A 57671-nucleotide genomic window follows, 5' to 3' on the forward strand; every position below is an offset into this window, starting at 1 on the left:
TGCGGGCCGCCCGCCGGTGGTGCGGGTGCATGTGCTGCCGCAGGTCGCGTCCGCGCGAGACGTCCCACGCCACCGTGGAGCCCAGCTCCACCAGGTCGGCGGTGGGCGGGACCAGCTGGGTGTTCTCCAGCAGCGGGTGCAGCCGGAGGAAGGTCGTGACCACCCCGTTGGCCCGGGCCCACCGGTCCAGCGCCGGCCCCCACCCCGCCACACGGTGCGGGGACACGGGACCGCCGTAGCCGTAGGGGGTGGTGGCGTCCCACCCGCCGCCGCCGGGCAGGGGGCGCAGCAGCAGGGGGAGCGCCAGGTCACCCCCGGCCGTCCGGACGCGGAGCAGGACCGGGTGGGTGCCCGGCGGCTCCAGCGCGGCCGACGCATCGTGGTAGGCGGCCAGCAGGTACGTGTCCCGCCCCCCGAGCTCCGCCACCACCTCGTCCCACCGGCTCGCCGGGACGACGGTCACGTCGCCGACGCTCCGCACGACGGTCGCCGCCGTCATGGCAGATCCCTTCCCTGCAGCGCACCCGCGGTGCGGTCCCGGAGGCGGAGAGTGCGCCAGCGCACGATCGCCGCCATCACGACGTAGGTGACGAGCACGCCCCACGCGATCCCGGCCGTCCCGAGCAGCTGGTAGCCCCCGGTCGCGGTCGCCACCAGGACGAGGCAGCCGGCCAGGGCGCCCACCGCCCCCGCGCGCAGGTCCCGCAGACCGGCGCACGCCGCGGAGTCCACGTGGTAGCTGGCATAGGGCAGCGCCGCCGCGCAGAGCACCGGCAGGACGTCGCGCGCCGGCGTGAACGTGTCGCCGAGCAGGAACGGGATCGCCACCCAGCCCGCGCCGGCCACCGCCACGGCCAGGACGGCGGTGAGCGCCATGACCCGCAGGTACAGGTGGCGCCACGGATCGAGCGTGCCGGCCTCCGCCACCCGGCGGGTCAGCATGGGGGCGAGCGCGACCGGGGCCACCCAGGAGATCTGGGCGAGGGAGGAGGCCGCCGCGTAGATGCCCACCTCCGCCGGGGAGCCGGCCGCGCCCAGCACCAGCCGGTCGCCGATGACGACGAACGACTGACCGGCGGCGGCCACCAGCGCCACCCGGCTCAGGCGCAGGTAGCCGCGCGCCTCGGACCACCACTCCCCGGCGGCCAGCGGTGCCCGTCCCCGCGCGAGGGGATCGGCGGCGTACCCGACCAGCACCTGCGCCGTGATGGCGCCGGCGTAGCAGGCCGCCCCGGCGTACAGCGCCGACCCCGGGGTGAGCTGCCCGGTGGCGTGCAGGCCGGCGATCGCCAGCAGCTGGAGGGCCGCGGCGGAGACGTCGATGGCCATCGTCGTGCGGTGCCGGCCCAGGCCGTGCAGGCCCTCGCGCAGGAGGTGGGCGCTCAGCGCGGTGGCCGAGTAGACGACGAAGGGCACCGCCAGGGCGGTGTCACCGGTGGACAACCGCAGCAGGACGGCGAGCGCCACCGTCGCGCTCAGCAGCACGTGCGGCACGGTCAGCAGGGCGGCCAGCCGCAGGTAGCGGGACCACGTCCACCACCGCCCGGGCTCGGCCAGCACCACGTGCGACGCCTGACCGGCACCGAGGCTGCTGACCAGCAGCATGAGGGTCGCGACGGTCGTGGCCAGGACCAGGTCGCCGCGGTCCCCGGGCCCGAGCCAGCGGGCCGAGAGCAGGGCCACCCCCATCTGCACGGCCATCTGCACGGCCGACCACGCCGGGAGCTGCAGGCCGCGCAGGAGCGGGCGCAGCCGCTGCCCGCGGCGCGGTGGGGGTGAGGGCGCGGTCTGGCGGACGGCCTCGTCGGACACCGACGTCACGGCGCCACCCCGCGCCGGGGACCTCGGCTCATGCGGCACCGCGGCGGGCGTCCGTGCCCTCCCGGGCAGCGACGCCGCGGTCGTCGGCCGCACCGGGGACGTCGCCGGTGAACAGGTGCATGGTCGCCGTCCCCGGAGCGGAGATGCCCTGGCGGCGCAGGACCATCCGCAGGGTCGCGAGCAGGATCCGCGCGTCGACCACCGGCCCCACCGTGTCGACGTACTCGACGTCGGCGGCGAACTTCTCCCCCCAGGTCAGCTCGTTGCGCCCGCGGACCTGGGCCAGGCCGGTGACGCCCGGCCGGACCTCGTGCCGCCGGAACTGCTCCGGGGTGTACCGGTCGAGGTACTCCACCAGCAGCGGCCGCGGGCCGACCAGGCTCATGTCGCCCCGCAGCACGTTCCACAGCGTCGGCAGCTCGTCCAGGCTCGTGCTGCGCAGCCAGCGGCCGAACGGGGTCAACCGCTCGCCGTCGGTGTCGACGCCGTCGGCGCTGGTGAGGATGCGCATCGTCCGGAACTTGACCAGCTCGAACGGGCGGCCGTGCAGCCCCGGGCGGACCTGGCGGAAGAGCACCGGGGAGCCGAGGTCGCGCCGCACCGCCACCGCCACCGCGGCCATCACGGGGGCCGCCACGACCAGCCCGGCGCCGGCGACGGCGACGTCCACGGCGCGCTTCACCCGGAGGTAGGCCCGCCGCCGCGCGGTCACCGGTGCCGTCCCAGGAAACCGCGCAGGCTGCCCTCGACCGCGTCGACCTGGTCGTCGGTGAGCGCCGAGCCGCTCGGCAGCGTCAGTCCGGTGGCGAACAACCGGTCCGACGTCCCGTCGAGGAAGCTGCGGGCACCGGCGAACACCGGCTGCTGGTGCATCGGCTTCCACAGCGGGCGGGACTCGATGTCGTCCGCGTCGAGCGCCGCCCGCAGGTCCTCGGCGGACCACCCGGCCTCCGCCGGGTCGACGAGGACCGCGGTGAGCCAGCAGTTGTCGGCGTCGTCACCCGCCCGCTGGAACACCCGCACCCCGGGGACCGCGTCGACGAGCGCGGCGTACCGTTCCCGCAGCCGGCGACGGCGGGCGATCATCTCGTCCAGCCGGGACAGCTGGGCCAGGCCCAGGGCGGCCAGGACATTGCTGAGCCGGTAGTTGTAGCCGACCTCGGTGTGCTCGTAGTGCACGGCCGGCTGCCGGGCCTGGGTGCTCAGGTACCGCGCCCGCTGGGCGAGGGCCGCGTCGTCGGTCAGCAGCATCCCGCCGCCGCTGGTGGTCATGATCTTGTTGCCGTTGAAGGAGACCGCGGCAGCGAGACCGTGGGCACCCGCCGGCCGGGACCCGCGGCGGGCACCGAGCGACTCGGCGGCGTCGGAGACGACCGGCACGCCGTAGCGCTCGCACACCGGCAGCAGGCGTTCGTAGTCCGCGCACCGGCCCAGCAGGTCGACGGGCACGACGGCGGCCACCCGCTCGCCGTTGCGCCGGAGGGTCGCCAGGGCCTGCTCCAGCAGCTCGGGGTCCAGGTTGCCGGAGCCTGCGTCGCAGTCGACGAAGACGGGCTCGGCGCCGGTGTACACGGCCGCGTTCGCGGTCGCGGCGAACGTCAGCGTCGGGACGACGACGACGCTGCCCGGGCCGGCCCCCACCTCGAGCAGCGCCAGGTGGAGGGCGGCGGTGCCCGAGGAGAGCGCCACCGCGTGGCGGCGCCCGCAGCGCTCGGCCACCCGCTCCTCGAAGGCATCGACGAACGGGCCGAGCGGGGCGACCCAGCCCGACCGCACCGCGTCGGCGACCGCGCGCTCCTCCAGGGGGCCGACGTCCGGGGTGGAGAGGAGGATCCGCTCGCGCTGCGCCGTGGTGGTCGCGGTCACCGGGACACCGCCCGGACGGCGCGCCGCTCCTCGTCGGCGAGCTGCCTGGCGGGCACCCTCCGTTCGTCCCCCCAGATCTGGTCCACCAGGTGCGGCGAGCGCAGCTCGGCCAGCTCGGCGGCGTCCAGCACGGGCACCCGGACGTGGCTGATCATCGGGTGGACGGGGCGCTCGCCCTGCTCCGTGGCCGCGAACAGGTCCTCGTGCAGCTTCTCGCCCGGCCGCAGCCCGGTGAACAGGATGTTGATGGGCCGGCCCTCCATGCTGATCAGCTGCGAGGCGACGTCGGCGATCCGCACCGGTTCCCCCATGTCCAGGACGAGCGCCTCGCCGCCGTGCCCGATGGCGCCGGCCTGGATCACCAGCTGCACGGCCTCGGGGATGGTCATGAAGTAGCGGGTGACGTCGGGGTGGGTCACGGTCACCGGGCCGCCGCGGGCGATCTGCGCGGCGAAGGTCTCGAGGACCGAGCCGCGGCTGCCCAGGACGTTGCCGAACCGGACCGAGAGGTACTGCCCCTTGCTGCCGACGGCGTACGTGGCGGTCAGCCGCTCGGCCATGCGCTTGGTGCGGCCCAGGACGTTGACCGGGTCGGCGGCCTTGTCGGTGGAGACGTTGATGAAGTGGCTGACCTGCACCGAGGCAGCGGCGTCCAGCACGTTCCGGGTGCCCAGGACGTTGGTCTTCCAGCCCTCGCCCGGGTACTGCTCGAGCATGTTGACGTGCTTGAGGGCCGCGGCGTGGAAGACCACGTCGGGCCGGCGCTCGGCGAAGAGCTGGCGGAGCGCCTCGCCGTCGCGGATGTCGGCCAGGATGGCCTGCGGGAGGTCCAGCCGGGCCTCGCCGAACATCGTCAGCTGCAGGGCGTGCAGCGCCGACTCGTCGCGGTCCAGCATCATCAGCTCGGCCGGGCCGAAGCCGGCGATCTGACGGCAGAGCTCCGAGCCGATCGAACCGCCGGCCCCGGTGACCAGGACCCGCTTGCCCTCCAGGTACCCGGCGATCTCGTGCACGTTCGTGTCGATCTGCCGGCGACCCAGCAGGTCGGTCACCTTGATGTCCCGGACGTCGCGGATGCCGACCCGGCCGTTGAGCAGGTCGGAGAACCGGGGGAGCACCTTCACCGTCAGGCCGGCTTCGGTCGCCGGGATGGAGATGTCGCGCACCAGCGCCGCGTCGGCCGAGGGGAGCGCGATGACCAGCACCTCCGCGCCGGTCGCGGCGACCGCGGCGGCGATGCGCTCCCGGCCGCCGAGCATCCGGACGCCGCGGATGCGGGCGTGCCGCTTGTCCGGGTCGTCGTCGAGGAGGCCGACCGGGAGGTACGGGCTGGCCGGGTCGCCGAGCATGGAGCGGATCAGCTGCTCGCCGGCGTCGCCGGCCCCGAAGACCAGCGTCGGCTGCCCGGTCCGGGGCCGGACGGCACCTTCGCGCTGGCTGCGGATGACCAGGCGGACCGCCAGCATGAGGACGAAGGCGAGCGCCGCCCCGACGGGAGGCACGCTCAACGGCAGCAGGCGCGGCGTCCCCGCGGCGACGTCGACGGCGAGCAGGACGAGGGCCGTCATCCCCACCGCCAGGCCCAGTGCCTTGAGCTCGTCCGCGCTGCCCACGCCGTAGCGGCCCTGGTGCAGGCGCAGCGCCCCCGCCGCGGCGGGGAAGGCGACGGTGGCCACGAGCAGGCCGGTCAGCAACCCGCGACCGCTGGTCTGCGTCAGCGACCCCTCGTACCGCGCCGCGGTGGCGAGCACCAGCCCGGCGTGCAGCGTGAGGACGTCCACGACGAGGATGGCGCCGCGGACGAGCCGCCAGCGAGTCGCCGGCATCGCCTGAGCCATGTCTTCGCCCCCGATTCGACTAGGTGGGCCGTGGTCTGCGGTGGAACCGCACCCCGGCTGCCGATCGACACGGAAAGTAGTGCTGAACGAGGACGTGTCGACCACTTCGCGTCGCGGCTTCTGAGCCGGACCGGAGCCGTTCCCGGCCCGTGGAGGTGAAAGCGCAGGTCAGGCCGCGATTTCTCGTACCGTCCGCTGCTGATCACCCTCCGTGGGCACGGCCTGTCGATGCAGCACGGCGAGGGGCCGTTCACCCACCGTCACCATCGGGCCGCAGGGAGCGCTCGTCCGCTCATCACGCTCGGTGACGACTGGGTGGCTCCGGGCGGTGCGGCTCGCCGATCCGCGCGTGACGCTCCGTCACCCCTACTGCCGGGGGCGGGACGCCGTTAGCGTCGCGGCCCGCAGGCGCCGGCGTACCGCGCCGCGGCGCTCGACGACGAGGAGTGCAGCGTGACCGTCCTGATCACCGGCGTCGCAGGGTTCGTGGGCAGCGCGCTCGCCCGGCGCCTCCTGGCCGCGGGCGAGAGCGTCGTCGGCGTGGACTCGCTGACCGACTACTACGACCCGGGGCTGAAGAAGGAGAACCTCGCGACGATCCCGGGCGAGGGGTTCACCTTCGTGGGCCAGGACCTCAACACCGCCGACCTCGACGCGCTGCTGGCGGGGGTGCAGGTCGTCTTCCACGAGGCCGGCCAGCCCGGCGTCCGGAAGTCGTGGGGGGAGGACTTCGCCACCTACGTCGACGCCAACGTGCTGGCCACCCAGCGCCTGCTCGAGGCCGCGCGCCGAGCGCCCGATCTGCGGCGCCTGGTGTACGCGTCGTCGTCGTCGGTGTACGGCAACGCGCAGGTCTACCCGACCAGCGAGGACGACGTCCCCAGCCCGCACAGCCCCTACGGCGTCACCAAGCTCGCCGCCGAGCACCTCTGCACCCTGTACGCGCGCAACTTCGACGTGCCGACGGTCTCCCTGCGGTACTTCACCGTCTACGGGCCCGGCCAGCGCCCGGACATGGCCTTCAACCGCTTCATCCGGGCGGCGCTGGCCGGCCGGCCGATCGAGGTCTACGGCTCGGGGGAGCAGATCCGCGACTTCACCTTCGTCGACGACGTGGTCACGGCGAACCTGCTCGCCGCGACGAACCCGGTGCCACCCGGCGCGGTCTTCAACGTCTCGGGTGGCACGAGCATCAGCGTCAACGAGGTGCTCGACGTGCTCTCCGGCATCGCGGGCCGCCGGCTCGACGTGCGGCGCACGGAGGCGGTGGCCGGCGACGTCGTCCGGACCGGGGGCTCGGCGGACCGGATCAGGCGGCAGCTGGGCTGGGAGCCGACCGTGGACGTCGAGAGCGGCCTGCGGGCCCAGTGGCGTTCCCTGGGCGGCGACGCCTGACCCGGAACGGTCCGTCCCGGCCCGGCCGGGACGGACCGCGGGGCCTCAGGCCCCGACGGGCTCGAGCGCCCCGGCCAGCTCGGCCCCCAGGGTGGCCCCGAAGGCGCTGATCCGGCCGCAGTGCTCCATGTGCCAGACGGGCCGTCCCGCGACGACGTTCCCCGCCAGCAGCGGGCCCATGACGTAGAAGCCCGGTGCCGCGGCCAGGTCGGGGCCCACGTGCACCCCTCCGCCGGAGGGGGTCAGCCGGCACACCCCGTCGGCGACCAGCCGCTCCAGCAGCGGCGGGGCGGCGAGGCGCAGGCTGCCGGACGGGCCGGCGCAGTTGACGACCACGTCGGCCGGCGGATCGACCACGTGCTCGCCGCCGTCGGCGCCGTACCGGACCCGCGTGCGGCCGTCGGGACCGTCGACCAGGTCGACGAACGAGCCGGCGACGAGTTGCAGCCGTCCCCCTGCGGCCAGGTGCTCCACGACCTCGCAGTACTCCCACCCGGCGCGTCGCTGGTGCCGGCCGAGGGCCACCCCCCACCGGTCGGCGAACTCGACGGTCTGGTCCTCCGCGAGCAGGGGCAGCACCCGGCCGACCGCCTGCGAGATCGGCCCGAGGGTGTCCGCGACCGACAGGCCGGCGGAGCGGCCGCGGGCGATGTCGGCGAGCGCGGCCTCGTAGACCGAGACGGCGGCCGCGGTCCCGGCCCGCTCCAGCGCCTCCAGGCGCTCGGCGCGGAACGGCCGGGGCTCGTGCTGCTCGTCGAGCCGCTCCGGCAGCTGGCCGCTGGGGGAGACGACGGTGAAGGTCGCCTCGTCCGCACCGAGGCGGTCGTTGATCTGGAACAGCATGTCCATGGTCCCGGCGTTGGCCCCGAGGACCACGACGTGGGCGGGGCGGTCCCGCACCCCGCGCACGGCGGCGGCGATGCGCGTGACCGCCTCGCCCATGTCGTCGAAGGGGTCGTCGACCAGCAGGGGCCCCGGGAGCCCGGTGTCGCGCCGCAGCCGTGACCGGACGGGGGCGGAACCGACGGCGAGCACGGCGTGCGACGTGTCGACGACGCGGCCGGCGCAGCGCACCCGGTAGCCGTGAGCGGCCTTCTCGACGGCGACGACGTCGTCCCGCAGGACCTCGGTGGTCGCCAGGCCCCGTGCGGCTGCCTGGTCGATGGCGGCCCGGGTGCGCCGGCCGAGGTACTCGCCGAAGGTGTACCGCGGCAGGTAGAGGTCGTCGAAGTCGTCGCGCTCGACGGCGGCCCGGTGGCGCTCCCACCAGCGCGTGGAGAACGGCCCCCCGGCGGCCCGGAACTCGTCGAACACCCAGCCCTTGTTCTCGCTCAGCCAGCGCACGAACAGGCCGCGTTCCGGTTCCGGCAGGAAGTCCCGCAGCGGCGTGATGAGCAGCGCCGTGGGAGCTGCCCGGGACCCGTAGGGGACACCGGTGAACGGGTCGGGGGCCCGCTCCACCACGGCGATGCGCACGGGCCGGTCGCGGGGAGGCCCGTCCAGCGACCCCAGCAGGCTCAGCACGACGTAGGACGTCGAGGCGCCGGCCCCGACGAAGAGGAGGTCGAACATCTGCGGGTCCACGGGCTGCCTCTCCGCCGGGAAGGTGGTCGGTCGGGGTGCGGGGATGCGGGTCACGGGACGACGAGCCCGTGCTCGGCGTGACCGGGCCGGACCAGCGTCCAGTCCGGTGGGGGTTCGCCGGTGCGGTCGAGCAGGATGCGCGCGGGGTTGCCGACGGCGGTGCAGTGGTCGGGGATGTCCTGCACGACGACCGCACCGGCCCCCACGCGGCACCACCGGCCGATGCGGACCTTCGGGATCACCACCGCCCCGGCCCCGATGTGCGTCCCCTCGCCGACGTGCACGTGCCCGCAGAGGGTGGCGTGCGGGCTCACGTGCGCGTAGTCCTCGACGACGCAGTCGTGGTCGACGCTGGCGGCCGTGTTGACGAGCACCTGCCGTCCCAGGCGGGCGTTGGCCTGGACGACCGCGCCGTGGAGCACCACCGTCCCCTCCCCGACCCGGGCGGTGGGCGCGATGATCGCGGAGGGGTGGATCGCCTGCGCGAAACGGGCGTCGAGCATGCGGTCGAGCTCGGCCCGCTCGCCGTTGATGCCGACGGCCAGCACGACCGGGACGTCGACCGGCGGGAAGGTGCCGAGGCCGACCCGCCGGATGCCGGGGTGCACGTTGACGCTCGCCGGGTGCTGGTTCTCCGGCCGGTCGTTGTACTGCCGGCGGACGCCGATGCCGCGCGCCCGCAGCACGTCGATGACCACCTGCGCGTGCCCGCCGCAGCCGTAGACGTCGTGCACCGACCGCTGACCGAAGCTCACCGTCACCTCGTTCCCGGGCGCCGAAGCCCCCTCCGGACCGATCCGGCGCCCCCCGCTGGAGCGAACCGACGGGGACGTTAAGGGCAACCGGGCCCTTGGCAACCGTCTCCGATCGCGGCACGGCGCCGTTCCGCCGTGTCGTGCCTCCGGCCCCGGCATTCCCGCACCCACCGTCCGTGATCGGTCACGGAGCGGTGAAGCGGGGCGGGGAGGAGTGGTCCGCGTCGGGTCGATCGGTGGTGGCGGTGCGCCAACACCTGTCGTGTGCCGCAGCCGGCCCCTACGGTCCGCAGCCATCCCGACCGCCCCCGCGGGCCGGGGCGGCTCACGGAGCGGAGGAACTGTGCGCATCTCGGTCGTCGGTTGTGGCTATCTGGGTGCCGTCCACGCGGCGGCGATGGCCGAGTTGGGTCACGAGGTCGTCGGCGTCGACGTGGACGAGCGCAAGGTCGACGGGCTGTCCCGTCGCCGGCCGCCGTTCTACGAACCGGGTTTCGACGAGCTGCTGAGCCGCTCGCTGGAGTCCGGCCGGCTGCGCTTCAGCACCGACGTCGGCGAGGCGGCCGGTGCGCAGGTGCACTTCGTCTGCGTCGGCACGCCGCAGCGCCGGGGCGAGTACGCGGCGGACATGCGCTACGTGGACGCGGCGGCGGAGTCGCTGCTGGAGATCCTCGAGCCGGGTCAGCTGGTGGTCGGCAAGTCCACCGTGCCGGTGGGCACGGCGGCCCGCCTCGGCGAGATGGTGACCGGCAAGGTGCCGGGCGCCCTGCTGGCGTGGAACCCGGAGTTCCTGCGGGAGGGCTTCGCCGTCCAGGACACGCTGCACCCCGACCGGCTGGTGTACGGGCTGCCGGCCGGTGCCGACGGCGAGACGGCCCGGGCGCTGCTGGACGAGGTGTACGCGCCGATCGTCGAGCGGGGCACTCCGCAGGTGGTCACCGACTACGCCACCGCGGAGATGGTGAAGACGGCGGCGAACTCGTTCCTGGCCACGAAGATCTCCTTCATCAACGCGATGGCGGAGCTGTGCGAGGCCACCGGCGCGGACGTGAAGCTGCTCGCCGACGCGATCGGCTACGACGACCGGATCGGGAGGAAGTTCCTCAACGCCGGCCTCGGCTTCGGTGGCGGGTGCCTGCCCAAGGACATCCGCGCGTTCATGGCGCGGGCCGGGGAGCTGGGCGCCGACCAGGCGCTCACGTTCCTCAAGGAGGTCGACAACATCAACATGCGGCGGCGGATCCGCATGGTGGAGCTGGCCCGGGAGGTGCTGGACGGGTCGCTGCTGGGCAAGCGGGTGGCGGTGCTGGGTGCGGCGTTCAAGCCCGACAGCGACGACATCCGCGACTCCCCGGCGCTCAACGTGGCCGCGCAGCTGCAGCTGCAGGGCGCCGTCGTGTGCGTCACCGATCCCGCGGCGCTGGACAACGCCCGGCGGGAGTGGCCGCACCTGGACTTCTGCCCCACCGCGGAGGAGGCGGCGGAGCGCGCCGACGCCGTGCTGGTGCTGACGGAGTGGAAGCAGTACCGCGAGCTGGACCCGGTCACGTTCGGCCGCGTCGTCAGGCAGAAGCGGGTGCTCGACGGCCGCAACGCCCTCGACCGCGAGGCCTGGACGGCCGCCGGCTGGACCTACCGCGCCCTCGGCCGCCGCGCCGGCTGAGGTGCCGTCCCGGGGGGAGGGCGGCGCCGCTCCGCGGGTGCGACCGCGGTGGGCGGTGCTGCGCCGGCGACGCACGTGGGTGGCCGCGGCCGCCGGGGGTGCCGTGCTGGTCACCGGCGCGGCGCTGCACTACCTGGTGTTCCCCTCGAGCGATCCCGGGCTGCCGGCGGACGCCGTCGTCGTGCTCGCCGGCGACCCGGAGGTGCGGCTCCCGGTCGCGCTGCAGCTGGCCGGCGCGGGACCGGGCCTGCTCGTGGTCTCCGCCGCCGACGGGGAGGTGAACGCCCCGGCCCGCGCGCTGTGCGAGGCGCCACCCCGCGACGTCGTCGTCCTCTGCTTCGAGCCGGAGGCCCCGCAGAGCACCCGCACCGAGGCGCAGGCCATCGGGGAGCTGGTCGAGGAGCGCGGCTGGACCCACGTCACCGTGGTGACCAGCACCTTCCACATGGCGCGGGCCGACCTGCTGGTCGGCCGGTGCACCGACGCCGAGGTCGCCGTCGTCGAGGCGCGCCCGAGGCTGTCCGGGGTGCAGTGGGCGCGGCAGGTGGCCGCCGAGGTCGGCGGCCTCGGAGGTGCCCTCTTCTCCGATCCCTGCTGACGGCCGGCCGTCAGCAGGCGTTACGCCTGCCCGGATCCGGCCGCGGGGACGACGTCGGCGTCGGGGTCCTCGTCGGGCGGGGACTGCTCCGCGGTGCCGGGCCGGGGGATGAGCGGGCCGGCCCCCCGGCGTCCGGTGTCGGGCGCGTACGGCTGCCGCTCGGTCGTGGTGGCCGCGGAGCGGGGGACGCGGTTGAGCACCACGCCCAGCAGCCTGGCCCCGACGGCGGTCAGGGCCGACGCCGCCTCGGCGAGGTCGGTCCGCGTCGTCCTGCCGTGCCGGGTGACGAGGAGGACCCCGTCCGACGACGCGGCCAGCGCGGCGGCGTCCACGACCGGGAGCAGCGCCGGCGCATCCACCACGACGTGGTCGTAGGACGCGCGCGCGGCGGCCAGGAACGCCTGCATCTCCGGCGAGCCCAGCAGCCGGCCGGGATCCTCGGGCATCGGCCCGGCGGGGAGCACCTCCGGCCCGCCGGCGTCGGCGCGCTGCACCAGGTCGTGCCAGTCGGCGGCCCCCGACAGCGCCGAGGTGAGCCCGAGATCGCCGTCCGGCAGCCCCAGGTAGCGGGGCAGTCGCGGCCGCCAGAGGTTGGCGTCGACCAGCAGCACGCGGCGCCCCGACCGGGCGAGGGAGACCGCCAGACCTGCCGCGACCGTCGACTTCCCCTCGTCGGGCGCGGGGCTGGTCACGACGACGACGCGGGGAGCGGTCGTCCGACCACCGTGCCCGACGGCCTGGGCGGCGAGCCGGAACGCCCGGTCGGCCGGGGAGGCCGTGTCCATGGCGCCCGACACGGGCGGGCGCCGCAGGCTCCGCTGCTCCGGCAGGCGGACGACCGGCGCGCCGCCGCTCGCGTCCCGCACGGCGTCGACGCCGCGCACGGTCCGGTCGGCGCGCTGGCGGGCGACGGCCAGACCCAGGCCGACCAGGAGGCCCAGCACCACGCCGACGACGAGGTAGCGGGGCACCGACGGGCTCACGGGGGTGGCGTCGAACGTGGCGGGCTCGATGACCTGCACCGCGATGGTGGGCCCGAGGGTGGCGGTGGGGTTCTCCAGCGCGGTCACCTGGGCGGTGAACTGGCGGCCGAGGGAGTCGGCGATCGCCTGGGCCCGCTCGGGCGAGGTGTCGGTGACCGTCACCTCGAGGATGTCGGTGTCCGGCACCGGCACCGCGGTCACCTTGCCGAGCACCTGGTCGGCGGTCAGCGGCACGCCCAGGTCGTCGACGACGAGCTGGGCCGTCGGTGACGTGGACAGCAGACGGGCGTAGGAGTCCATCCGCTCCTGGGTGAAGAGCGACCCCTGATAGGCCGACGGGGCGTCGGTCGTCCCCGCCATGGTGACGAACAGCTGGGTGGAGGACACGTAGGTCCGCACGGCGGTGGCGCTGAGCAGGTAGGCCGCGCCCAGCCCGGCCAGGACGGCCAGGACCAGGATCCACCGTCCGGCCCGGATGGCCTTGAGTACGTCGTTCAGCCGGAACACCCCGTTTCGTCGGTGGGCCCTGGCGGGTCTCCCCGTAGCCGCGGTCGGCCGACGGCCGACCAGACGGCTCGGGACACTAATCAGCGATCCGGCCGCTGAGACCTACTTCTCGCGCGGCGCACGGCCGATCGGGGGGCGCGGATCCGCCGGACCGGCTCCCGGAGCCTGGACGACCGCGTTTCGGTTCGGAGCGTGATCAGGCGGTGACGCTCGCAGATCCACCTTCCGATTGCGGAGCGTGGTCGTATCACCGCTGACAGCCACCGGATCCGCCGCCGGCGCCGGATCGCGGGATCCGCTGCGTCACCGACCTCGTCCGGGGCGTCCGGAACCCCTGGACGAGGCCGTTCCGGCAGGTACCGTGCCGGTGCTCCTGCTCCCGGCGACGGGGTCGGGGCACCCGCGGACCCGTCGGGGGTCCGCTCGGTGGCGGGGACGGTATGGACCTCGGGGACGTGCTGCACGCAGTCCGGCGCGGGTGGGTGCTGCTGCTCGGCGGCGTCCTGCTCGGGCTGGCGCTCGCCGCTGCGCTGACCGCGGCGGCCACCCCCCGCTACGCCACGACGCTGCACCTCTTCGTCGCCTCGACGGACCGCCCGGTCCCCGTCGCGGCCGGCGACGCGAACGACGGGCTGGACGCCGACGAGTCCGACGCCGTCTACCAGGCGGCGCTGCAGGCCCGGGAGCGGGCCGCCTCCTACGCCGAAGCGCTGGAGAGCGAGCAGCTGGCGGCCCGGGTCGTCGACCGGCTCGGGCTCGGGCTGCCCGCGAGCGAGCTCGCCGACGGCGTCCGGGCCACGGTGGAGCCGGGCACGGTCGTCGTCGAGCTGACGGTGACCGATCCGTCCGCCGCCCGCGCGCAGGACGTCGCGGCGGCGCTCGCGGAGGGCGCGGTCACCTGGGTGGAGGGGACTGAGGACCCCGTCGGCCTCGCGCAGGCGCGCACCGAGCTCGTCCCCGTGTCGGCGGCACCGGCCGAACCCCGCCAGGTCAGCCCGGACCTCGAGCTCGGCCTCGGGCTGGGCGGAGCGCTGGGCTTCCTGCTGGGTCTGGGGCTGGCCGTCTGGTACGACCGGGCGCGCGCCACCGTCGCGACCGAGGCCGACGTCACCGAGCTCACCGGCGCCCCCCTCGTGGGTGCGCTGGGCGAGCCGGACCGGCACGCGGAGGACGCGGGAGGCACCGGGGGCGCGGCCCTGCTGAGCAACCTGGCACTGCGCGACGCCGCCGGGTTGCCGCCGGTCGTGGTGGTGACGGGCACCGACCGCCGCGACGGGGTGGCGGCGGTGGTCCGCGCGCTCACCGAGGCGCTGGTCGCCGACGGACGCCGGGTCGCGGTCGTGGTCGCCGACCCCCGGCCGGGCAGCGGCGGCACGGCGACCGGCATCGACGGGCTCGGCGAGGTGCTGACCGGCGCCGCCACGCTCTCCGCGGTGTCGCGCCGGATGGCGGAGGGGCGGGTGGTGGTCGTCCCACCGGGCAACCTGTCCGGTGACCACGGCGGCCTGCTGCGGTCGCCCGCCGCGCGGGCCGTGCTCGACGCGCTGGCCGCCGGGCACGACCACGTGCTCGTGCAGAGCGCGCCGGTGCGCGGGCCTGCGGATGCGCTCCCCCTCGCCGGGCCCGGGGACGGCTGCCTGCTCGCCGCCCGGTACCGCGGCGCACGGAAGGGCCGGCTGGCGGCCGCGGCACGCGTGGTGCCCGCGAGCGGTGCGGCGCTGCTCGGTGTCGTCCTCACCGACGTGCCACCGACGGCGGACGTCGTCGACCCCAGCCACAGGTACCGGGCCGACGCCGAGCGCGGCGGGGCCGTCGCGACGCGTCGGGCGGTGCTGGCGACGGCGGGCGGGGGTGACCGGTCCTGACCCGGCTCGCGCGCGGCGGCCGGGGGTGGCGCCGTGTCTGACACCTACGCGTCGATCCTCTCGGTCGTGCTCACCGCGTGGACGGTGGTGGCGTACTCCCTGGACCGGCGGTTGTTCCTCGCCGTGGTCCCGCACAACGCGGCGTGGGCCGCGGCCTGCGCCGTCCTCGGCTCGGGGGTCATGAACTTCGACCCGCTGTCGGCGTTCGCCTGGGCGGTCGTCACCGGCGCGATCGTCGCGTTCAACATGGGCGTCGTCCTGACCCGCGGTCGCCGCGACCAGGACCCGGCTCCCCGCGCGGCGGCCGGCCCCCTGACCACCTACCGCGTCTACCTCCTGCTCCTGCTCGCCTTCTCCGCCGGCTTCGCCGTCTACCTGCGGACGGTGGACTCCGCCTTCGGGCTCGACGTGCTGCTCACCGATCCGAGCTCGATCCGGGCCTGGTCGGAGGACGGGCCGGGGTACCTGGAGCAGTTCCCGCTGTACGGCAAGGTCCTCTTCTACCTGGGCCCGCTCTGCTTCGCGCTGACGGTCGTGCCGGACCTCGTGCAGGGGCTGCGCAGCCGGCCGCTGGTGCTGCGCCTCGCCATCGCGGCCTACCTGCTGCTGGCGCAGGCGGCGACGCTGCAGCGGACCAACATCTTCGTCGCGGTCGCGATGGTGCTGGGGATCCTGCTGCTGCGGGCGGGCTCCGGTGCGGCGCCCGCGCGCCGGACGCCGCCCGGCCGGCGGCTGGCCGGGCTCCTCGCCCTCGCCGTGGTGGGCGTGGTGACCTTCCAGGGCATCGCGGTGGCGCTGGGCAAGACGGGGGCGGAGGACGCCGCCGTGGTCGCCTCCGTGGACCCGGCGATCCGGGACACCCCGCTCGTCGGCGTCTTCCACTACGCCACCTCCGGCATCCCCGCGTTCGGCAAGCTCGTCGAGAGCCGGGACGAGCGGTGGCCGGACCCCAACGACCTCGGCAACGCGTACGGGGACTTCAACCCGCAGACCTGGGGGCGGGCGACCTTCGCCGTACCGCTCAAGCTGGTGCCGGGGACGACGCCCTGGGCGGAGATCGCGCCGTTCACCGAGATGCCGGCCAAGACCAACGTCTACACCTGGCTGGAGCCCTGGTACCGCGACTTCCGCGCGCCGGGGGCGATCCTGGGGGCCCTCGTCGTCGGCATGCTCGTCGGCACCGCGGCGAAGCACGCCGCGCGCTCCCCGCGGGCGCTCGTCCTGGGCGGCCTGCTGGTCGGCTTCAGCGGGCTGGCGACGTTCGTCAACCGCTACGCCGCGGTGATGAGCATCGTGCTGTACCTGGTGATCTGGTGGATCGGCCGGCCACGCCCGGCCGGCCCGGCTCCGCGCGCCGGCGCGGACGAGGTGGCGGAGGTGGGTCGTGCCGGATGAGCCCGTGCCGGCTGCGGACCGGCGGCCCGACGACGCCGGACAGGCGTCCGCCCGGAGCCGCCGGCGTTTCCTGCAGGGTGCCGGTGCGGCCGCCGTGGTCGGCGCCGGCGGCTTCCTGGGGTGGCGGGCGCTCGCGGACGGCGAGGGCAGCGGGGGCTCGCCGGGATCGGGCGGTAACCGGGTGACCCCCACGCCGCCGCCGTCGTCGATGGCCGACGTCGTCGCGTACGGCGCGGTGGGGGACGGCTCGACCGACGACACCGCCGCCTTCGAGGCCGCGCTCGCCGACTCGCCGTACGTCTACGTGCCCCCGGGGTCCTACGTCCTGAGCCGCACGCTGGAGATCCCCGAGACGACGCGGCTGGTCGGCGGGGGCAAGTACAACACCGTCCTGCTGCACGCCCACGACGACGACTTCGCGCGGCTCGCCGCGCGCAGCTCGCTGGCCGAGCTGTCGGTGGAGGGCCAGGGGTCCGTGCACTCCGGCCGCGGGCTGGTCCTGTCCGGCTCGGACGGCCAGCAGTCGCTGCAGGCGGTGTCGGTCGTGGACTTCGACGGCTACTGCATCGACTTCGAGAGCCCCGACGCCGGATCGCAGTTCCGCGCCACGCAGGTCGACGTCGGGCGCACCGGCGGGGACTCCGGCTCGGAGCGCTACGCCGTCCACATCTCGGAGGACCAGCAGCTGGCCTCGGTGCCGCGCTCCTTCGTGCAGCTGGAGACCCAGGGGCTGTGCGCCATCGACTTCGGCGGGTGCAACGACACCTACGTCGTCGCGTCGACCCTGGGCGACCTGCGGTTCACGGAGGAATCGCGCGGCGTCAACATCAGCTCCAGCCGGCTGCTCAACCAGGAGAGCCTCACCATCGCCGGGCACGGGATCACCATCGTCGGCTGCGACATCGCGCCCCAGCTGACGATCGCCCCCGGGGCCGACCACGTCGTCCTCGCCCCCAACGCGTTCAACCGGCTGCCGGTGATCGACCGGTCCGGCAACGACCGGCACCAGCTCCCGCCCGACTACGGCTCCTGAACGACCCGGCCGGGGGTGATCCCGGAGCGCCGCGCCCGCTGGAAACCGGGACCGATGGGTGGCTTCCCCGATGCCGTCGCGCCCTGCGCGTCGCCAGGCTGCTCGCCGGGCGATCCGCCCTCCGGAGTCGGGCGAGCCCGACTCCGAGACGCCAGGTGGCCGGATGGGCCGCGCGCCGTGGCGCCGCGAGGGTCGATCCCGCACGCAACCAGGGACGACGACAGGAGACTGCAGTGGACATGTCCGGCAACATCGCCGGCCGGATGGGGCGGTGGAGCGCCCGGCACCGCAAGACCGCGGTGCTCGGCTGGTTGGCCTTCGTGGTGCTCGCCGTGGTGCTGGGCGGGATGCTCCAGCGCGGCGAGCGCACCGGCTCGGAGACCGAGGTCGGCGCGCCCGCGCGGGCCGCCGAGATCCTCGACCGCAACGGCTGGGAGGAGCCGGCCTCGGAGATGGTCCTCGTCCAGCGCGCCGACGACGTGGCGCAGGGCGCCGCCGACGCCGCGCTGACCGACGTCGTCGCCGCGCTCGCGGCCCAGCCCGACGTCGAGAACCTGACCAGCCCGCTCGACGGCGCCCCGCTGACCTCGCCCGACGGCCGGTCGGCGCTGGTGACGTTCGACATCCGCGGCGATCCCGACACCGCCGAGGAGCGGATCGAGCCCATCCAGGACGCCGTCGCCGCGGTCGCAGCCGACCACGACGACGTGCTGGTCGAGCAGTTCGGCGGCACCAGCGCGGAGCTCGCGCTGGGCGACGTGCTCGAGGACGACTTCACCCGCGCCGAGCTGCTCTCGATCCCGATCACGCTCGCCGTCCTGCTGCTGGCCTTCGGCGCGATCGTCGCCGCGGTGCTGCCGCTGGTCTTCGCGCTCAGCGCGTTCGCCGGCGCCGTCGGCCTGCTGGGCTTCACCAGCCAGATCTGGGGCGTCGACGACAGCGCGCAGATCGTCATGCTGCTCATCGGCCTGGCCGTGGGCGTGGACTACTCGCTCTTCTACCTCAAGCGGGAGCGGGAGGAGCGGGCGCGCGGCGCCGGTCCGGTCGACGCGCTCGACATCGCCGCCGCCACCTCGGGCCGGTCGATCCTCATCTCCGGCATCACGGTGGTCGTCGCGATGGCCGGCATGTTCCTCACCGGCTTCGCGGTGTTCAGCGGCATCGGCTCGGCCACGATCCTCGTCGTCGCCACCTCGGTGCTGGGCTCGCTCACGGTGCTGCCGGCGCTGATGAGCTGGCTCGGCGACAAGGTCGAGAAGGGCCGGCTGCCGGTCATCGGCCGCCGCGCCGCCGGGCCGGGCCGGTTCTGGCCGGCTGTGCTGCGGGTCGTGCTGCGCCGGCCGCTGGTCGCCGCGGTGGTCGCCGGTGGTGCGCTGGTCGCGCTCGCCGCCCCCGCGCTCACCATGGACCTGCGCAACGAGGCGGTCACCGACCTGCCGCAGGACGTGCCGGTCATCCAGACCTACGAGCGGATCGCCGAGGCGTTCCCCGGCGGGGCATCACCCGCCGAGGTGGTCATCGAGGCCGACGACGTCACCGCGCCGCAGGTGCAGGCCGCGATCGCCGACCTGCGCGAGCAGGCGCTGGCCACCGGTCGGATGAACGAGCCGGTCGAGGTGGAGACCAACGAGGCGGGCACGGTCGCCGTCGTCTCGGTGCCGCTGGACGGCGACGGCGAGGACCAGGCCTCCCGCGACGCGCTGGCCGCCCTGGAGGACGACGTCGTCCCGGCGACGGTGGGCGCCCTGGACGGCGCCACCGTCGTGGTGTCCGGCGAGACCGCGTCGGGTGTGGCGTTCGAGCGGCTCATGGCCGAGCGCACGCCCTGGGTGTTCGCCTTCGTGCTGGTGCTGGCGTTCGTGCTGCTGCTGGTGTCGTTCCGGTCGGTGGTCATCGCGGCCACCGCGATCGTGCTCAACCTGCTCAGCGTCGCGGCGGCATACGGGGCGCTCGTGCTGGTCTTCCAGGAGGGCTGGGGCGCCGACCTGATCGGGCTCGACCAGACCGGCGGCATCGTGAACTGGATCCCGCTGTTCCTCTTCGTGATCCTGTTCGGGCTGTCGATGGACTACCACGTCTTCATCCTCAGCCGGATCCGCGAGGCCCGGGACCGCGGCCGCAGCACCCGCGACGCGGTCACCTCCGGCATCACGTCGTCGGCCGGGGTGGTGACCAGCGCCGCGGTGATCATGGTGTTCGTCTTCCTGACCTTCGTGACGCTGTCGCTCACCAGCCTCAAGCAGATGGGCATCGGCCTGGCGCTGGCGGTGCTGCTCGACGCCACCGTCGTCCGCGCGGTGCTGCTGCCGGCGGTGATGCAGCTGCTCGGCGAGCGCAACTGGTACCTGCCGCGCTGGCTGGAGTGGCTGCCGACGCTGCGGCACGAGGCCGCGCCGGCTCCGGTGGTCCTCCCGACCCAGGCCGACGGACGACGCGACGAGGAGGTGCCGGTGCTCGCCGCCCGCGACTGACCGCCCTCCGCGAGATCTGCACACTCGGGGCATCCACGCCGCTGGGCGCCACGAGTGTGCAGATCTCGCACGTCATGGGTGCGGCGGCCCCATGACGGATCGACGACGCCCATTGCGATCCGTTGACGTCTGCGTGGGATCCGTGGGGCCGACGCCGCCGGCGGGCACCGGAGGGGGCGAACCGTCGTCGTCCGAGAGGTCCCGTGTGCCGCGCCGTCCGTCGAGCGAGCTCCCGCTGCCCGCGTGGGAGGAAGCACCCCCCACCGGGTCACGCCGCCGTCGGGCACTGCTCCGGCTGATCCCGGCGCTGCTGCTCGCCGGCGCCCTCACGGCCGGGTTCCTGCTGCCGTGGATCGGCGGCGCGGCCCGCGGCGTCGCCCTCGCCTCCGACGTGCTGAGCCCGGCCTCCGCCGACCTGCTGCACCGCACCCCGGCGGGCAACACCCGCGTCCTCGCCTCCGACGGTTCGCTGATCACCGAGTTCTACCGCCGCAACCGCACCGTGGTGCCCGGCGAGGCGATCGCCCCGGTGATGAAGGACGCCGTGGTGGCGATCGAGGACGCCCGCTTCTTCGAGCACTCCGGCGTCGACGGCCAGGGCCTCGGGCGGGCGCTGCTCAAGAACGTCCTCGCCGGGGAGGTGGTGCAGGGCGGCTCGACCCTCACCCAGCAGCTGGTGAAGCAGATCCGGCTGCAGGCGGCCGGGACACCGGGCGAACGCGCGGCGGCGACGGAGGAGACCGTCGGGCGCAAGGTCCGGGAGGCGCAGCTCGCGCTGGGCATGGAGCAGGAGTACGGCAAGGACGAGATCCTCACCCGCTACCTCAACCGCGTGTACTTCGGCGCCGGCGCCTACGGGGTGCACGCCGCGGCGCACGCGTACTTCGGCGTGACGCCCGACGCGCTCACCGTGGCCCAGGCCGCCACGCTCGCCGGGCTCGTGCAGAGCCCCTCCAGCTACGACCCGTTCGTCTCGCCGGAGGCGGCGACCGAGCGCCGCGACGTGGTCATCGGGCGGATGCTCGACCTCGGCACGATCACCCCGCGCGAGGCCGCCGAGGCGCGCGCCGAGCCGGTCGTCCTCACGCCGGGGACGCCGAGCCCCCGCGGGTGCGTCGACGCCCGCATCGGCGGCTTCTTCTGCGACTACCTCGTCGAGCACCTCACCGGCACGCTCGGGCTGACCCAGGACCAGCTGGAGACGGGCGGGCTGACCATCCGCACGACGCTCTCACCGCCGCTGCAGCGGTCCGGGGACGCCGCGGTCACCGCCGCGCTGGCACTCGAGGACCCCCGCGCCGGCATCTTCACCGCCGTGGAGCCCGGCACGGGGCGGGTGCTGGCGATGTCGGTGAACCGCCGCTACGGGGTGGACGCCGCCGATCCGACGCAGACCTCGGTCAACCTGGCCACCGCCGCCGGGCAGGGGGCCGGGTCCACGTACAAGGTGTTCACCGCGGTCTCCGCGCTCGAGCGGGGCTTCGGGCTCGAGCACCGGATCACGACGTCCGATCCGTACGTCTCCTCGGTGTACCGGGACGGGGACGGCGCCTACGACGTCCGCAACGCCGGCCGGTACCCGCGGACGCTGGACATGGAGGAAGCCCTCTACCGGTCGTCGAACACCTACTTCCTCGCGCTCGAGGACCAGCTGGGCTCCGTCGCGGGCCCCGTGGACGCCGCCCTCCGGATGGGGCTGTCCTCCCTCGCGCCGGTGGCGGAGGAGGTCATCGCGGAGAACCGGGGCTCGTTCACCTTCGGCGCGGAGGCGACCAGCCCGCTCGCCCTGGCCGTCGCCTACTCGACCCTGGCCGCGAGCGGGACCGCGTGCGAGCCCACCCCGGTCGACGCGGTCCTGGACCGCGACGGCGAGCCGCTCCTGGGCGCCGACGGGGAGCCGGTGGTGCCGGCCGACCGCTGCACGCCGGAGGCGATCCCGGCCGGTGTCGCGGACACGATCACCCAGGCGCTGCGCAAGGACGTGGAGCCCGGCCACCCGGGGCAGACCGGTCGGCGGGCGTACGTGCCCGGCTACCAGATCGCCGGCAAGACGGGCACGACGCAGGACAACTACTCGATCGCCTTCGCGGGCTACACGCCCGGGATCGCGGCCTCGGTCATGGTCTACAACCCGGTGCGCAACCAGGACGTCGGTGGCTTCGGTGGCGGCACGGCGGCCACCATCTGGCGCGAGGCGGTGGCGCCGGTGCTGACCCAGCGCGCGCCGGTCCCGTTCCCGCCGGCGGACCCGGAGCACGTGACGGGGCAGTACCGCACGGTCCCGGGTGGCTGCGCCGGGGGGCCGGCGGAGAGCTGCCTCGCCCTGCTGGCCGGCTCGGGTCTGGCAGCGACGGCCGTGCCGGTCGACAGCGCGCGGCCGGCGGGACAGGTCGTCGGGGTGCAGCCCGGTGCCGGGACGACGGTGCGGATCACGACCGACACGGTGACCGTCCTGGTCAGCAACGGTGCCCGGTACGTGCCCCCGGCGCCGCCGCCGGAACCCGCGCCCACGCCGGAGCCGGAACCCGCGCCCACGCCGGAACCCGAACCCACGCCGACACCGGAACCCGCGCCCACGCCGGAACCCGAGCCCACGCCGACACCGGAACCCGCGCCCACGCCGGAACCCGAGCCCACGCCGACACCGGAACCCGCGCCGGTCCCGACGCCGACACCGGAACCCGCGCCGACACCGGCACCGACGCCTGAGCCGGCACCGGAACCCGAGCCGGCGCCGGAACCCACGCTCGCGCCGACGCCGACGCCGGAACCCACGCCGGAGCCGGAGCCCACGCCGACGAGCAGCCCTGGGGCGAGTGGGTGAGTGTGGGGGCGGGAGGCCGGTCCTGACGGTCTGGCCGCGTTGGTCGGTCCATCCAGCAGTGGATGGCCACTCTTAGCCGGCTCTCCCGCCCCGCACCAACTGTGAGCCAGGCCACTCCCGGCCGTCAAGAGCGCCCGGGAGTGTCGCCGTCCCCGGGCGTGTCAGACCCGGCGCAGCACGTCCGGTGACAGCTGGTCGACGGCGGTGTGCCCGGTCAGGCCGAGGGTGAGGTCGAACTCGGCCAGCACGTCCTCGATCACCTGCCGGACCCCGTCCTCGCCGGCCAGCGCCAGCCCCCAGGCGAACGGCCGGCCCAGCAGGACGGCCCGCGCGCCGAGGGCGACGGCGGTGAAGACGTCGGCGCCGCTGCGGATCCCGCTGTCCAGCAGCACCGGCACCCGGTCGCCGATCGCGGCGACGACGTCGGGCAGCGCGTCCAGCGCCGGGATCGAGCGGTCCACCTGCCGGCCGCCGTGCGTGCTGACGACGACGCCGTCGACCCCGGCGTCCACGGCGCGGCGGGCGTCGTCGGGGTGGAGCACGCCCTTGAGCAGGATCGGCAGGCTGGTGCGCGCGCGCAGCCAGGCCAGGTCGTCCCAGGTGATCGACGGCCGCGAGTAGATCGACAGGAACGTCTCGACGGCGGCCCGCGGCAGCGGCGAGCGCAGGTTCTCCCGCAGCGAGCCCGGCCAGGCCCGTGCCATGCCGATGAGCGCGCGCACCGCCGCCGGGGTGGGCCGGGGCTGCGCGTCGCGGGCGGCCGAGGCGCCGGGCTGGTCGGGCGCCGGCGTCTGCGCGGCGCGCTCCTCGACCAGCCGGCGGAAGACCGGGTCGGAGGTGTACTGCGCGATGCCCTTGCCCAGGGCGAACGGCAGGTGGCCCAGGTCGAGGTCGCGCGGCCGCCAGCCGAGCATGGTGGTGTCGAGGGTGACCACGAGCGCGTCGCAGCCCGCCTTCTCCGCCCGCCCGACCAGGCTCTCGACCAGCTCGTCGGAGGTCGACCAGTAGAGCTGGAACCAGCGCGGCGAGCCGCCCATCACGGCCGCGCACTCCTCCATGGACACCGAGGCCTGGTTGGAGAAGACCATCGGCACGCCGGTGGCGGCCGCGGCCCGGGCCACGGCGAGGTCGGCCTGGCGGTGGACCAGCTCGATCGCGCCCACCGGGCCGAGCAGGAGGGGGGCGGGCAGCCGGCGGCCGAAGAGCTCGACGCTGGTGTCCCGGCTGCTCACGTCGCGCAGCACCCGGGGCACGACCTGCCAGCGGTCGAACGCCGCGCGGTTGGCCCGCTGGGTGACCTCGTCGCCGGCGCCGCCCGCGACGTAGGCGTACGAGCGCGGGTTCAGCGCCTTCTTGGCCCGCGCCTGCAGCGCCCGGGCGGTGGTCGGCACGCGCGGGAGGTGGCCGTAGACGCCCGCCCGGTACACCTCGTTCTGCCGGCGGCGGCCGGTCCCTGCTTCGCTCACCCGGCCACCGTAGTGACCGAGCTCTCAGCCGGTGCGCCCGGCCTCTGGGCCCGACACGCCAGGCGACACGCCGCCCGCTCCCCGAAAAGTCCGGTGACGGGGTGGCGACGAAGCGTGATGTCCGTCATCATCGGGAACCGGAACGGATCGAAAACGGGGAGCAGGTATCAGGACGATCCAGCGGGGCGCCACGGCGCCCGGGGCACCGCGGCCGCTCGTGCACGCGGGCGTGGTCACCTGCCTGGTGACGCTCCTCCTCGGCGCGGCCGTCGCGGTCGCCGCACCGGCCGCTGCGATCGACGACCCCACCCGTCCCGACGCCCGGGTGACGCACGGTCCCAGCTGCCGTCCGGGTGGGCTGGCCGTCGAGGTCGTCGCCGGCACGCTGCCCTACTTCGTCCGGCTGGCCACGACCCGCACCCCCGGCGGGGAGGACGAGGCCGAGCTCCAGCCCGGTCAGAGCGTGGTGCTGAGCACCGACGACGTCGCCCCCGGCGAGACGATCGACGCCCGCCTGGAGTACCGGGCCCGCGACGGCTCGGGGACCTCCTCCGTCGACGAGCTCGAGGACTGGACGTTGACCCGGCCGACCGAGGAGGACTGCGCGGCCGTCGTCTCACCGCCGCCCCCGGCCCCGACCCCGTCCGCTCCGACGTCCCCGGCACCCTCGGCCCCGACGACCAGCGCCCCCGGGACGACGACGCCCCCGCGGCCGACGGCCGAGCCGTCCCGGCCGGCGCCGTCCACGGCCCCCACCCCGGCCCCCACCGGCCGGCCGACCGCCCCGGGGGAGACGCCGGTCCCCTCCGCCGCACCGCGGCCGACTGCCGAGCGCGTCGCTCCCGGCGCCGCCGTCACCGTGCGGGTCGCCGGCTTCGAGCCCGGCGAGCGGGTGACCATCGGGCTGGCCGGCAGCGACGTGGTCATCGGCGAGGCGACCGCCGCGGCCGACGGCTCGGTGACCGCCGAGGTGCTCATCCCGGAGCAGGCGGATCTCGGCCCCGCCGCCCTCGCCGTCGTCGGCGACCGGTCGGCCGCCGTCGCCGACGTGCCGCTCGAGGTGGCCGCGCGCACCGAGGAGGTCGCCTCGGGGGCCGTGGGTCTGGTGCCGTTGGTCGCCGCCGCCGGAGCGCTCGTGGTCACCGCCGGGGTGCTGGTGCCGGTCGCCGACCGCTCGCGCCGGCAGCGCCGCTCCGGACGCGCCTGAGGCGGTTTCGACGTCCCTCGACGGGGGGACGATGTCCGCGTGCAACGGTCCGAGGACGCGCTCGCGCGCGGGATCCCCCGGGATCCCGCCGCTCTTCCCGGTGTCGCTCCCCGCCCCGCCGAGACGTGGCTGCGCATCGTGCAGGTGCACGACCGCATCACCCGGCGGGTCGACTCGGCGCTCCACCTCCAGCACGGTCTCTCCCTCACGGGGTTCGAGGCGCTGCGACGGCTCGCCGAGTCGCCGGGCGAACGGGCCAGCATGGGGGAGCTCGCCGACGCGCTGGGGCTGTCCCGTCCCGGGGTCACCAGCACGGTGACCCGGCTGGTCGAGGAGGGCCTGGTGCTCCGCGAGCGCGTGGGCGCCGACAAACGGCTGCTGCACGCGCGGCTCACCCCCGCCGGGCGGGAGCGGTTCGAGGAGGCGCGGCACACCCACGACGACCTCGTGGCCCACCTGCTGCACCTGCTCGGTGACGACGCCTCCGTCGTCACCGACGCCCTGGCCCGGGTCTCCGCGGCCGCCCGCTCCCGCCGCTGACCCCGTGCAGCTCGGTACCGAGAGCCCGGGTCGGCGGCCCGATCGGGTGCGTCGGGCGAACACTTCAAGCCCGTAGTGTTTCGCCGGAACGAGATCGGGCACGACGACGATCATGCTGGCGCAGGTCACCGTGGTGGTGCCGACGATCGGGCGTCCCTCCCTCGACGTCCTGCTCGACGCGCTGGCCTCCTCGTCCGGTCCCCGCCCCGCCGAGCTGGTCCTGGTCGACGACCGCCCGGCGGGGGAGCCGCTGCGCCCGGAGCGGCCCGGTCTGCCGCCGGTCCGCGTCGTCCGCACCGGTGGCGGTGGCCCCGCTCGCGCCCGCAACCTCGGCTGGCGGACCGCCCGCACCCGGTGGATCGCCTTCCTGGACGACGACGTCGTCCCCGACCCCGACTGGTACGAGCGGCTCGCCGCCGACCTGGCCGACCTCCCGTCCGACGTGGCCGGCAGCCAGGGCCGCGTACGGGTGCCGCTGCCCGCGGACCGCCGGCCCACCGACTGGGAGCGCGGCACGGCGGGCCTGGCGACGTCGAGCTGGATCACCGCCGATCTCGCCTACCGCCGCGACGCCCTGGCCGCGGTCGGCGGCTTCGACGAGCGCTTCCCCCGCGCCTTCCGCGAGGACTCCGACCTGGCGCTGCGGGTCATGGGCACCGGCGCCCGGCTGGTACGCGGCGAGCGCTGGATCACCCACCCGGTGCGGCCCACCGGCCGCTGGACCAGCGTGCGCGTGCAGAAGGGCAACGCCGACGACGTCCTCATGCGCCGGCTGCACGGCGCCGACTGGCGGGCGCCGCACCGCGCGAACGCGCCGCTCGGCCGCCGCCCGCAGCACACCGCCGTCACCGCCGCCGCGCTGTCCGCCGTCGGGCTGGCCGCCGCACGGAGGCCACGGGCGGCCGCGCTCGCGGCGGCCGCGTGGCTGGCGGGCACCGCCGAGTTCGCCTGGAAGCGGATCGCCCCCGGGCCGCGCGACCGCGCCGAGGTCGGCACCATGCTGGCCACCAGCGCGCTCATCCCGCCGCTGGCCACCTGGCACTGGCTGAAGGGCGTCGTCCAGCACGCCGGCGTCCGCCCCTGGCGGGGACTGCCCGACCTCGTGCTCTTCGACCGCGACGGCACGCTCGTGCACGACTTCCCCTACAACGGCGACCCCGAGTGGGTCCGGCCGGTCGACGGTGCGAAGGAGGCGCTCGACGCGCTGCGCGCCCGCGGGGTGAAGGTCGGCGTGGTCAGCAACCAGTCCGGCGTCGCCCGCGGCCTGATCACCCGGGACGACGTCGACGCCTGCATGGCCCGGCTCGAGGAGCTGCTCGGCCCGTTCGACACCGTCCAGTACTGCCCGCACGGCCCGGACGACGGCTGCGACTGCCGCAAGCCCGCGCCCGGCATGGTCAAGGCGGCCTGCGCCGAGCTCGACGTGCACCCCGACCGCTGCGTGGTCATCGGCGACATCGCCGCCGACGTCGACGCCGCGGCCGCTGCCGGCGCGGTCGGGATCATGGTGCCCACCCCGGTCACCCGCCGGCAGGAGGTCGAGGCGGCGGCCCGCCGCGCGGAGACCCTGAGCGGCGCGGTCGAGCAGGTGCTGGCGGGGGAATGGTGACCCGCACGGTGCTCGTCGCCCGGCTCGACAACGCCGGCGACGTCCTGCTGCAGGGCCCGCTGGTGCGCGCCGTCGCGCACGGCGCCGACCGGGTGGTCCTCCTGGCCGGGCCGGCGGGGGCCGCGGCCGCCCGGCTGCTGCCCGGCGTCGACGAGGTCTGGACCTGGGCCTGCCCGTGGATCCTCGGCGACCCGCCGCCGGTCGACCCGGCCGACCTCGCCGCCCTCACCGACCGCGTCCGGGCGCTGGCGCCCGACGAGGCGGTCATCTCCACGTCGTTCCACCAGTCGCCCCTGCCCCTGGCGCTGGTGCTCCGCACCGCCGGCGTGCGGCGGATCAGCGCGATCAGCGTCGACTACCCCGGGACGCTGCTCGACGTCCGCCACCGCGTCGACGACGACCTGCCCGAGCCCGAGCGGGCGCTCTCCCTGGCCCGCGCGGCCGGGTTCGAGCTGCCGCCGGACGACGACGGACGGCTGGAGGTGCGCCGGCCCCTGCCCCCGGTCGCGCACGAACCCGGCTATGTCGTCGTCCACCCGGGTGCGTCCGTGCCGGCGCGGGCCTGGCCCGCCCACCGGTGCGCCGAGGCGGTCGAGGCGCTCGCCGACGCCGGCCACCGCGTGCTGGTCACCGGCGGGCCGGCCGAGCGGGAGCTGACCGCCGCCGTCGCCGGCACCCGCGGCGTCGACCTGGGCGGGGAGACCACGCTGGCCGAGATGGCGGCGCTGCTCGACGGCGCCGCCGCCGTCGTCGTCGGCAACACCGGCCCGGCGCACCTGGCCGCCGCCGTCGGGACGCCGGTCGTGTCGCTGTTCGCGCCGGTCGTGCCGCCCGAGCGGTGGGCGCCGTACGGCGTGCCGACCGTGCTGCTGGGCGACCAGTCCGCCGCCTGCGCCGGATCCCGGGCCCGCGAGTGCCCGGTGCCCGGCCACCCCTGCCTGACCTCGGTGACCGCGCAGGACGTCGTCGCCGCCGTCGAGAAGCTGGTGAGCGCATGAAGGTGCTGGTCTGGCACGTGCACGGCTCCTGGACGACGGCGTTCGTCCAGGGTCCCCACGAGTACCTGATCCCGGTGACCCCGGATCGCGGCGCCGACGGTCTCGGCCGCGCCCGCACCTGGGACTGGCCGGCGTCGGCCCGCGAGGTGACCCCCGAGCAGCTGCGCGACGAGCAGGTCGACGTCGTCGTGCTCCAGCGGGTGCGCGACCTGGAGCTGGTGCGCGAGTGGCTGGGGCGCGAGCCCGGCCGCGACCTGCCCGCCGTGTTCCTCGAGCACAACGCGCCCGGGCTGGAGCCCGACGCCGAGCCGGTGCCGTACACGCGGCACCCGATGGCCGACCAGGACGCCGTCCCGATCGCGCACGTCACCCACTTCAACCGGCTCTTCTACGACAACGGCCGGGCGCCGACGACGGTGATCGAGCACGGCATCGTCGACCCCGGCGAGCGGTGGACCGGCGAGCTGGCCCGCGCCGCCGTCGTCACCAACGAGCCGGTCCGCCGCGGCCGCACCGTCGGCGCGGACCTGCTGCCCGGCCTGGCCGCGGTGGCGCCGGTCGACGTCTTCGGCATGGGGCTGGCCGGCCTGCACGAGCAGCACGGCCTCGATCCCGAGCGCGTGCAGCTGTTCGACGACCCACCGCAGGCGGCGATGCACGCCGAGCTGGCCCGCCGCCGCGTCTACGTGCACCCCGTGCGCTGGACCTCGCTCGGCCTCTCGCTGCTGGAGGCGATGCACCTGGGCATGCCGGTGGTCGCGCTGGCCACCACCGAGGCGTTCGAGGCGGTGCCGCCGGAGGCCGGCGTGCTCTCGACCCGCCCCGAGCGGCTGTGGGAGGGCGTGCGCACCTTCCTGCACGACGCGGACGCCGCCCGGCTGGCCGGCAAGGCCGCCCGCGCCGCGGCACTGGAGCGCTACGGGCTGGACCGCTTCCTGGGTGACTGGGACGCGCTGCTGGGAGAGGTGACGCGGTGAGGATCGACCTGGTGTCGGAGCACGCCAGCCCGCTGGCCGCGATCGGCGGCGTCGACGCGGGCGGGCAGAACGTGCACGTGGCGGCCCTGGCCGCGGGGCTGGCGTCCCGCGGGCACGACGTCACGGTGCACACCCGCCGGGACGACGACGCGCTGCCCGAGCGCGTCGTCACGCAGGACGGCTACAACGTGGCGCACGTGCCGGCGGGCCCGGCGCGGGAGCTGCCCAAGGACGAGCTCCTGCGGCACATGCCGGAGTTCGCGGCCAACCTCCGGCGGACCTGGGCCGAGCACGCCCCGGACGTGGTGCACGCGCACTTCTGGATGAGCGGGCTGGCCTCGGTGGCCGCGGCGGGGCGCCCGGGGGTGGGTGGGGTGCCGATAGTGCAGACCTTCCACGCGCTGGGTGCGGTCAAGCGCCGGCACCAGGGCGCGGCCGACACCTCGCCGGCGAACCGGGTGGAGCTCGAGCGCTCGCTGTGCCGCACCGTCACGCACGTCGTCGCCACCTGCTCCGACGAGGTCTTCGAGCTGCGCCGGCTGGGCCTCGACGGCGACCGCGTCTCGGTCGTGCCCTGCGGCGTGGACACCTCGGTCTTCACCCCCGAGGGGCCGGTGGCCCCGCGCGGCGACCGGAAGCGGCTGCTGGTGCTGGGCCGGCTGGTCGAGCGCAAGGGGCAGGACGACGCCGTCCGCGCGCTGCGCGCGGTGCCCGACGCCGAGCTGGTCGTCGTCGGCGGGCCGGCGGTGGACGCGATCGACACCGATCCGGAGGTGCGCCGGCTGCGGGCGATCGCCGCCGAGGCGGGCGTGGCCGACCGGCTGGTCTTCGCCGGGTCGGTGGCGCGCGCCGACGTCCCCGCGTGGGTGCGCTCGGCCGACGTCGTCCTGGCCGTGCCCTGGTACGAGCCGTTCGGCATCACGCCGCTGGAGGCGATGGCCTGCGCCCGCCCGGTCGTGGCCACCGCGGTCGGCGGGCTGCAGGACACCGTCGTCCACGGCGTCACCGGCGATCTCGTGCCCCCGCGCGACCCCGAGCGGCTGGGCGAGGTCCTGGCCGCCCTGCTCGCCGATCCCGACCGGCGCGCCGCCTACGGCGAGGCCGGGCTGATGCGGGCGCGCAACCGCTACCGGTGGAGCCGCGTGGTCGCCGACACCGAATCCGTCTACCGGCAGGTGCTGACCAGCCGCCGTCTCGTGGAGGTCGCCCGATGAGCACCGCCCCGCACTCCTTCTTCGAGAACGTCGTGCACGACGTCCCGGAGCCGGGCACCTGCACGCACCTCACCGGCGCCGACCACGTGCGCTCGCTGCAGGCCGCGCTGCGCTCGCTGGACGGTCAGCTCGACGCGCTGGACCGGTGGGGGCGGACGCTGGCCGACGTGCTGTGCGGCGAGTCCCGTGGCCGGCTGCTGGCCGCGGGCAACGGCGGCAGCGCGGCGCAGGCCCAGCACCTCACCGCCGAGCTGGTCGGCCGCTACCGGGCCGACCGCCCGCCGTTCTCGGCGATCTGCCTCACCGCCGAGACCTCCTCGCTCACCGCGATCGCCAACGACTACCCGGCCGACGAGCTGTTCGCCCGCCAGGTCGAGGCGCACGGCCGGGCCGGCGACGTCCTGGTGCTGCTGTCCACCTCGGGCCGCTCGCCCAACGCCGTCGCCGCGGCCCGGCGGGCCCGCGAGTGCGGGATCACCACGTTCGCCCTGACCGGGCCGGCGCCCAACCCGCTGGCCGCGGCGGTCGACGACGCGGTCTGCATCGACTCCCCCTGGACGGCGACCGTGCAGGAGTGCCACCTGGTCGCGCTGCACCTGGTCTGCGCGGCGTTCGACGCCGCGGTGCTCGCCGCGCCGCCCCGGGTGCCGACCGGCCCGACCCTCGGGAGCGCCCGGTGAGCCGCCCGCTGGTGGTGGTCGGCGACGCGCTGCTCGACGTCGACCTGGTCGGCTCGGCGTCGCGGCTCACCCCCGACGCGCCGGTGCCGGTCGTCGAGGACGTCGAGCGCCGGGAACGGCCCGGCGGTGCGGCGCTGGCCGCGGTCATCGCCGCGTCGGCCACCGCCCGCGAGGTGGTGCTGGTCGCGCCGCTGGACTCCGACGACGGGGCGGCGCGGCTGCGCGAGCTGCTCGCGGGCCGGGTCCGGCTGGTGCCGATCCCGGCCACCGGCGGGACGGCCGTGAAGCAGCGGATCCGGGTCGGGGACCACTCGGTGGCCCGGCTGGACTCCGGCGCCCCGGTGGCGACCCTGGGAGCGCTGCCCGACGAGGCCGCGGCGGTGATCCGCGACGCGGCGGCGGTGCTCGTGGCCGACTACGGCCGGGGGACCACGGCGGCCCCGGACGTTCGGGCCGCGCTGGCCGGCGCCCGCGGCCCCGTCGTGTGGGACCCGCACCCGCGCGGGGCGGACCCGGTCCGCGGCGTCCGGCTGGTCACGCCCAACGCCGCCGAGGCCGCCCGGGTGGCGCCGGACGTCCCCGGGGAGGGGCTGGCGGCCGTCGGGACCCGGGCGGAGGCGCTGATCTCGCACTGGGGCGTCGGCGCGGTGGCGGTGACCATGGGCGCCCGCGGCACGCTGCTCTCCTACGGCTCCGGCGCCCCGATGGTCGTGCCCGCGGTCGCGGTCACCGGCGGGGATCCCTGCGGAGCCGGCGACTCCTTCGCTGCCGCCGCGGCGCTCGCGCTGGCCGACGGCGCGGTCACCGGCGAGGCCGTGGCCGCCGGCGTCGCCTTCGCGTCGGCGTTCGTGGCCCGCGGGGGCGCCTCCGCCTGGGACGCCGCCGACCGCGACGCGCCGAACGTGGTCGCCGAGCCCGGTGCCGAGGGCGTGATCGCGCGGGTGCGCGCGGCCGGCGGCACCGTGGTGGCCACCGGCGGCTGCTTCGACCTGCTGCACCCCGGCCACGTCGCCACGCTCCGGGCCGCCCGCGGCCTGGGCGACTGCCTGGTGGTGTGCATCAACTCCGACGACTCGGTGCGCCGGCTCAAGGGCCCGTCGCGGCCGTTGGTCACCGCCGCCGACCGGGCGCGGGTGCTGGAGGCGCTGGAGTTCGTCGACGCCGTCGTCGTGTTCGACGAGGACACCCCGTCGGAGGTGCTGGACCGGCTGCGCCCCGACGTCTGGGCCAAGGGCGGCGACTACGCGGGCGCGGAGCTGCCCGAGACCGAGGTGCTGCGCCGGTGGGGCGGCCAGGCCGTCGTCCTGCCGTACCTCGACGGCCACTCGACCACCGCCCTGGTCGAGCGCTCCCGTGTATGACAGCGGACCCCCTCGAACCCGCTGCCGGTACCGGGAGCTCGACCGCGCGCGTTCAGCTTTCTGCACCGAGAGCTGACGACGGCGGCCGGCCGGCGGCGGTCGTCCTCCGGCCGCTGGGGCTGGGGGACCTGCTCACCGGGGTGCCGGCGATCCGGGCGGTCCGCGCCGCCGTGCCCGAGCACCGGCTGGTCCTCGCCACCACCGAGCAGCTGCGCCCGCTGGCCGAGCTGATCGACGCCGTCGACGAGGTGCTGCCGGCCCGCGAGCTCGAGCCCCTGGACTGGAACGGGCCGCCGCCGGAGCTCGCCGTCGACCTGCACGGCAAGGGTCCGGCGTCGCACGTGGTGGTGGCCGACCTGCACCCGGCACGGCTGCTGACCTTCGACAGCCCCGGGTACCCCGGCCCGACCTGGTACCCCGACGAGCACGAGGTGCGCCGCTGGTGCCGGCTGGTCTCCGAGGGGCTCGGGGTCGAGGCCGATCCGGACGCGCTCGACCTCGCCGTGCCGCCGGTGCCGCCGCCCGTGCGCGACGTCGCGGTCGTCCACCCCGGTGCCGCCTACCCCGGGCGCCGCTGGCCACCGGCCCGGTTCGCCGCCGTCGCCCGGCACCTCGCCGACTCGGGGCACGACGTGCGGATCACCGGAGGGCCGGCCGAGGTGGAGCTGGCGCGGGAGGTCGCGGCCGCGGCGGGCCTGCCGGACGACGCGGTGCTGGCCGGCCGGACGACGTCGCTGGGGCTGGCCGCCGTGGTGGCCGCCGCCCGCGTGGTGGTGTGCGGCGACACCGGCGTCGCGCACCTGGCGACGGCCTACCGCCGTCCCTCCGTGGTGCTGTTCGGCCCGGTGTCACCCGCGCTGTGGGGACCGCCGCCGCGCGAGCAGCACGTCGTCCTCTGGCACGGCGACGGCACCGGCGATCCCTGGGGCGCCGAGCTCGACCCGGCGCTGGCCCGCATCACCGTCGACGAGGTCGTCACCGCCCTCGACGCCGTCCTGGCCCCGTCCGGAGGCTCGCCCCGAGCGTGCGAGGGGTGAGAGGGACGGGGTCCTTCATCAGCCGCGCTGGCGGAGGGCGTCGAAGAGCACGTCCTGCAGGTCGTTCTCGTCGACCGCGGAGTAGGCGGCGCCGCCGGTCGCGTCGGCGATGCGCTCCAGCGCGCTCAGGTCGGCCTCCGGGCCGAGGGCGATGCCGATGACCTTCACCGGGCGGTTGGCGTCCACCTCGGCGGCCAGCGTCTGGACCAGCGTCTCCAGGCCGATGCTGTCGGTGTCCTCGTCCTGCCCGTCGGTGATGATCACGACGCTGCTCACCGAGGTCGGGTCGAAGTCGGCCCGGGCCGCGCGGACGGCGGCCAGCGTGGTGTCGTAGAGGCCCGTCCCGCCGGGGGAGAGGCGCCCGGGGATCGTGTCCAGCTGGTCGGTGAGGACCTCGCGCTGGGTGGACCCGTTGACGTCGGCCTCGAGCGCCCGGGTGGGCACCAGCTGGGTCCAGTCCTGGGTGCTCTCCAGCTCGCGGGCGAAGACCCACAGCCCGATGGCGGAGCGGCCGGGGAACAGCGAGAGCGCGCTCTTCGCGGCGTCCCGGGCCAGGGTGGCGCGGGTGCCGCCACCCACGGCGGCCTCCATCGAGGTGCTCACGTCGAACACGGCCAGCAGCCGCGAGGGCTTGGCCAGGCTGGAGAGCCGGCCGAGCAGCCCCTGCACCTCCGCGGGATCGAGCTCCAGCGCCTGAGGCGCCTCCTGACGCGTGCCGGTGCGGTCGCCGGCCAGGGCGGGGGCGGACCCGTCGCCGGTGCGGAAGCCGGCCTCGCGCGCGGCCTCCTGCGCCGCCTCCGACGTGAGCGCCGCGACGACGGCGTCGACCGCCTCGGTCTCCTCGGGCGAGCCGACCCGCAGCACCGGGTAGTCCAGCGACGGCGAGCCCTCCGACGGGTAGACGGCGATGAGCAGCGGGTCCGGGTTGCCCTCGTTCCCCGCGTAGACCTCCTGCTCGCTCACCGGCACGAGGGCGGCGTCCTCCGCGCCGTCGGCCGCCTCGGCCAGGGCGTCGGCGGCGGCCGGTGCGCGGGAGGCCGAGAGCACGGCCTCGACGACGGCTTTGTCGGCGTCCTCGCCGCCGCCCAGGGAGCTGCGCACGGCGGCGAGGGCGGACAGGCCCTCCGCGCTCGCCGCGAGGTCGGGGACGGCGAGCGGGCGGTCGGTGGTGAGCGCCTGGCCCCACGTGGGGGGTGCGTTCGCCCAGCCGAGGGCGTCGACCGCGGCGCGCGAGGTGGCCAGCACGACGGGGGAGGAGGCCACCGCGCCGTCGGCGGAGAGCTCGGCACCCTCCGCGCGGGCCGACCACAGCGAGGAGTCGGGGATCCACACGTCGGGCAGCGCCTCGGCGTCCAGGGCGCCCAGGTCGCCCACGGTCTGCAGCGGCTCCTGGGCGGTCACCTGGGCCCGGACGCACTGCTCGGCCAGGGCCTCGTCGGACAGCAGCTCGCCGGCCAGCTCACCCAGCTCGGGCGCCACCGTGACGTCGACGACGGGCGGCGAGTCGCAGTCCTCGCCCCCGGCGGTGACCCACCAGGCGACCCCGCCGACGAGGAGCAGGAGGACCAGACCTGCGGCGATCAGGAGGACGGGCGGCGCCGGACGTCGGGTTGCGGTGGGATCGGCGTGGCGGCCCATGCTCGCTCTCTGTCATCGACTCGGTGGCAGTCGCGGCTCCCCCGAGACCGCGGCCCCCCAGAGTAGTGGGGCAGCCGCCACGGGGTCCAACGCTCCGCGTCACCTGCCGATGACGAAGGGTTAGCCGGCGCGCACCTCGAGGGCGCCGACCCGCTCCCGGAACCAGGCGACCGTGCGCCGCAGGCCCTCCTCGGAGGTCACCTCCGGCTGCCAGCCCAGCAGCTCCTGCGCCTTCGTGGTGTCGGGCCGGCGGACCTTGGGGTCGTCGACGGGGAGGTCGATGAAGTCGACGGGGGAGTCGGACCCCGTGAGCTCCACGATCCAGCGGGCCAGGGCGAGCATCGACAGCTCGTCGGGGTTGCCGATGTTCACCGGGCCCGCGTGCGGCGAGAACGCCATCGCCAGGATGCCGCGGACGGTGTCGTCGACGTAGCAGATGGAACGGGTCTGCGAGCCGTCGCCGGCGACGGTCAGCGGCCGGCCGGACAGCGCCTGGCCGACGAACGCGGGAATCGCGCGGCCGTCGTCGGCGCGCATGCGCGGCCCGTAGGTGTTGAAGATCCGGACGATGCCGGTGTCGGTGCCCTTCGACGTCCGGTAGGCGGTGGTCATCGCCTCGCTGAACCGCTTGGCCTCGTCGTAGACGCCGCGCGGGCCCACCGGGTTGACGTTGCCCCAGTACTCCTCGGTCTGCGGGTGCTGCAGCGGGTCGCCGTAGACCTCCGAGGTGGAGGCGAGGACGTAGCGGGCGCCCTTCTCGTGCGCCAGGCCCAGCGTGTGGAGGGTGCCGAGGCTGCCGACCTTGAGCGTCTCGATCGGCATCTTGAGGTAGTCGAGCGGGCTGGCCGGCGAGGCGAAGTGCAGGACGAGGTCGACCGGGCCGGGGACGTGCACGTAGTCGGTGACGTCGCAGCGCACCAGCCGGAACCGGGGGTGCTCCAGCAGGTGGACGACGTTCTCCGGGGAGCCGGTGAGGAAGTTGTCGAGCGCCACCACCTCGACGCCGCGGTCGAGCAGCTGCTCGCAGAGGTGCGAGCCGAGGAACCCGGCCCCTCCGGTGACCACCGCCCGGCGGATCGTGCGGACCTCGCGCACCGGCTGTGCCATCGCTGCTCCTCGTGCTTCCCGGGCGCCCCTGCGCACCCCTCCGTGCCGCCCCTACCCGGGCCGGCCGAGCGCACACACTTCGGCGGCGAAGTGTTCCCGCGGAACACGCGGACGGGCCGCCGGATCCTGGTGGATCCGACGGCCCGCCGTGGTGACGTGCTGGAACGGCCTCGTCCAGAGGCTCACCCCGAGCTTGCGAGGGATGAGTGGGACGAGGTCCTGCTATTCGTTGAAGGCGGGCTCGTCCGGGATGCCGTTCTCCGGCGGAGCCGTCTCCTCGCCGTCCCACTCCTCGATCTCGGCGTCGCCGATGTCGGTGATCATCACGGGACGGACCTCCTCGGCGGTGGTCCCGACGAGGCGGCTGATCGACATGCCACCGGTGCCCATGTGGCTGTCCTCGCTGTACCGGAAGGGTGCCAGGAGCGGGCCCTCCCACTCGGCGCCGACCGTCTCGATGGCCTCGACGAGGTCGTCGCGGGTCGGGTTCTGGCCGGCGGCCTGCAGCGCCTGGATGGTCGTGTAGGCCATCGACATGCCGTACAGCTTGTAGTTGGTCAGGTCGCTGCCGTCGCCGTTGGACTCCCAGATCTCCTGGAACTTCTGCACCCACGGGTCGTCGGGGGCGTCGACGGTCGGCAGGTAGTCGGTGGTCAGCATGCCGTCGAGCACGCTGGCGTCACCCACGGCGCCCTGCGAGAAGTTGGCCAGCAGCCGGCCGACCAGCTCGGTGTCCGACCCGACGTTCGAGTAGAACCACTGCGGGTCGTAGCCCAGCTGCAGCGCGGTCAGCTGCGACAGGGCGGTGTAGCTCGGCACGTTGAAGCCGACGACGAAGTCCGCCCCCGAGGCCTGGAGCTCGGCGATCTGCGGGCCGACGTTGGTGTTGCCCGGCGTGTAGCGCACCGCGGCCACGATCTGGTCGTCGATGTACTCGCGGACGCCGGCCTCGCCGTCCTCGCCGAAGTCGTCGTCCTGGAGGAAGAGACCGACCTTGGCATCCGGGAACTCCTCGGCGATGTACTGGCCGATGATCTTGCCCTCGGACATGTAGTCGGTCTGCCAGCCGAAGGTGTACGGGTTGGTCTCCGGGTCGTCGCCCCAGAGCAGCGAGCCCGACGACACGAACAGGTCCGGCACGCCCTCGCTGTTGAGGAAGTCCAGGACGGCGCTGTGGGTGGGGGTGCCCAGGCCGCCGACGATCGCGAAGACCTCGTCCTCGAGCACCAGCTGGTTGACGACCTGGCTGGTGTTGGTCGGGTTGTAGGCGTCGTCGCGGTAGATGTAGTCGATCTGCCGGTCGTACACGCCGCCGTTCTCGTTGACGTAGTCGAAGTAGGCGTCGACGCCGAGCGGGATCTCGCTGTAGCCCGGCGCGGCCACGCCGGTCAGCGGGTAGTGGGCACCGAGCTTGATCGAGTCCTCGGTGATGCCGATGTCGGAGGCCTCGTTGGCGCCACCGCCACCGCCGCCACCACCGCTGTCGTCGTCACCGCCGCCGCAGGCGGCGACGGAGGACACGACGGTGGCGGCCGCGAAGAGCGACACGAGACGTCGGGAGGATCTGGACAACAGTTCTCCTCTGGTGCGGCCCGGGCATCGGTGCCCGGGAGTCGGGTTGGGGGGGAGCGGCCGGGGTCGGCGGGTCGATCGGGTCGTCCTCACCCCCTGCTCGTCGAACCGGCGGAGGCGGCCATCGCGCGCTTGGCCCGCATCGTGAGCCAGCGCATGCGGATGGTGCCGACGAAGCCGGCGGGGGCGAAGAGCATCGCCGCCACCAGGACGACGCCGTAGACGAACGGCGCGAGCTGCGCGGCCTCGGTGCTGTTCAGGCCCCACTCGGTGCCCAGGTCGGTGACGAACGGCGGGAGGAAGACCAGCAGCGCCGAGCCGAGCAGGGCGCCGAGCAGGCTGCCGAGGCCGCCGAGCACGATGGCGGTGAGCAGCGAGAGCGAGAGCACCAGGGTGAAGCCGCTGGGGGCGGCCAGCCGCACCACGATGGCGAGCACCCCGCCGGCCAGGCCCGCGGCGCAGGCGCTGACGGTGAACGCCAGCACCCGCCACGTGCCGAGGTTGATCCCGGCCAGCTCCGCGGCCACGTCCTGGTCACGCACCGCGCGCCAGGTGCGGCCGATCCGGCTGCGCACCAGGTTGGCGAGGAAGAAGTAGGTGATCAGCAGGCAGACGACGCCCACGTAGGCCAGCCACTTGGTCCCCGAGGCGGGGTTGCCCGAGACGGTGTCGATGAAGCTGGTGAACCACTCCGGGGCGCGCGGCGCGCGCACGGTCATGCCCTGCTCGCCGCCGAACGTGTCGTGGAAGTAGATCGCCAGGCCGGGCAGCCCGACGGCCAGGGCCAGGGTCGCGCCGGCGAGGTAGGGCCCGTGCAACCGGGCGGCCGCCACCCCGACGATCGCGCCGACGACGGTCGCGGCCAGCGCCGCCAGCAGCAGGATCAGCGGCAGGGGCAGGGGGTCCTCGCCGCGCTCGACGTCGAGCATCAGCGCGGTCGTGTACGCGCCGACGGCCATGAGCGCGCCGTGCCCGAGCGAGATCTGGCCGTTGAGCCCGGTGAGCAGGGTCAGGCCGCCGGCGGCGATGGCGTAGTAGGACAGCGTCGCGAACTGGGAGTTGCGGAACGGCGAGGTGGACTCGAGCAGGATCACCGCGCCCACCGCGCACACGACGAGCACCAGCAGGTGGCGCAGCAGGGTCGACTTCGGCAGGAAGCTGCGCCCACCGGTGGCCTGCGCGGACGGTGCGTTGGCCGCCGCGGTGGCGGTGACGGGCGCCTCGTCGGTGGCGGCGCCGGCGCCGGAGGGGGTCTGGGAGTCGGTCATCGTCATGCCCTCCGAGCCACGCTGCTGGCGAACAGGCCGCCGGGTCGCACCAGGAGCACGACCATGAGGATCACCAGCGCGCTGACGTTGACCAGCGCGCTGCCGCGCTCGACGTAGCCGCTGACGTAGGACAGCGCCAGGCCGAGGATGAGCCCGCCGACGATCGCGCCGACCGGCGAGTCGAGCCCGCCGAGCACGGCGGCGACGAAGCCGAAGACGATCAGGCTGTCCATGTAGGCCGGGTAGACGAACTCGCCGCCGGCGATGAGCAGGCCGGCCAGCGAGCCGACGACCGCCGCCAGCGCCCAGCCGAGGGTCAGCATGCGGCCGACCTTGACGCCGAGCAGCCGGGCGACCTCCTGGCCGAAGGCCGAGGCGCGCATGGCCAGCCCGACCCGGGTGAACCGGAAGAGCGCGATCAGCAGCGCCATCGTGACCACGACGGCGCCGATGACGAAGACGCTGTTCGGGGTGAAGGCGATGCGGGAGTCGCCGACCTGGAAGCCCTCCAGCCCGAAGGGGGCGGGGAAGGACTCGAAGGATGAACCCCAGATGATCGCGATCAGCGCCTGGATGGCGACGAAGAGCCCGAGCGTGACGATGACGGCGTTGAGCTCCGGCCCGCCCTCGACCGGGCGGATGACGACCCGCTCGACGACCGCGCCGAGGACGAACCCGGAGGCCAGTGCCACGATCAGCGCCACCCAGTAGGACTGGCCGTTCTGGATCAGCGACAGGGCGATGAACGCGGTGGCCGCGGCCATCGAGCCCTGCGCGAAGTTGACGATGCGGGTCGAGCGCCAGATCAGCACCAGGGCGAGGGCGAAGGCCGCGTAGACCATGCCCTCGGTCAACCCGGTGAGGGTGACGTTCACGAACTTCTCCACGAAGGAGCGCCTTCCTGCTGCGGGGAGTGGGGCAGATCGGGTGGGTGGGTCAGAAGCCCAGGTAGGCGTGCCGGAGGTCCTCGTCGGCCATCAACGTGCGGGCGTCGTCGGTGACGACGACGCGACCGAGGTTGAGGACGACGCCGACGTCGGCGACCGACAGCGCGCTGCGTGCGTTCTGCTCGACGAGCAGCACCGACAGCCCCTCGCGGTCGACCAGCTGGCGCAGCAGCCCGAAGATCTGCGCGACGATCCGCGGGGCCAGGCCCAGCGACGGCTCGTCCAGCAGCAGGATCCTCGGGTTGGCCAGCAGCGCACGGCCGATGACGAGCATCTGCCGCTCGCCGCCGGAGAGGGTGTGCGCGTGGTTGTTGCGCCGCTCGGCGATGCGCGGGAAGAGGTCGTAGATCCGGTCGAACTCGTCCTTGCCGACCTTGCCGCGGAACAGCGAGCCCACGCGGAGGTTCTCGTCGACGGTCAGCTCGGCGATGACGCCCCGACCCTCGGGCACGTGCGCCATGCCCTTGCCGACCATCGCCTCGACCGGCGCCTTGGTGATGTCCTCGCCGTTCAGCCGGACGGTGCCCGACGTCGGGCGGACCAGCCCGCTGATCGTGCGCAGCAGCGTCGTCTTCCCGGCGCCGTTGGCCCCGAGGACGGCGGTGATCCGCCCGGCGTCGGCGCGCAGCGAGACGCCGTCCAGCGCGCGCACGGGCCCGTAGGAGGAGGTGAGCCCCTCGACCTCGAGCACCGGCCCGGTGGTGGCCCCGCCGCGGGCGGAGAGGGCGGTGGCGCCGTGCGGCTCAGCCATGGGTGCGGCCTCCGTCCGTGCGGGTGGGGTGGCCGGTCAGCGCCGCGGCGTCCGCCTCGACGTCGACGTCGTCGCCGAGGTAGGCCTCGGTGACCGCCGGGTCGGCCTGGACCTCGGCGGGCGTGCCGGCGGCGATCTGCTTGCCGGAATCGAGGACGGTGATGCGGTCGCAGACGCGCATGACCAGGTCCATGTGGTGCTCGACGAGCAGCACGCTCATCCGGGTGCACACCGAGCGGATGAGGTCGCCCAGCTCGTGCATCTCGTCCTCGGACAGGCCGCTGGCCGGCTCGTCGAGGAGCAGCAGGTCGGGTTCGGCCACCAGCGCCCGGGCCAGCGCGACCCGCTTCTGCACGGGGTACGGGAGGCTGCCCGGGTAGCGCCCGGCGTAGCCCTCCGCGCCCAGCTCGGCGAGCGCGGCGCCGGCGCGCTCGCGCAACCGGCGCTCGTCGGCGTCGGAGGCGGGCAGCGCGACCAGGGCGGAGAAGAAGCCCGCCTTCGCGTGCCGGTGCGCCCCGACCATCACGTTCTCGAGCACCGTGAGGCCGGGGAACAGGCCGACGCCCTGCAGCGTGCGGGCGATCCCGAGCCGGGTGAGCTTGCTGGGCTGGAGCCGGCGCAGCTGCTCACCGCGCCAGGTGATCGTCCCGGCGCTCGGGCGGACGAGGCCGCAGGCGACGTTGAACAGCGTCGTCTTGCCCGCGCCGTTCGGCCCGATGAGGCCGTGGACCTGCCCGGGCTCCACCGTCAGCGAGACGTCGGAGAGCGCGGTGACGCCGCCGAAGGCGACGCTGATGCCGCTCAGCTCGAGGCGGGAAGTGGGCGTTCGGTGCTCGTGTGGCTGGCTGCCGGGGTGCGGAGGCGGCTGCGCCAAGGGGCCCACTGCTCCTCTTCGTCGGGGAGCGCCGACCGGCAGGCCGGTCGGCGTCGATTGGGTCACAGGTACGTCCCGCTGAGACTGCCCGCCCGTGGTGGCGGTCACAATGGGCTGACCGCACAGTCCTGGCCCGGCCGTGTTGTGCTGTGTGCGGCGCGTCACGAGAGGAGGGGATCGAGTGCAGGCCTTCCGGCCGGAGGTTGCCGAGCGGCTCCGTGAGCTGAGCCCGCTCCTGCTCGACCAGCTCGACTCGATGACCGAGCGGATGGTCGAGGTGCTGGTCCGCACCGAGCCGTCCTACCGGGAGCTCGTCGCGCACTCGCCGGACGAGCTGCGCTGCTCCACCCGCGCCAACCTCGAGGGCGGCCTGCGCACCCTCATCGGCACCGGCTCGGGCCGTGGCCGGCCGGCGGTGGCCGACGCCCGCGAGGTGGGCCGCCGGCGCGCGGCGCAGGGCATCCCGCTCGAGGCGGTGCTGCGCGCCTACCGGCTCGGCGGGCAGGTCACCTGGGAGGCGCTGCTGACGGTGTCCCGCCAGGGCGGGGGGCGGCACGACACCCTGCTGCTCGAGGTGGCCGGCTCCGTCTGGCGCACCAACGACGCGGAGTGCGCCGCGCTCGCCGAGGGCTACCGCGAGGAGCAGCGGCGGCTGGCCGGCGTCGACGAGGAGGCCCGCCAGCAGGTGCTCGACGGGCTGCTCGACGGCCGCGGCGGCGACCCGGCGTTCGTGCGCACCGCCTCCGAGCTGCTCGCCGTCCCGCTGGACGGCCGGCTGATGGCGGTGGTCGCGCTGCCCGGTCCGGACGGGGGCCCGGCGCTGGACGCTCCCGGCAGCGCGCTGCTCAAGCGCGGGGTGCGCTCGGTGTGGGGGCTGCGGTCCGGGGCGCAGGTGGGCATCGTCGCGCTCGGCGCGCTGGGGTCGGGGGAGGTGCTCGCCTGGCTGCAGGCGGTCGCCGTCGGACCGGTCGGGGTCTCCGCGGTCGTCGACGGCGCGGCGGCCGCGGGCTCGGCCTACCGGCTGGCCGAGACCGCGGCGCGCACGCTGCCGCCCGAGGCGCGGCGGGTCGTGACGATCGACGAGCGGCTGCCCGAGGCGCTGCTGAGCAACTCGCCGGAGATCAGCTCGCGGCTGGTGCGGCAGTCGCTGGGCGGGCTGCTGGAGCTGCCGGTCGACGAGCGCACAGTGCTGCTGGACACGCTGTCGGCGGTGCTGGCCTGCGACGGCTCGCCGACCCGGGCGGCCGACGAGCTGTACTGCCACCGCAACACCGTCATGCACCGGCTGCGCCGGATCGAGTCGGTGACCGGCCGGAAGTTGGCCGATCCGCGCACCCGGCTGCTGTGGCAGCTGGCGCTGCTCGGCACCGAGCAGCGCCCCGCCCGCCGCTCTGCCTAGCTAGGAGTCGTCCGAGTGGGGCGAGCCGTAGTTCACCGCGGCGCCCTCTTCGTCATCTAGGACCCACCAAGCGTCGATGGAGTCGACCTCGACGATCAGGTTCTCCAGTGCGATCGGCGTTCCGCCAGGAGGCGTCAGCGAGGCCTGCTGAAACGCGAGACGAGACGCGCTGGCCGCCGCTTTGGTGACGCGCGGGACGTCAGCCAGCCTGACGTCGTCGATGCTGAAATCACCATCACTTTCGTCGTAGTACCGGTCGAAGACCTCGCGGTCCTGAGCCCTGCGCTCGGCTCGGCGTTCATCCTGCCTTTGAAGCGCCTGCGTGGCAGTCGACGATGTCTCCGCTGGCCAGTTCGGAAAGAAGGCGCCCACCGCGCGCTCGACTGCAGCGCTAGCCGATTCGGTGAACTGACTGTCCGGCCCGATGACGCCGCGGATGATGGACCCGTTGACGAGGACGCCGACAGCGACAGGGATGCCGGACGACCCGAGCGTGGCCATCAAGTCCAAGCGGTGGTCGGGTTCGCTCGCGTACCACTGGCGATCGAGCCGCTTAATGAGAGCGCTGGCGTCTGTGGCTTCGTTAGAAGGAGGCACGCGTCAGCCTCTGCAGTTCGACGATGTCGGTCCTGACCGGAAAGGCGATCACAGCGGCTCGACGCTCCGTCGGGAGCTTCCTGCGCGAGACGGCGGAGTCAAGCCGCTCGATGACCCACGTGCGCATGAGCTGGCTTGGGGCGATTCCTCGGGCCGCAGCTACCGTGCGCAGTTCTTCCAACCTGTCGGTAGGGATGCGAATCGAGTAGACCTGCGATGGTTCCTTCGGCGGCCGGACGGCGACAGCGGGGGCGTCGTCATCGACGTCCTCGAGGTCGATGATGGCCGCGAGCATCTCGCGGTCCCGCTTACTCACTCTGACCTCCCTGTATGTAAAGACGCCTGTCTGCGTTGTTCGCAGTCACCCCGGAACCGCCGTTCCAGGTTCTGCCATGTGGATCGTCCGACCAGATCCAGACCTTGAGCACCTCTCCTCGTCCGAAGGCAGATGGGGAGAATCCCACTACTTTCAGGGAAGCTGTCTCTGGCTTGTCGGCGCCGGCCACGCGGACGATGCGTCGAGGATCAAGCGCTGCTTCCGTGCACCACTCCGGCTCCAGCGAGGGCTGACCGTGCTGTCGTTGCGGGCGTGAGCGGACATGGTCGCTCGCCTCCTCGGACCACGCGATGCCATCAATCTGCAATGCCGCGAGGTCGACCCCCTTGTATTGGGGTCGACCTTCCACGCAGGCAAGTATTACGTCGTAATACGGAGCTGGCAAGCGGCTACTGGAGATAGGTCTCCACGGTGCGCTCCGGGCGGACCTCTGCCTCGTCGGGGTCCTCGTCGTACTGCCGCTTGGCCCGGCGCTGCCGCAGCAGGTCCCAGCACTGGTCCAGGTCGGCCTCGAGCTTGCTCATCCGGGCGCGGGTGTCGTCGGTGTGCTCGGCGCTGTCGCGGAGCTTGTGCTCCTCGTCGACCAGCGCGTGGATGCGGCTCAGGATGTCGGTCTCGTCCATGCCGTCGATGCTGCCCCCTGCCGGGGTCGTGAAACAGCCCTCAGGCCGGGTCGGGCACCCAGCCCTCGACGAACGCCGCCAGCCGCCGGGTGACCGCGCCGCCGGAGCGGCCGAGCGCGAGCAGCGCGGACCGCTCCAGAGGCACCCGCACCGCACGCCGTCCCGGTCGCCGGGTGACGGCGGCGTGCCCGGCGGCGACGAGCTCGGGCCAGGGGCGGTCCAGCTGGGCGCGCACCCGGGCGAGTGCCTGCTCGGTCGGGGCCGCGTTGCCCTCGACCATCGCCGTGACGAACGCGGGATCGCTGCCGATCACCCGGGTGCCGCTGCCGAAGCTGCCGGCCGCCAGCGACAGCGCCAGCGGCCCGGCGTCGGCGGCGGCCGCGGCCAGCGCCGCCGCGAGCAGGTGCGGGACGGCGCTGATCGCGGCGACGGCGTCGTCGTGCTCGGCGGCGGTCGCCGGCACCACCTCGGCACCGACGGCGAGCGCGACCTCGGCGACGCGCAGCCAGCGCGGCAGCTCGGTGCCGGCCTCCAGGCAGACCGCCCACCGCGCGCCGCGGAACAGCTCGGGGTCGACGGCCTCGTGGCCGGACCGCTCGGTGCCGCACATCGGGTGCCCGCCCACGAAACGGCTCCCGAGCGCGGGGGACAGCGCCTCGAGGACCGGCCGCTTGACCGATCCGAGGTCGGTCACCGTCGCCGCCGGGTCGACGACCAGCCCGTCGAGCGCGGTCGCCATCGCCGGGAGCGGGACGGCGAGGACGACGACGCCGCTCAGCTCCCGGGTGATCGCCACGCCGCGGGCCGCCGCGGCCTCGCGGGCGGCGGGGTCGACGTCCCAGCCCGACACCGGCCGGCCGGCCGCCGCCAGCGCCGCGGCGAGCGAGCCGCCGAGCTGCCCCAACCCGACCACGGCCACCGGCGGGGCGGGCATCGTCGGCACCGGGAACGCGGGGGCTCCACCCGGAGCTGCGGCGTCGGCCATGATCAGAGGTTATGACCCCCCGCTCGTTCCTCCTGAGCGCCGAGCTGGCCGACTACGTGCGCGCGTCGTCCGAACCGCCCGACGAGGTGGCTGCCGCGCTGATCGCCGAGACCGCGGAGATGGCCGCGCGCGGGGAGGCCCCGCCCACGCTGCAGATCGCGCCCGAGCAGGGTGCGCTGATGCAGCTGCTGACGACGGCGGTCGGTGCCCGCCGGGCGATCGAGATCGGCACCTTCACCGGCTTCTCCGCCCTGTGCATCGCGCGCGGACTGCCGGCGGGCGGCTCGCTGCTCTGCCTGGACAACGACGCGGGCTGGACGGCGGTGGCGCAGCGGTACTGGGCGCGCGCCGGCGTCGCCGACCGGGTGGAGCTGCGCCTGGGCGACGCGCTGGAGACCCTGCGCGGCCTGCCCGCCGAGCCCACCTTCGACCTGGCGTTCGTCGACGCCGACAAGACCGGTTACGCCGGCTACGTGGAGGAGCTGCACCCGCGGATGACCGCGAACGGGATCGTGCTGCTGGACAACACGCTGCGCTCGGGACGGGTCCTGGACCCGCGCGACGAGTCCGACCGGGCGCTGGTCGAGCTCAACGCCGCGCTGGCCGCCGACCCGCGGTGGGAGACGGCGCTGATGCCGCTGTCCGACGGCCTGACCCTGCTGCGCAAGCGATGAGCGGGCTGGAGCCGCGCCCCAGCTACGCCGTTCGCATCTCCCGCCCCGACGGTCGCTGGCGGGTGGAGCTGCTGGCCAAGCACGCCGGCGGGGTGCTGGAGGCCCTGGAGCAGGCGCTCGGCGAGTTCGGCGAGGACGGCTGGCCACCGCCGGTGGTGGTCGTCGTCGACGCGGGCCTGTTCTTCGTCGCCCTGCGGCACGGGCCGGGCGGGATGGTGCGGGCGCTGATCTCCGACGCGTCGATGCAGGAGTGGGTGCTGGTGAGCGAGGTCCTGGAGCGCTACGGCATCGGCGCCGAGAAGGACTTCCTCTACGACGACGACGAGACCGGCTCGCCCGACGGCGATCTGGACCTGTTCGCCGACGACGGCCTGCCGGCCGCGGAGCTGCGACCGATCCTGACCGCCGACGACCTGTGGGCCGACGAGATGGTGACCGCCATCGCCACCCGGCTCGGCTTCGCCGACGAGCTGGCCGCGGCGGTGACCTGGTGAGCGTCTCGGCCGTGGTCTTCGACCTCGGCGGCGTGATCACCGAGAGCCCGATCACGGCGTTCACCGCCTACGAGCGGGAGGCGGGGCTGCCCGAGGGGCTGATCGTCCGGCTGAACTCGACCGATCCCGACACGAACGCCTGGGCGCGGTTCGAGCGCAACGAGCTCGACGTCGCCGGCTTCGCCGCGGCGTTCGAGGCCGAGGCGGCCGCCGCCGGGCACCGGGTGGAGGCCGCGCGCGTCCTCGCCGCGCTGCAGGGGGAGCTGCGGCCGCCGATGATCGCGGCGGTCGGGCGGCTGAAGGACGCCGGCCTGCCGCTGGCGCTGCTGTCGAACAACGTGGCGCCGATGGAGCGCACCGGCCGGCTGGGGGAGCTGCTGGGGCTGTTCGACGCCGTCGTGGAGTCGTCCGTCGAGGGCGTGCGCAAACCGGAGCCCGAGATCTACCGGCGGGCGCTGGACCGGCTGTCCGAGGCGGTCGGCCGGCGGATCGAGGCGGCCGACTGCGCCTACCTGGACGACCTCGGCATCAACCTCAAGCCGGCCCGGGCACTCGGTTTCTCGACGATCAAGGTCGTGGACCCCGCCGTCGCGCTGGCCGAGCTGTCGGCGCTGGTCGGCTTTCCGCTGGACGGCGCCGCGTGACCGCCGACCTCGACGCCGCGATGGCGCGCGCCCTGGAGCTCGCCGCCGCCGCGCAGGAGTGGGGTGACACGCCGATCGGCGCCGTCGTCCTCGGGCCCGACGGCGCGGTCCTGGCCGAGGCGGCGAACGAGCGGGAGAAGCGCGGTGACCCCACCGCGCACGCCGAGGTCCTGGCGCTGCGCGCGGCGGCGGCGGTGCACGGCGACGGCTGGCGGCTGACCGGCTGCACCCTCGTGGTCACCCTCGAGCCGTGCACGATGTGCGCCGGGGCGAGCGTGCTGTCGCGGGTCGACCGGGTGGTCTACGGCGCCGACGACCCCAAGGCGGGAGCGGCCGGGTCGCTGTGGGACGTCGTCCGCGACCGCCGGCTCAACCACCGGCCCGAGGTCACCGCGGGCATCCGGGCCGAGGAGAGCGGCGCGCTGCTACGTGCTTTCTTCCGCCGGCAGAGGGGCCTGTAGTCTCTTCGGCGGTGGCGTGTCCGAGCGGCCGAAGGAGCACGCCTCGAAAGCGTGTGAGGTGAGAGCCTCCGTGGGTTCAAATCCCACCGCCACCGCCAGCTGACGAAGGCGGCGCCCCGTGCGGGGCGCCGCCTTCTCGCGTCTCAGGCGATCTCGTCGCGCTCGAGCAGGAGGCGTCCGTCGTCGCCGCGGACGAACCGCAGCTCGTGCCGCTCCGTCGTCGACGAGCCGTCCGGGCGCACGTAGGTGATGTCGGCCAGCGCGCGGTCGTCGCCGTCGGCCTCGATGCCGCTCACCTGCACGCGGGAGAACCCGCCCCAGAACCCGGCGAAGTTCCCGAAGGGGAAGTTCTCCTGGAACCCGGGGCTGGTGAGCTCGTACGCGGCCTCCAGGTCGCCGGGCACGAGGGCGAAGAACTCGGTCACGGCGGTCGCCGGGTCGCCGGCCGGCTCCCCGCCCTGCGGCTCGCCGTCATCGGGCTGCCCGGTGTCGGCCGGTGCGTCGTCGGCCGGTGCGTCGTCCGCCGGGGCCTCGTCGGCCGGGGCGTCCGGCTGCTGCTCGGCGGTCGTCTCCGCCGACGTGGTCGGCGCGGTCTCCTGCGCCTCGGTCCCGGGATCGCCGGAACCGTCCGGCCGCAGGAACAGGAAGAGGACCAGAGCGGCGACGGCGGCGGTCAGCAGGCCGGCGGCGAGCCAGGCACCGCGTCGACGACGCCTGGGCGCAGGGACGGCGGCGGGGGGTGGCGTCGTGGGCGGGGGAGCGGCGGGCCGCGGGGACGGCGTCGCGGCCGGGGGAGCGGTCGGCGGCGGGGACGGCGTCGCGGCCGGGGGTGCGGCGAACACCTCGGTGCGGGGGCGTTGCGGCGCCGAGCTCACGTCGGTGCGCGCCAGCAGCACGGTCGTGGTGTCGCCGTCGCGGCCGGCCGCCAGCCGGGCCAGCTCGTCGCGGACGTCTGCCATCGACGGCCGCTCGGCGGGGTCGGCCGCGAGCATGCGCTGCAGCGGGGCGGCCAGCGAGCCCGCCCGCAGCGGCGGCCGGATCTGCCCGCCGGCGACCTTGTGCAGCATGCCGAGGGCGTTGTCCTCCATGCCGAACGGCGGCTGCCCCTCCAGGCACGTGTAGAGCGTGGCGCCGAGGGAGAACACGTCGCTGGCGTGGGTCATCTCCCGGCCCTGCGCGACCTCGGGCGCGAGGAAGGCGGGCGTGCCGGTGATCTGCCCGGTCTGGGTGAGCGTGACGTCGCCGCTGGCGTGCGAGATGCCGAAGTCGGTGATCTTCACCAGGCCCTCGACCCGCTCGCCGCGCCCGATCAGGATGTTGGCCGGCTTGACGTCGCGGTGCACGATGCCCGCCGCGTGCGTGGCCGCGAGCGCGTCGGCGACCTGGGCGCCGATCTGCGCGACCTGGTCGACGCGCAGGACGCCGTCCTGGCCGAGCACCTCCGCCAGGCTGCGCGAGGGCAGGTACTCCATGACCAGCCAGGGCGTGCCCTCCTCGAGGGCGACGTCGTAGACGGCGATCGCGTGCCGGTGGCTGAGCCGGGCGGCGATCCGCCCCTCGCGCAGCGCGCGCTGGCGCTGCTCCTCGGCCAGCACCGGGTCCGTCGCCGAGGTCAGCACCTGCTTGACCGCCACCTCGCGGCCGAGCCGCTCGTCGCGGGCCAGCCAGACGGCACCCATCCCGCCCCCGCCGATCTGCGACCGCAGCCGGTAGCGCCCGGCGACGAGGCGCCCGGGCGCGGTGACGGGTCGGGTCATCGGCGGTTCAGACGCCCGACGGGGTCCCGTACCGGCGCGCGTACTCCTCCTGGGCGCCGGCGGGGAGGGCGTCGTAGAGCTCGCCCAGCTCGGTGTGCACCTGCGGGTCGAGGTCGTCGAAGATCTGCTGCCAGGTCGGCGCCTCGTCGTAGCTGCGGGTCAGCAGCAGCTCCCAGGCGTGCGCCTGGCGGTCGCGCTTGTCCCGCTCGGCCAGCACCTCCGACAGGTAGGCGTCCTTGGCGGCGGTCTTCTCCGCGTTCGTGGCACCGGCCGGCAGGGCCGCCGGGTCGCCGCCCTTGAGGACGCCGACGATGGCCGCCACCACGTCCGGGCGCAGCTCGGTGCTCTCGCTCATGTCCGCCTCCTCCTGCGATCGCCTCGGCCGAGGCGTTCCCCGGTCGCCGCGCGGGCAACCTCCTGGGGTGCAGGATGCCGCACGCCCGGCCCCCCGGCGCTCCGAGCGGGGCGCGCCGGACCGGGCGGCTGACCCTCGCGGGGGCGCCCGGTAGGATCTGGGGCGCACGTGGAGGATTCGCCTAGTGGCCTATGGCGCTCGCTTGGAAAGCGGGTTGGGGGCAACCCCTCGGGAGTTCGAATCTCCCATCCTCCGCAGCACCGGGCCCGCCTCGTCCGCACGGACGAGGCGGGCCCGTCCCGTTCCGGGCCGCGCCGGGCGCCGACCTCGGGGCGCGTCCTCCGGGCTCGCGGTCGACCGAGAGCCTCGCCGCCGTACCGCGGGGACGACACCGCACCGCGGGGACGACGTCGCACCGCGGGGACGACGCCGCACCGCGCGGCCGGAGCACCGGACCACGTGCTCTACAGTGGGTCCAGACCCCTCGTGCGGCGTCACCCTGTGAACCTCCCCAGGGCCGGAAGGCAGCAAGGATAAGCGGGCTCTGGCGGGTGCGCGGGGGGTCCTTTTCTTCCCCTCGTCACGGTCCTGCCCCGTTCGGTGCGGGCGGCACGAGGCCGGTCGAGGTGGAGCTCTCCGTCGTCCGGACCCCGGAGGGGGTGCGCGTCGAGGACACCGGGGCCGGCGAGTTCCTCCTGCACCTCGTGCGGTGAGCTCCCGGGACGTCGGTGGCCCCACGTAACCTCGCTGCGTGGCCCTGGCTCTCTACCGCAAGTACCGCCCGGCGACCTTCGCCGAGGTGGTCGGCCAGGAGCACGTCACCACCCCGCTGGTGAACGCCATCGACGGCGGCCGGATCAACCACGCCTACCTGTTCAGCGGTCCCCGCGGCTGCGGGAAGACCTCGTCGGCGCGGATCCTGGCCCGCTCGCTGAACTGCGAGCAGGGCCCGACATCCACGCCGTGCGGTGTCTGCGGCTCCTGCGTCGCCCTGGCGCCCGACGGTCCGGGCTCGCTCGACGTCATCGAGATCGACGCCGCCAGCCACGGCGGTGTCGACGACGCCCGCGACCTGCGCGAGCGCGCGTTCTTCGCCCCGGTGAACAGCCGCTACAAGGTCTACATCGTCGACGAGGCGCACATGGTCACCACGCAGGGCTTCAACGCCCTGCTCAAGGTGGTCGAGGAGCCGCCGGAGTTCCTCGTCTTCGTGTTCGCGACCACCGAGCCGGACAAGGTGCTGCCGACGATCCGGTCGCGCACCCACCACTACCCGTTCCGGCTGGTCCCCCCGACGACGCTGCGCGGCCTCCTGGAGAAGACCTGCGCGGCCGAGGGCGTCACCGTCGAGCCGACGGTCTTCCCGCTCGTGGTCCGCGCCGGCGGTGGCTCGGTGCGCGACTCGCTGTCCATCCTCGACCAGCTGCTGGCCGGCGCCGGTCCGGAGGGCGTCACCTACAAGAGCGCCGTCGGCCTGCTCGGGGTCACCGACGACGCGCTGCTCGACGAGACGATCGACGCGCTGGCCGCGCACGACGCCCCGGGCGTCTTCCGCGCCGTCGACCGGGTGGTCGAGGCCGGCCACGACCCGCGCCGGTTCGCCACCGACCTGCTCGACCGGCTGCGTGACCTGATCGTGCTCGACGCCGTCCCCGACGCGGGCGGCAACGGGCTGCTCGACTCCCCGTCCGACCGGCTGGACCTGATGAGCCAGCAGGCGCAGGCGCTCGGCTCGGCCACGCTGTCCCGGATGGCCGACACCGTGCACGAGGGCCTCACGGAGATGCGCGGGACGACGGCGCCGCGGCTGCTGCTCGAGCTGGTGTGCGCCCGCATGCTGCTGCCCGGCACCGACGGGTCCGCCGTGGCCACCCTGCAGCGGCTGGAGCGCCTCGAGCGGCGCATGTCGATCGCCGGGGAGCACGCCGGCCGGCCGGGTGCCGAGGCACCGGTCGCGGCCGCCGCACCGGTCCGGGAGGCCCCGGTCACCCCGGTCCGGGAGGCCCCCCGGGCCGCACCGGCAGCGGCGCCCGAGCCGGCCGCCCCCGCGGCGCCGCCGGCCGCGGCCGGTCCGCGCAAGGAGTACGTGCGGCCCTCGCAGCGCGCCGCGGCCCCCGCCGCGCGACCCGAGCCGGCGGCTCCGGCAGCGCCCGCGGCTCCGGCCGCCGACGACTGGCCCGAGACGGTCAAGCCGGGATCGGGCGCCCGCACCGCGAAGCCGGCCGCGGCGAAGCCCGCCCCCGAGCCCGCGGCGCCGCCGGCGGAGCAGCCCCGCCGCACCCCCGCGGTGGCGCAGGGCGAGCCCGACATCCCGCTCCCGCCCGAGCCGACGGACGACGAGGACTGGCCGCACCCGGCCGAGCCGGCGGCGGTCCGCGCGGCGCAGGAGCGCGCGCAGCAGCCGCCCGCCCCGGCGGTGCCCCGCCCGGCGGCCGAGTCCGCGCCCGCGCCGCGGGGTGCCGAGCCCACGCCCGTGGTCACCGCCGACCCTGCCCACTCGGCCAACCCCGACCAGCCGGCCGGCGGCGGCGAGCTGGGCACCAGCGACGTGCGGCGGGTCTGGCCCGAGCTGCTCAAGGTGGTGCGCGGGCACAAGCGCACGACCGAGGCGCTGCTCAAGAGCGCGCAGGTGCAGGACCTGGCCGGCGGCACGCTCACCCTCGCCGCGACCTCCCCGGCGCTGGCCAAGATGCTCGGCGACGACCTGAACAAGGACGTGATCCGGCAGGCGCTGCTCGAGCTGCTCGGCGTCCGGTGGAAGGTCCAGGTCGTGGTCGAGGGCGCCGGTGCGGCACCGGGCGCCGCGGTGACCCCGGAGGTCGCCCGCGAGGCGGCGCGCCAGGCCGAGGCGGCCGAGGCCCGGGAGCTCATGGCCGAGCGCGAGGCCGAGGCGGCCCGGCCCGAGGGGGAGCGGGCGCCCGCCGTCGACCCCGAGCAGGCCGCCCTGCAGCTGCTCAAGGCCCAGCTCGGCGCCCAGCCCATCGAGGGGTAGCCACGACCAGCCGCGCCGCCGGACGTCCAGCCGGGCCACGACGCGGCCACACGTCCTCCCGCGGGGCTCAGCCCCCTCTGGACGACCCCACCCGTCACGCCGGTACCGGGAGACCGCTGCCGGTCGTACCCGGGGCCTACCCTCGGGTCATGTTCCCCGGAGGCCAGCCCGACCTGTCGCAGCTCATGAAGCAGGCGCAGCAGATGCAGCAGCAGCTCGTCGCCGCTCAGGAGCAGCTGGCCGAGGCCGAGGTCACCGGCACCGCCGGCGGCGGGCTGGTGTCGGCGACCATGACCGGCAGCGGCGACCTCACCGCGCTCACCATCGCGCCGGCCGCCGTCGACCCCGACGACCTCGAGACCCTGCAGGACCTCGTGGTCGCCGCCGTCCGCGATGCGAAGCGCGCCGTCGACGAGCTGGCCGCGCAGACCATGGGCCCCCTCGCGGGCGGCCTGGGCGGCCCCGGCGGCGGCCTGGGCCTGCCCGGATTCTGACCGCACCGCTCCCCGAACCAATACCAGAAGGAACACCGTGTACGAGGGTGCCGTCCAGGACCTCATCGACGAGCTCGGCCGGCTGCCCGGCGTCGGGCCCAAGAGCGCGCAGCGCATCGCCTTCCACCTGCTGGCCGCCGAGTCGGCCGACGTGAGCCGGCTGGTCGCCGCGCTCACCCGCGTCCAGAAGGAGGTCCGCTTCTGCGTGACCTGCTACAACGTCGCCGAGGGCGAGCAGTGCAAGATCTGCCGCGACCCGCGCCGCTCCGACGACGTGCTGTGCGTGGTGGAGGAGCCCAAGGACGTCGTCGCCATCGAGCGCACCCGTGAGTTCCGCGGCCGGTACCACGTGCTCGGCGGCGCGATCAGCCCGATCGACGGCGTGGGTCCCGACGACCTGCGGGTCAAGGAGCTCATGACCCGGCTGATGAACGGCCAGGTCAAGGAGCTGATCATCGCCACCGACCCGAACCTCGAGGGCGAGGCGACCGCCGCCTACCTGGCCCGCCTGGTCGGCCCCATGGGGCTCGCGGTCAGCCGGCTGGCCAGCGGCCTGCCCGTGGGCGGCGACCTCGAGTACGCCGACGAGGTCACGCTCGGCCGGGCGTTCGAGGGCCGCCGCCGCATCGACGCCTGAGGAGGGACCCCGGTCCGCCCACCCTTCGCACGCTCGGGGCGGGCCCCTGACCGGGGCCGCTCCAGCGCCTCGCGTGAGGCTCCGCTCACATCTGGGGGCGGCGGTTGGCGATCGGGCTCGCGCGCAGGGGATGATCGTCGCGTGCGGAAGGGGTGTGCGTTGACGAAGCGTCGCGCCATCGACCTCATGCGCACGGCCAGCCGGCTCTAGCCCGGGCCCTGCCGGGTACCGCGGGATCGTCCACCCGCGAGCCGGCCCTGCCGTCCGTGTGCCGCACCCCCGAGCCTGCCGAGGCCCCCCGTGATCGAACTGAACGACGTCCGCAAGGTCTTCCCCGCCCGCCGCGGGGCGGCCGAGGTGACCGCTGTCGACGGCGTCACCCTCTCGGTGGCCGACGGCGAGTTCGCCGGCGTCGTGGGCCCGAGCGGCTCGGGCAAGAGCACGCTCGCCCGGATGGTGAACCTGTTGGAGCGGCCGACGTCGGGCAGCGTCGTCGTCGACGGCCAGGTGCTCACCGACCTCGACGACGACGGCGTCCGGCGGGCCCGGCGCACCGTGGGCATGGTCTTCCAGCACTTCAACCTGCTGGACTCGCGCACCGCCGCGGGCAACGTCGAGCACCCGCTCGAGCTGGCCGGCGTCGGCAAGGCGGAGCGGCGCCGCCGCGTCGCCGAGCTGCTCGACCTGGTCGGCCTCGGCGACCGGCACGCCTCCCGGCCCGCGCAGCTCTCCGGCGGGCAGAAGCAGCGGGTCGCGGTCGCCCGCGCGCTGGCCGCGCGGCCCAAGGTGCTGCTCTGCGACGAGGCCACCAGCGCGCTCGACCCGGCCAGCACCGCCGGCGTGCTCGACCTGCTGCGCCAGGTGCGCGCCGAGCTCGGCCTCACCGTCCTGCTGATCACCCACGAGATGGCCGTCGTCCGCGCCGTGTGCGACAGCGCCGTCCTGCTCGACTCCGGCCGGGTCGTCGACGGCGGGCCGCTGACCGAGGTGCTGTCCCGCCCGCACTCGCCGCTGGCCGCCCAGCTGCTGCCCGCCCCGGTGGTCGCCGGCGCCACCGGCGACCTCGTCCGTGTCACCGTCACCGAGGCCGCGCCCGAGGGCCGGGTGCTGCGCACCCTGGCCGGTGAGCTCGGGCTGGACGTCGAGGTCGTCGGCGGCTCGGTCGAGACGGTCGCCGGCCGGCGGTTCGGCCGGCTGCTGCTGCAGGTGACCGGCGACGACGGCCGGCTCGACGCCGCGCTGCAGCGGCTGCGCGACGGCGGCTCGCTGGTCGAGCGCGCGGTCCCGGGTGACGAACCCGAGCCGATCGACGAGCACGACGAACCCGAGACGGGGGAACCGGACCGGCCGGCGGTCCGGAGCCTCCTCGACGCGCCGGAGGTGCAGCGGTGAACGACTGGGACCGCATCGCCCCGCAGCTGGCCGAGGCCACGTGGGACACGCTCTACATGGTGGGCGTCAGCACCGTGCTCACCGTGCTCATCGGCGTCCCGCTCGGCGTGCTGCTCACCGTCACCGCGCCCGGCGCGCTGTCGCCGCAGCCGCTGGTGCACCGCGTCCTCGGCCTGGTGGTCAACCTGGGCCGCTCGCTGCCGTTCATCATCCTGCTGGTCCTGGTCGCCCCGGTGACCCGCGAGATCGTGGGCACGACCATCGGCTCCACGGCCACGATCGTGCCGCTCACCATCGGCGCCGTCCCGTTCCTCGCGCGGCTGGTGGAGACCAGCCTGCGCGAGGTCAGCCCGGGCAAGGTCGAGGCGACCCTGGCCATGGGCGGGCGCCGGCGCGACGTCGTCCGCACGGTCCTGCTGCCCGAGGCGCTGCCGTCGCTGGTCGCGGGCGTCACGGTCACCGTCGTCGCCCTCATCAGCTACTCGGCCATGGCCGGCGCCATCGGCGGCGGCGGCCTCGGCGACTTCGCCATCCGCTACGGCTACCAGCAGTTCCGCACCGACATCACCGTGGCGACCGTGGTCCTGCTGCTGGTCGTCGTCCAGCTCCTGCAGTGGACCGGCGACCGCTGGTCGCGCCGGCTCGCGCACGCCTGAACTCCCCGCACCACCCACCCCCGCAAGGAGAACCCCCGCATGCACCGCCCCCGTACGTCCGCCCTCGCCGCCGTCGCCACCGCGTCGCTGCTCGCCCTCACCGCGTGCGGGGGAGGGGACGCCGAGCTGTCCGGCGCCGACGAGCCGCTGCGGGTCGGCGCCTCGCCGGTGCCGCACGCCGAGATCCTGACCTTCATCGACGAGGAGCTCGCCGAGGACGCCGGCCTGGACCTCGAGATCGTCGAGTTCACCGACTACGTGCAGCCCAACGTCGCCCTCGACGACGGCTCGCTGGACGCCAACTACTTCCAGACCGTGCCCTACCTGGAGGAGCAGGAGGCCAGCGCCGGCTACGACTTCACCCCGCTGGAGCCGGTGCACATCGAGCCGCTGGGCCTGTACTCGAACTCGCTCACCGACGTCGCCGACCTGCCCGACGGCGCCACGGTCGCCATCCCGAACGACCCGACCAACGCCGCCCGCGCGCTGCGGCTGCTCGAGGCCAACGAGCTGATCACGCTGGCCGACACCGGTGACGCCGCGCCCACGTCGCTCGACATCGAGGGCAACCCGAAGAACCTGGAGATCCAGGAGGTCGAGGCCGCGCAGCTGCCCCGCTCCCTGCAGGACGTCGACGCCGCGGTCATCAACGGCAACTACGCCATCGACGCCGACCTGTCCCCGGCCGACGACGCGCTGGTGCTCGAGGAGGCCGAGGGCAACCCGAACGCCAACCTGCTCGTGGTGCGCACCGGTGACGAGGACGACGAGCGGATCCAGCAGCTGGAGGAGCTGCTGCACTCCGAGGAGGTCCGCCAGTTCATCGAGGACACCTACTCCGGGGCCGTGCTGCCGGCCTTCTGACCTGCACCGGCGAGCCCGGGCGCGCGGACCGCAGGGTCCGCGTGCCCGGGCTCACAGCTGCAGTCACGACGTCATAACGGTGTCGGAACAAGATTCCTTGCGTCGTTCACCCCGTGTTAGACCTACATCCTCCATGGCCAGAGGTGGCCGCCGGGCGCTCGTGCGCCCGATTCTCCGCGAGAACGAGGTAACGGATGATTTCCGGTCTGAGCAGCCGTCGGCGCATCGCCGCCACGGCGGGCGTCGTGGCGACGTCCCTGGTGCTCGCCGCCTGCGGTGGCGGCGACGACGAGGGTGACGGCGGCGGCTCCGGCGGTGGTGGCGGCACGCTGACCATCGGCACCACGGACAAGATCACCTTCCTCGACCCGGCCGGCTCGTACGACAACGGCTCGTTCGCGGTCATGAACCAGGTGTTCCCCTTCCTGCTGAACACCCCCTACGGCAGCCCGGACGTCGAGCCGGA

General features: G+C 75.0%; 51 protein-coding genes, 2 tRNA genes and 1 other RNA gene (2 of these 54 only partly in view). 32 read left to right on the forward strand and 22 right to left on the reverse strand.

What is annotated here, in order from left to right:
- The 5 genes in view from DQ241_RS17880 to DQ241_RS17900 are tightly spaced (at most 28 nt apart) and all read right to left on the reverse strand, a layout consistent with a single transcriptional unit that may run on beyond the window.
- Positions 1-499: the 5' end (the start) of a GNAT family N-acetyltransferase gene (locus DQ241_RS17880; RefSeq protein ID WP_113831561.1), read on the reverse strand. The gene continues 626 nt to the left of window position 1, outside the view; the window shows 499 of its 1125 coding nt (coding positions 1-499); it begins with the start codon at positions 497-499; its stop codon lies off the left edge, out of view.
- Positions 496-1821, reverse strand: a complete 1326-nt coding sequence (locus tag DQ241_RS17885; protein WP_233492534.1) for a lipopolysaccharide biosynthesis protein — start codon at positions 1819-1821, stop codon at positions 496-498. Before DQ241_RS17885 ends, DQ241_RS17880 begins: the two co-directional genes overlap by 4 nt.
- Positions 1822-1849: 28 nt before the next feature.
- Positions 1850-2533 (reverse strand): sugar transferase, encoded by a 684-nt coding sequence (locus DQ241_RS17890; protein ID WP_113831562.1) that lies wholly within the window; start codon positions 2531-2533, stop codon positions 1850-1852.
- Positions 2530-3687, reverse strand: a complete 1158-nt coding sequence (locus DQ241_RS17895) for a DegT/DnrJ/EryC1/StrS aminotransferase family protein (protein ID WP_113831563.1) — start codon at positions 3685-3687, stop codon at positions 2530-2532. Before DQ241_RS17895 ends, DQ241_RS17890 begins: the two co-directional genes overlap by 4 nt.
- A complete protein-coding gene (locus DQ241_RS17900; RefSeq protein ID WP_113831564.1) occupies positions 3684-5525 on the reverse strand; it encodes a nucleoside-diphosphate sugar epimerase/dehydratase in 1842 nt (613 codons plus the stop codon). The genes DQ241_RS17895 and DQ241_RS17900 overlap by 4 nt, the downstream gene beginning before the upstream one ends.
- A 453-nt stretch (positions 5526-5978) precedes the next feature.
- Between DQ241_RS17900 and DQ241_RS17905 the strand changes: the two genes are divergently transcribed.
- Positions 5979-6920 carry an NAD-dependent epimerase/dehydratase family protein gene (locus tag DQ241_RS17905; RefSeq protein ID WP_113831565.1) on the forward strand — a complete coding sequence of 314 codons (942 nt, stop codon included), beginning with the start codon at positions 5979-5981 and terminating at the stop codon, positions 6918-6920.
- Between the two features lie 45 nt (positions 6921-6965).
- Here the strand turns inward: DQ241_RS17905 and DQ241_RS17910 are convergent, their stop codons facing one another.
- Both DQ241_RS17910 and DQ241_RS17915 read right to left on the reverse strand, forming a co-directional pair.
- On the reverse strand, positions 6966-8504 hold the full coding sequence (locus DQ241_RS17910; RefSeq protein WP_113831566.1) for an FAD/NAD(P)-binding protein: 1539 nt from the start codon (positions 8502-8504) through the stop codon (positions 6966-6968).
- A gap of 50 nt (positions 8505-8554) precedes the next feature.
- Positions 8555-9259 (reverse strand): acetyltransferase, encoded by a 705-nt coding sequence (locus tag DQ241_RS17915; protein ID WP_233492535.1) that lies wholly within the window; start codon positions 9257-9259, stop codon positions 8555-8557.
- Between the two features lie 343 nt (positions 9260-9602).
- On the opposite strand from DQ241_RS17915, the gene DQ241_RS17920 reads away from it, so the two are divergent.
- Both DQ241_RS17920 and DQ241_RS17925 read left to right on the forward strand, forming a co-directional pair.
- The gene (locus DQ241_RS17920) at positions 9603-10922 is read left to right on the forward strand and encodes a UDP-glucose/GDP-mannose dehydrogenase family protein (protein ID WP_113831568.1); all 1320 of its coding nucleotides are present in this window, start codon (positions 9603-9605) and stop codon (positions 10920-10922) included.
- A gap of 55 nt (positions 10923-10977) precedes the next feature.
- Complete coding sequence (locus DQ241_RS17925; protein ID WP_158545971.1) at positions 10978-11520, forward strand: YdcF family protein; 543 nt, start codon at positions 10978-10980, stop codon at positions 11518-11520.
- A gap of 20 nt (positions 11521-11540) precedes the next feature.
- Here the strand turns inward: DQ241_RS17925 and DQ241_RS17930 are convergent, their stop codons facing one another.
- Positions 11541-13010: a polysaccharide biosynthesis tyrosine autokinase gene (locus DQ241_RS17930; protein ID WP_113831570.1), complete on the reverse strand. Its 1470-nt coding sequence runs from the start codon at positions 13008-13010 to the stop codon at positions 11541-11543.
- A 440-nt stretch (positions 13011-13450) separates the two neighbouring features.
- Here DQ241_RS17930 and DQ241_RS17935 point away from each other — a divergent pair, with 440 nt between their 5' ends.
- The 5 genes from DQ241_RS17935 to DQ241_RS17955 all read left to right on the forward strand — a co-directional run bounded on the left by DQ241_RS17935 (position 13451) and on the right by DQ241_RS17955 (position 22598).
- Positions 13451-14875: a Wzz/FepE/Etk N-terminal domain-containing protein gene (locus DQ241_RS17935; RefSeq protein ID WP_113831571.1), complete on the forward strand. Its 1425-nt coding sequence runs from the start codon at positions 13451-13453 to the stop codon at positions 14873-14875.
- 33 nt (positions 14876-14908) lie between these two features.
- Positions 14909-16270, forward strand: a complete 1362-nt coding sequence (locus DQ241_RS17940; protein ID WP_113831572.1) for an O-antigen polymerase — start codon at positions 14909-14911, stop codon at positions 16268-16270.
- Positions 16260-17303: a glycosyl hydrolase family 28-related protein gene (locus tag DQ241_RS17945; RefSeq protein ID WP_113831573.1), complete on the forward strand. Its 1044-nt coding sequence runs from the start codon at positions 16260-16262 to the stop codon at positions 17301-17303. Before DQ241_RS17940 ends, DQ241_RS17945 begins: the two co-directional genes overlap by 11 nt.
- Positions 17304-17542: 239 nt before the next feature.
- The gene (locus tag DQ241_RS17950; protein WP_233492549.1) at positions 17543-19774 is read left to right on the forward strand and encodes an MMPL family transporter; all 2232 of its coding nucleotides are present in this window, start codon (positions 17543-17545) and stop codon (positions 19772-19774) included.
- 205 nt (positions 19775-19979) lie between these two features.
- Complete coding sequence (locus DQ241_RS17955; protein WP_233492536.1) at positions 19980-22598, forward strand: penicillin-binding protein; 2619 nt, start codon at positions 19980-19982, stop codon at positions 22596-22598.
- Positions 22599-22759: 161 nt separating this feature from the next.
- On the opposite strand, the gene DQ241_RS17960 is transcribed toward DQ241_RS17955, so the two are convergent.
- A complete protein-coding gene (locus DQ241_RS17960; RefSeq protein WP_113831576.1) occupies positions 22760-24064 on the reverse strand; it encodes an alpha-hydroxy-acid oxidizing protein in 1305 nt (434 codons plus the stop codon).
- Between the two features lie 244 nt (positions 24065-24308).
- Here DQ241_RS17960 and DQ241_RS17965 point away from each other — a divergent pair, with 244 nt between their 5' ends.
- From DQ241_RS17965 to DQ241_RS18005, 9 genes are all read left to right on the forward strand, one after another.
- Entirely contained in the window at positions 24309-25271 is a 963-nt protein-coding gene (locus DQ241_RS17965; RefSeq protein WP_147252403.1) for a hypothetical protein, read from the forward strand.
- A gap of 39 nt (positions 25272-25310) precedes the next feature.
- Entirely contained in the window at positions 25311-25811 is a 501-nt protein-coding gene (locus tag DQ241_RS17970) for a MarR family winged helix-turn-helix transcriptional regulator (protein WP_113831578.1), read from the forward strand.
- Between the two features lie 112 nt (positions 25812-25923).
- Entirely contained in the window at positions 25924-27420 is a 1497-nt protein-coding gene (locus DQ241_RS17975) for an HAD-IIIA family hydrolase (RefSeq protein ID WP_113831579.1), read from the forward strand.
- Entirely contained in the window at positions 27414-28418 is a 1005-nt protein-coding gene (locus DQ241_RS17980) for a glycosyltransferase family 9 protein (RefSeq protein ID WP_113831580.1), read from the forward strand. The genes DQ241_RS17975 and DQ241_RS17980 overlap by 7 nt, the downstream gene beginning before the upstream one ends.
- A complete protein-coding gene (locus DQ241_RS17985) occupies positions 28415-29395 on the forward strand; it encodes a glycosyltransferase (RefSeq protein WP_113831581.1) in 981 nt (326 codons plus the stop codon). Before DQ241_RS17980 ends, DQ241_RS17985 begins: the two co-directional genes overlap by 4 nt.
- Positions 29392-30609, forward strand: a complete 1218-nt coding sequence (locus DQ241_RS17990) for a glycosyltransferase (protein WP_113831582.1) — start codon at positions 29392-29394, stop codon at positions 30607-30609. Before DQ241_RS17985 ends, DQ241_RS17990 begins: the two co-directional genes overlap by 4 nt.
- Entirely contained in the window at positions 30606-31289 is a 684-nt protein-coding gene (locus DQ241_RS17995) for an SIS domain-containing protein (RefSeq protein WP_113831583.1), read from the forward strand. The genes DQ241_RS17990 and DQ241_RS17995 overlap by 4 nt, the downstream gene beginning before the upstream one ends.
- On the forward strand, positions 31286-32650 hold the full coding sequence (gene rfaE2, locus DQ241_RS18000) for a D-glycero-beta-D-manno-heptose 1-phosphate adenylyltransferase (RefSeq protein WP_113831584.1): 1365 nt from the start codon (positions 31286-31288) through the stop codon (positions 32648-32650). Before DQ241_RS17995 ends, rfaE2 begins: the two co-directional genes overlap by 4 nt.
- Positions 32647-33687: a glycosyltransferase family 9 protein gene (locus tag DQ241_RS18005; protein WP_113831585.1), complete on the forward strand. Its 1041-nt coding sequence runs from the start codon at positions 32647-32649 to the stop codon at positions 33685-33687. Before rfaE2 ends, DQ241_RS18005 begins: the two co-directional genes overlap by 4 nt.
- A gap of 18 nt (positions 33688-33705) precedes the next feature.
- Here DQ241_RS18005 and DQ241_RS18010 read toward each other — a convergent pair whose 3' ends face one another.
- From DQ241_RS18010 to DQ241_RS18040, 7 genes are all read right to left on the reverse strand, one after another.
- The gene (locus tag DQ241_RS18010; RefSeq protein ID WP_113831586.1) at positions 33706-35325 is read right to left on the reverse strand and encodes a substrate-binding domain-containing protein; all 1620 of its coding nucleotides are present in this window, start codon (positions 35323-35325) and stop codon (positions 33706-33708) included.
- Positions 35326-35445: 120 nt separating this feature from the next.
- Positions 35446-36432, reverse strand: a complete 987-nt coding sequence (locus tag DQ241_RS18015; RefSeq protein ID WP_113831587.1) for a UDP-glucuronic acid decarboxylase family protein — start codon at positions 36430-36432, stop codon at positions 35446-35448.
- A 222-nt stretch (positions 36433-36654) separates the two neighbouring features.
- Complete coding sequence (locus DQ241_RS18020) at positions 36655-38004, reverse strand: ABC transporter substrate-binding protein (RefSeq protein ID WP_233492537.1); 1350 nt, start codon at positions 38002-38004, stop codon at positions 36655-36657.
- 89 nt (positions 38005-38093) lie between these two features.
- Positions 38094-39272 (reverse strand): branched-chain amino acid ABC transporter permease, encoded by a 1179-nt coding sequence (locus tag DQ241_RS18025; RefSeq protein WP_113831589.1) that lies wholly within the window; start codon positions 39270-39272, stop codon positions 38094-38096.
- Between the two features lie 2 nt (positions 39273-39274).
- Positions 39275-40159 (reverse strand): branched-chain amino acid ABC transporter permease, encoded by an 885-nt coding sequence (locus DQ241_RS18030; RefSeq protein ID WP_113831590.1) that lies wholly within the window; start codon positions 40157-40159, stop codon positions 39275-39277.
- Positions 40160-40208: 49 nt separating this feature from the next.
- A complete protein-coding gene (locus tag DQ241_RS18035; RefSeq protein ID WP_113831591.1) occupies positions 40209-40970 on the reverse strand; it encodes an ABC transporter ATP-binding protein in 762 nt (253 codons plus the stop codon).
- Positions 40963-41853: an ABC transporter ATP-binding protein gene (locus DQ241_RS18040; RefSeq protein WP_113831592.1), complete on the reverse strand. Its 891-nt coding sequence runs from the start codon at positions 41851-41853 to the stop codon at positions 40963-40965. The genes DQ241_RS18035 and DQ241_RS18040 overlap by 8 nt, the downstream gene beginning before the upstream one ends.
- A 172-nt stretch (positions 41854-42025) precedes the next feature.
- Between DQ241_RS18040 and DQ241_RS18045 the strand changes: the two genes are divergently transcribed.
- Positions 42026-43243 carry a CdaR family transcriptional regulator gene (locus tag DQ241_RS18045; protein ID WP_113831593.1) on the forward strand — a complete coding sequence of 406 codons (1218 nt, stop codon included), beginning with the start codon at positions 42026-42028 and terminating at the stop codon, positions 43241-43243.
- On the opposite strand, the gene DQ241_RS18050 is transcribed toward DQ241_RS18045, so the two are convergent.
- The 4 genes from DQ241_RS18050 to DQ241_RS18065 all read right to left on the reverse strand — a co-directional run bounded on the left by DQ241_RS18050 (position 43244) and on the right by DQ241_RS18065 (position 45785).
- The gene (locus DQ241_RS18050; protein ID WP_147252404.1) at positions 43244-43744 is read right to left on the reverse strand and encodes a hypothetical protein; all 501 of its coding nucleotides are present in this window, start codon (positions 43742-43744) and stop codon (positions 43244-43246) included.
- A gap of 82 nt (positions 43745-43826) precedes the next feature.
- Positions 43827-44156: a hypothetical protein gene (locus DQ241_RS18055; RefSeq protein WP_113831595.1), complete on the reverse strand. Its 330-nt coding sequence runs from the start codon at positions 44154-44156 to the stop codon at positions 43827-43829.
- A gap of 410 nt (positions 44157-44566) precedes the next feature.
- Positions 44567-44800, reverse strand: a complete 234-nt coding sequence (locus DQ241_RS18060; RefSeq protein ID WP_113831596.1) for a DUF2630 family protein — start codon at positions 44798-44800, stop codon at positions 44567-44569.
- Between the two features lie 40 nt (positions 44801-44840).
- Positions 44841-45785, reverse strand: coding sequence for a prephenate dehydrogenase/arogenate dehydrogenase family protein (locus tag DQ241_RS18065; protein WP_113831597.1), 945 nt, complete (start codon positions 45783-45785; stop codon positions 44841-44843).
- An 11-nt stretch (positions 45786-45796) separates the two neighbouring features.
- On the opposite strand from DQ241_RS18065, the gene DQ241_RS18070 reads away from it, so the two are divergent.
- The 5 genes from DQ241_RS18070 (at position 45797) to DQ241_RS18090 (ending at position 48156) form a co-directional block, all read left to right on the forward strand.
- A complete protein-coding gene (locus DQ241_RS18070) occupies positions 45797-46459 on the forward strand; it encodes an O-methyltransferase (RefSeq protein WP_113831598.1) in 663 nt (220 codons plus the stop codon).
- Entirely contained in the window at positions 46456-46953 is a 498-nt protein-coding gene (locus tag DQ241_RS18075) for a tRNA adenosine deaminase-associated protein (protein ID WP_113831599.1), read from the forward strand. The genes DQ241_RS18070 and DQ241_RS18075 overlap by 4 nt, the downstream gene beginning before the upstream one ends.
- Positions 46950-47597: an HAD-IA family hydrolase gene (locus DQ241_RS18080; RefSeq protein WP_233492538.1), complete on the forward strand. Its 648-nt coding sequence runs from the start codon at positions 46950-46952 to the stop codon at positions 47595-47597. The genes DQ241_RS18075 and DQ241_RS18080 overlap by 4 nt, the downstream gene beginning before the upstream one ends.
- On the forward strand, positions 47594-48058 hold the full coding sequence (locus tag DQ241_RS18085) for a nucleoside deaminase (RefSeq protein WP_233492539.1): 465 nt from the start codon (positions 47594-47596) through the stop codon (positions 48056-48058). The genes DQ241_RS18080 and DQ241_RS18085 overlap by 4 nt, the downstream gene beginning before the upstream one ends.
- A gap of 10 nt (positions 48059-48068) precedes the next feature.
- Positions 48069-48156: transfer RNA gene (locus DQ241_RS18090), tRNA-Ser, on the forward strand.
- Positions 48157-48201: 45 nt separating this feature from the next.
- On the opposite strand, the gene DQ241_RS18095 is transcribed toward DQ241_RS18090, so the two are convergent.
- Together DQ241_RS18095 and DQ241_RS18100 are read right to left on the reverse strand one after the other, a co-directional pair.
- Complete coding sequence (locus tag DQ241_RS18095) at positions 48202-49815, reverse strand: serine/threonine-protein kinase (RefSeq protein ID WP_113831600.1); 1614 nt, start codon at positions 49813-49815, stop codon at positions 48202-48204.
- 7 nt (positions 49816-49822) lie between these two features.
- Positions 49823-50170 carry a hypothetical protein gene (locus DQ241_RS18100; protein ID WP_113831601.1) on the reverse strand — a complete coding sequence of 116 codons (348 nt, stop codon included), beginning with the start codon at positions 50168-50170 and terminating at the stop codon, positions 49823-49825.
- Positions 50171-50340: 170 nt separating this feature from the next.
- Here DQ241_RS18100 and DQ241_RS18105 point away from each other — a divergent pair.
- From DQ241_RS18105 to DQ241_RS18145, 9 genes are all read left to right on the forward strand, one after another.
- Positions 50341-50425, forward strand: a tRNA-Ser gene (locus DQ241_RS18105).
- 220 nt (positions 50426-50645) lie between these two features.
- An RNA gene (gene ffs / locus DQ241_RS18110) (signal recognition particle sRNA small type) lies at positions 50646-50741 on the forward strand.
- Between the two features lie 180 nt (positions 50742-50921).
- Positions 50922-53162, forward strand: a complete 2241-nt coding sequence (locus DQ241_RS18115) for a DNA polymerase III subunit gamma and tau (protein ID WP_113831602.1) — start codon at positions 50922-50924, stop codon at positions 53160-53162.
- 149 nt (positions 53163-53311) lie between these two features.
- A complete protein-coding gene (locus tag DQ241_RS18120) occupies positions 53312-53656 on the forward strand; it encodes a YbaB/EbfC family nucleoid-associated protein (protein WP_113831603.1) in 345 nt (114 codons plus the stop codon).
- A 37-nt stretch (positions 53657-53693) separates the two neighbouring features.
- Positions 53694-54293: a recombination mediator RecR gene (gene recR / locus DQ241_RS18125; RefSeq protein ID WP_113831604.1), complete on the forward strand. Its 600-nt coding sequence runs from the start codon at positions 53694-53696 to the stop codon at positions 54291-54293.
- A gap of 300 nt (positions 54294-54593) precedes the next feature.
- On the forward strand, positions 54594-55685 hold the full coding sequence (locus DQ241_RS18130) for a methionine ABC transporter ATP-binding protein (RefSeq protein ID WP_113831605.1): 1092 nt from the start codon (positions 54594-54596) through the stop codon (positions 55683-55685).
- On the forward strand, positions 55682-56341 hold the full coding sequence (locus DQ241_RS18135; RefSeq protein ID WP_113831606.1) for a methionine ABC transporter permease: 660 nt from the start codon (positions 55682-55684) through the stop codon (positions 56339-56341). The genes DQ241_RS18130 and DQ241_RS18135 overlap by 4 nt, the downstream gene beginning before the upstream one ends.
- A gap of 39 nt (positions 56342-56380) precedes the next feature.
- Positions 56381-57205, forward strand: coding sequence for a MetQ/NlpA family ABC transporter substrate-binding protein (locus tag DQ241_RS18140; protein WP_113831607.1), 825 nt, complete (start codon positions 56381-56383; stop codon positions 57203-57205).
- Positions 57206-57399: 194 nt separating this feature from the next.
- Positions 57400-57671: the 5' end (the start) of an ABC transporter substrate-binding protein gene (locus DQ241_RS18145; RefSeq protein WP_113831608.1), read on the forward strand. 1372 nt of this gene lie beyond the right edge of the window; the window shows 272 of its 1644 coding nt (coding positions 1-272); the start codon lies at positions 57400-57402; the stop codon falls past the right edge of the window.

Origin of the sequence: Blastococcus sp. TF02A-30, assembly GCF_003319185.1 — a bacterium.
Taxonomy (GTDB): Bacteria; Actinomycetota; Actinomycetes; order Mycobacteriales; family Geodermatophilaceae; genus Blastococcus.

Bases quoted from the DNA above. Each gene is read 5' to 3' on its own strand.
- DQ241_RS18015 (WP_113831587.1), bottom strand. From the start codon at position 36,432: ATGGCACAGCCGGTGCGCGAGGTCCGCACGATCCGCCGGGCGGTGGTC.
- DQ241_RS18100 (WP_113831601.1), bottom strand. From the start codon at position 50,170: ATGAGCGAGAGCACCGAGCTGCGCCCGGACGTGGTGGCGGCCATCGTC.
- DQ241_RS18070 (WP_113831598.1), top strand. From the start codon at position 45,797: ATGACCCCCCGCTCGTTCCTCCTGAGCGCCGAGCTGGCCGACTACGTG.
- DQ241_RS17950 (WP_233492549.1), top strand. From the start codon at position 17,543: ATGTCCGGCAACATCGCCGGCCGGATGGGGCGGTGGAGCGCCCGGCAC.
- DQ241_RS18025 (WP_113831589.1), bottom strand. From the start codon at position 39,272: ATGACCGACTCCCAGACCCCCTCCGGCGCCGGCGCCGCCACCGACGAG.
- DQ241_RS18140 (WP_113831607.1), top strand. From the start codon at position 56,381: ATGCACCGCCCCCGTACGTCCGCCCTCGCCGCCGTCGCCACCGCGTCG.
- DQ241_RS18120 (WP_113831603.1), top strand. From the start codon at position 53,312: ATGTTCCCCGGAGGCCAGCCCGACCTGTCGCAGCTCATGAAGCAGGCG.
- DQ241_RS17900 (WP_113831564.1), bottom strand. From the start codon at position 5,525: ATGGCTCAGGCGATGCCGGCGACTCGCTGGCGGCTCGTCCGCGGCGCC.
- DQ241_RS17975 (WP_113831579.1), top strand. From the start codon at position 25,924: ATGCTGGCGCAGGTCACCGTGGTGGTGCCGACGATCGGGCGTCCCTCC.
- DQ241_RS17980 (WP_113831580.1), top strand. From the start codon at position 27,414: ATGGTGACCCGCACGGTGCTCGTCGCCCGGCTCGACAACGCCGGCGAC.
- DQ241_RS17935 (WP_113831571.1), top strand. From the start codon at position 13,451: ATGGACCTCGGGGACGTGCTGCACGCAGTCCGGCGCGGGTGGGTGCTG.
- DQ241_RS17985 (WP_113831581.1), top strand. From the start codon at position 28,415: ATGAAGGTGCTGGTCTGGCACGTGCACGGCTCCTGGACGACGGCGTTC.
- DQ241_RS18005 (WP_113831585.1), top strand. From the start codon at position 32,647: ATGACAGCGGACCCCCTCGAACCCGCTGCCGGTACCGGGAGCTCGACC.
- DQ241_RS18035 (WP_113831591.1), bottom strand. From the start codon at position 40,970: ATGGCTGAGCCGCACGGCGCCACCGCCCTCTCCGCCCGCGGCGGGGCC.
- DQ241_RS18050 (WP_147252404.1), bottom strand. From the start codon at position 43,744: ATGGCCACGCTCGGGTCGTCCGGCATCCCTGTCGCTGTCGGCGTCCTC.
- DQ241_RS17995 (WP_113831583.1), top strand. From the start codon at position 30,606: ATGAGCACCGCCCCGCACTCCTTCTTCGAGAACGTCGTGCACGACGTC.
- DQ241_RS18010 (WP_113831586.1), bottom strand. From the start codon at position 35,325: ATGGGCCGCCACGCCGATCCCACCGCAACCCGACGTCCGGCGCCGCCC.
- DQ241_RS18075 (WP_113831599.1), top strand. From the start codon at position 46,456: ATGAGCGGGCTGGAGCCGCGCCCCAGCTACGCCGTTCGCATCTCCCGC.
- DQ241_RS18095 (WP_113831600.1), bottom strand. From the start codon at position 49,815: ATGACCCGACCCGTCACCGCGCCCGGGCGCCTCGTCGCCGGGCGCTAC.
- DQ241_RS18065 (WP_113831597.1), bottom strand. From the start codon at position 45,785: ATGGCCGACGCCGCAGCTCCGGGTGGAGCCCCCGCGTTCCCGGTGCCG.
- DQ241_RS18060 (WP_113831596.1), bottom strand. From the start codon at position 44,800: ATGGACGAGACCGACATCCTGAGCCGCATCCACGCGCTGGTCGACGAG.